The sequence below is a fragment of the Catellatospora sp. NPDC049111 genome, assembly GCF_040648615.1.
Taxonomy (GTDB): Bacteria; Actinomycetota; Actinomycetes; order Mycobacteriales; family Micromonosporaceae; genus Catellatospora; species Catellatospora aurea.
Map to the genome: position 1 here is coordinate 1 of NZ_JBEZEB010000059.1, position 46,142 is coordinate 46,142.

General features: G+C 71.6%; 44 protein-coding genes. 12 read left to right on the forward strand and 32 right to left on the reverse strand.

The window, feature by feature from the left end:
• The 8 genes from AB0B66_RS40655 to AB0B66_RS40690 all read right to left on the reverse strand — a co-directional run.
• A partial coding sequence (locus AB0B66_RS40655; protein ID WP_360540435.1) for a potassium-transporting ATPase subunit C occupies positions 1–943 on the reverse strand: 943 nt, incomplete at its 3' end.
• A 1-nt stretch (position 944) separates the two neighbouring features.
• Entirely contained in the window at positions 945–3,104 is a 2,160-nt protein-coding gene (gene kdpB / locus AB0B66_RS40660; RefSeq protein ID WP_360540437.1) for a potassium-transporting ATPase subunit KdpB, read from the reverse strand.
• Positions 3,105–3,136: 32 nt separating this feature from the next.
• A complete protein-coding gene (gene kdpA / locus AB0B66_RS40665) occupies positions 3,137–4,807 on the reverse strand; it encodes a potassium-transporting ATPase subunit KdpA (protein ID WP_360540439.1) in 1,671 nt (556 codons plus the stop codon).
• Between the two features lie 22 nt (positions 4,808–4,829).
• Positions 4,830–5,123 (reverse strand): potassium-transporting ATPase subunit F, encoded by a 294-nt coding sequence (locus AB0B66_RS40670; RefSeq protein WP_360540441.1) that lies wholly within the window; start codon positions 5,121–5,123, stop codon positions 4,830–4,832.
• A 54-nt stretch (positions 5,124–5,177) separates the two neighbouring features.
• Positions 5,178–5,693, reverse strand: a complete 516-nt coding sequence (locus AB0B66_RS40675) for a hypothetical protein (protein WP_360540443.1) — start codon at positions 5,691–5,693, stop codon at positions 5,178–5,180.
• Complete coding sequence (locus AB0B66_RS40680) at positions 5,690–6,223, reverse strand: DUF4118 domain-containing protein (RefSeq protein WP_360540445.1); 534 nt, start codon at positions 6,221–6,223, stop codon at positions 5,690–5,692. Before AB0B66_RS40680 ends, AB0B66_RS40675 begins: the two co-directional genes overlap by 4 nt.
• Positions 6,220–6,369: a hypothetical protein gene (locus AB0B66_RS40685; RefSeq protein WP_360540447.1), complete on the reverse strand. Its 150-nt coding sequence runs from the start codon at positions 6,367–6,369 to the stop codon at positions 6,220–6,222. Before AB0B66_RS40685 ends, AB0B66_RS40680 begins: the two co-directional genes overlap by 4 nt.
• Positions 6,370–6,538: 169 nt before the next feature.
• A complete protein-coding gene (locus tag AB0B66_RS40690; protein WP_360540449.1) occupies positions 6,539–7,066 on the reverse strand; it encodes a hypothetical protein in 528 nt (175 codons plus the stop codon).
• A 345-nt stretch (positions 7,067–7,411) separates the two neighbouring features.
• Between AB0B66_RS40690 and AB0B66_RS40695 the strand changes: the two genes are divergently transcribed.
• Positions 7,412–9,346, forward strand: a complete 1,935-nt coding sequence (locus tag AB0B66_RS40695; protein ID WP_360540451.1) for a potassium transporter Kup — start codon at positions 7,412–7,414, stop codon at positions 9,344–9,346.
• Positions 9,347–9,387: 41 nt separating this feature from the next.
• Here the strand turns inward: AB0B66_RS40695 and AB0B66_RS40700 are convergent, their stop codons facing one another.
• From AB0B66_RS40700 to AB0B66_RS40720, 5 genes are all read right to left on the reverse strand, one after another.
• Positions 9,388–9,687 carry a hypothetical protein gene (locus tag AB0B66_RS40700; protein WP_360540453.1) on the reverse strand — a complete coding sequence of 100 codons (300 nt, stop codon included), beginning with the start codon at positions 9,685–9,687 and terminating at the stop codon, positions 9,388–9,390.
• Positions 9,688–9,902: 215 nt separating this feature from the next.
• Complete coding sequence (locus tag AB0B66_RS40705; protein ID WP_360540455.1) at positions 9,903–10,664, reverse strand: ABC transporter permease; 762 nt, start codon at positions 10,662–10,664, stop codon at positions 9,903–9,905.
• A complete protein-coding gene (locus tag AB0B66_RS40710) occupies positions 10,661–11,428 on the reverse strand; it encodes an ATP-binding cassette domain-containing protein (RefSeq protein ID WP_360540457.1) in 768 nt (255 codons plus the stop codon). The genes AB0B66_RS40705 and AB0B66_RS40710 overlap by 4 nt, the downstream gene beginning before the upstream one ends.
• A gap of 15 nt (positions 11,429–11,443) precedes the next feature.
• The gene (locus AB0B66_RS40715; RefSeq protein WP_360540459.1) at positions 11,444–12,304 is read right to left on the reverse strand and encodes a pentapeptide repeat-containing protein; all 861 of its coding nucleotides are present in this window, start codon (positions 12,302–12,304) and stop codon (positions 11,444–11,446) included.
• A 12-nt stretch (positions 12,305–12,316) separates the two neighbouring features.
• On the reverse strand, positions 12,317–12,646 hold the full coding sequence (locus AB0B66_RS40720; RefSeq protein WP_360540461.1) for a PadR family transcriptional regulator: 330 nt from the start codon (positions 12,644–12,646) through the stop codon (positions 12,317–12,319).
• A gap of 128 nt (positions 12,647–12,774) precedes the next feature.
• On the opposite strand from AB0B66_RS40720, the gene AB0B66_RS40725 reads away from it, so the two are divergent.
• Complete coding sequence (locus tag AB0B66_RS40725; protein WP_360540463.1) at positions 12,775–13,005, forward strand: hypothetical protein; 231 nt, start codon at positions 12,775–12,777, stop codon at positions 13,003–13,005.
• A 31-nt stretch (positions 13,006–13,036) separates the two neighbouring features.
• On the opposite strand, the gene AB0B66_RS40730 is transcribed toward AB0B66_RS40725, so the two are convergent.
• The 6 genes from AB0B66_RS40730 to AB0B66_RS40755 form a co-directional block, all read right to left on the reverse strand.
• The gene (locus AB0B66_RS40730; protein WP_360540465.1) at positions 13,037–13,363 is read right to left on the reverse strand and encodes a DUF1048 domain-containing protein; all 327 of its coding nucleotides are present in this window, start codon (positions 13,361–13,363) and stop codon (positions 13,037–13,039) included.
• A 1-nt stretch (position 13,364) separates the two neighbouring features.
• Complete coding sequence (locus tag AB0B66_RS40735) at positions 13,365–13,721, reverse strand: DUF1048 domain-containing protein (protein WP_360540467.1); 357 nt, start codon at positions 13,719–13,721, stop codon at positions 13,365–13,367.
• The gene (locus AB0B66_RS40740) at positions 13,718–14,044 is read right to left on the reverse strand and encodes a PadR family transcriptional regulator (RefSeq protein ID WP_360540469.1); all 327 of its coding nucleotides are present in this window, start codon (positions 14,042–14,044) and stop codon (positions 13,718–13,720) included. Before AB0B66_RS40740 ends, AB0B66_RS40735 begins: the two co-directional genes overlap by 4 nt.
• Positions 14,045–14,326: 282 nt before the next feature.
• Positions 14,327–14,734 (reverse strand): hypothetical protein, encoded by a 408-nt coding sequence (locus AB0B66_RS40745; RefSeq protein ID WP_360540471.1) that lies wholly within the window; start codon positions 14,732–14,734, stop codon positions 14,327–14,329.
• Positions 14,731–15,225, reverse strand: a complete 495-nt coding sequence (locus AB0B66_RS40750) for a DUF6301 family protein (RefSeq protein ID WP_360540473.1) — start codon at positions 15,223–15,225, stop codon at positions 14,731–14,733. The genes AB0B66_RS40745 and AB0B66_RS40750 overlap by 4 nt, the downstream gene beginning before the upstream one ends.
• Positions 15,222–19,304, reverse strand: coding sequence for a toxin glutamine deamidase domain-containing protein (locus AB0B66_RS40755; protein ID WP_360540475.1), 4,083 nt, complete (start codon positions 19,302–19,304; stop codon positions 15,222–15,224). Before AB0B66_RS40755 ends, AB0B66_RS40750 begins: the two co-directional genes overlap by 4 nt.
• 194 nt (positions 19,305–19,498) lie before the next feature.
• On the opposite strand from AB0B66_RS40755, the gene AB0B66_RS40760 reads away from it, so the two are divergent.
• From AB0B66_RS40760 to AB0B66_RS40785, 6 genes are all read left to right on the forward strand, one after another.
• A complete protein-coding gene (locus AB0B66_RS40760; RefSeq protein WP_360540477.1) occupies positions 19,499–20,758 on the forward strand; it encodes an SUKH-3 domain-containing protein in 1,260 nt (419 codons plus the stop codon).
• A gap of 5 nt (positions 20,759–20,763) precedes the next feature.
• Positions 20,764–21,192 (forward strand): YbaB/EbfC family nucleoid-associated protein, encoded by a 429-nt coding sequence (locus AB0B66_RS40765; RefSeq protein WP_360540479.1) that lies wholly within the window; start codon positions 20,764–20,766, stop codon positions 21,190–21,192.
• On the forward strand, positions 21,185–21,559 hold the full coding sequence (locus tag AB0B66_RS40770) for a hypothetical protein (RefSeq protein WP_360540481.1): 375 nt from the start codon (positions 21,185–21,187) through the stop codon (positions 21,557–21,559). The genes AB0B66_RS40765 and AB0B66_RS40770 overlap by 8 nt, the downstream gene beginning before the upstream one ends.
• Before the next feature lie 257 nt (positions 21,560–21,816).
• Positions 21,817–22,554 carry an ABC transporter ATP-binding protein gene (locus tag AB0B66_RS40775; protein ID WP_360540516.1) on the forward strand — a complete coding sequence of 246 codons (738 nt, stop codon included), beginning with the start codon at positions 21,817–21,819 and terminating at the stop codon, positions 22,552–22,554.
• The gene (locus tag AB0B66_RS40780; RefSeq protein ID WP_360540483.1) at positions 22,539–24,410 is read left to right on the forward strand and encodes a hypothetical protein; all 1,872 of its coding nucleotides are present in this window, start codon (positions 22,539–22,541) and stop codon (positions 24,408–24,410) included. Before AB0B66_RS40775 ends, AB0B66_RS40780 begins: the two co-directional genes overlap by 16 nt.
• Positions 24,411–24,476: 66 nt before the next feature.
• On the forward strand, positions 24,477–24,983 hold the full coding sequence (locus tag AB0B66_RS40785) for an FBP domain-containing protein (RefSeq protein ID WP_360540485.1): 507 nt from the start codon (positions 24,477–24,479) through the stop codon (positions 24,981–24,983).
• Between the two features lie 48 nt (positions 24,984–25,031).
• Here AB0B66_RS40785 and AB0B66_RS40790 read toward each other — a convergent pair whose 3' ends face one another.
• Both AB0B66_RS40790 and AB0B66_RS40795 read right to left on the reverse strand, forming a co-directional pair.
• Complete coding sequence (locus AB0B66_RS40790) at positions 25,032–26,777, reverse strand: hypothetical protein (RefSeq protein WP_360540487.1); 1,746 nt, start codon at positions 26,775–26,777, stop codon at positions 25,032–25,034.
• Entirely contained in the window at positions 26,774–28,264 is a 1,491-nt protein-coding gene (locus AB0B66_RS40795) for a methyltransferase domain-containing protein (protein WP_360540488.1), read from the reverse strand. Before AB0B66_RS40795 ends, AB0B66_RS40790 begins: the two co-directional genes overlap by 4 nt.
• 187 nt (positions 28,265–28,451) lie before the next feature.
• On the opposite strand from AB0B66_RS40795, the gene AB0B66_RS40800 reads away from it, so the two are divergent.
• Positions 28,452–28,895 carry an Rrf2 family transcriptional regulator gene (locus AB0B66_RS40800; RefSeq protein ID WP_360540490.1) on the forward strand — a complete coding sequence of 148 codons (444 nt, stop codon included), beginning with the start codon at positions 28,452–28,454 and terminating at the stop codon, positions 28,893–28,895.
• The gene (locus AB0B66_RS40805; RefSeq protein ID WP_360540492.1) at positions 28,892–29,476 is read left to right on the forward strand and encodes an NIPSNAP family protein; all 585 of its coding nucleotides are present in this window, start codon (positions 28,892–28,894) and stop codon (positions 29,474–29,476) included. Before AB0B66_RS40800 ends, AB0B66_RS40805 begins: the two co-directional genes overlap by 4 nt.
• Positions 29,477–29,539: 63 nt before the next feature.
• Here the strand turns inward: AB0B66_RS40805 and AB0B66_RS40810 are convergent, their stop codons facing one another.
• The 6 genes from AB0B66_RS40810 to AB0B66_RS40835 form a co-directional block, all read right to left on the reverse strand.
• Entirely contained in the window at positions 29,540–30,688 is a 1,149-nt protein-coding gene (locus tag AB0B66_RS40810; protein WP_360540494.1) for a M20/M25/M40 family metallo-hydrolase, read from the reverse strand.
• Positions 30,685–31,446, reverse strand: a complete 762-nt coding sequence (locus tag AB0B66_RS40815) for an amino acid ABC transporter ATP-binding protein (RefSeq protein WP_360540496.1) — start codon at positions 31,444–31,446, stop codon at positions 30,685–30,687. The genes AB0B66_RS40810 and AB0B66_RS40815 overlap by 4 nt, the downstream gene beginning before the upstream one ends.
• Positions 31,443–32,312, reverse strand: a complete 870-nt coding sequence (locus tag AB0B66_RS40820; RefSeq protein ID WP_360540498.1) for an amino acid ABC transporter permease — start codon at positions 32,310–32,312, stop codon at positions 31,443–31,445. The genes AB0B66_RS40815 and AB0B66_RS40820 overlap by 4 nt, the downstream gene beginning before the upstream one ends.
• Positions 32,313–32,377: 65 nt before the next feature.
• Positions 32,378–33,328 (reverse strand): ABC transporter substrate-binding protein, encoded by a 951-nt coding sequence (locus tag AB0B66_RS40825; RefSeq protein ID WP_360540499.1) that lies wholly within the window; start codon positions 33,326–33,328, stop codon positions 32,378–32,380.
• 86 nt (positions 33,329–33,414) lie between these two features.
• Positions 33,415–34,275, reverse strand: a complete 861-nt coding sequence (locus AB0B66_RS40830; RefSeq protein WP_360540501.1) for a MurR/RpiR family transcriptional regulator — start codon at positions 34,273–34,275, stop codon at positions 33,415–33,417.
• A gap of 76 nt (positions 34,276–34,351) precedes the next feature.
• Positions 34,352–35,773, reverse strand: a complete 1,422-nt coding sequence (locus AB0B66_RS40835; protein WP_360540503.1) for a pre-peptidase C-terminal domain-containing protein — start codon at positions 35,771–35,773, stop codon at positions 34,352–34,354.
• A gap of 259 nt (positions 35,774–36,032) precedes the next feature.
• Here AB0B66_RS40835 and AB0B66_RS40840 point away from each other — a divergent pair, with 259 nt between their 5' ends.
• Positions 36,033–37,232: a cyanophycinase gene (locus AB0B66_RS40840; RefSeq protein WP_360540505.1), complete on the forward strand. Its 1,200-nt coding sequence runs from the start codon at positions 36,033–36,035 to the stop codon at positions 37,230–37,232.
• A gap of 100 nt (positions 37,233–37,332) precedes the next feature.
• Here AB0B66_RS40840 and AB0B66_RS40845 read toward each other — a convergent pair whose 3' ends face one another.
• Positions 37,333–38,286: an NAD(P)-dependent alcohol dehydrogenase gene (locus AB0B66_RS40845; protein ID WP_360540518.1), complete on the reverse strand. Its 954-nt coding sequence runs from the start codon at positions 38,284–38,286 to the stop codon at positions 37,333–37,335.
• 115 nt (positions 38,287–38,401) lie between these two features.
• Here AB0B66_RS40845 and AB0B66_RS40850 point away from each other — a divergent pair, with 115 nt between their 5' ends.
• A complete protein-coding gene (locus tag AB0B66_RS40850; RefSeq protein ID WP_360540507.1) occupies positions 38,402–39,070 on the forward strand; it encodes a helix-turn-helix domain-containing protein in 669 nt (222 codons plus the stop codon).
• A gap of 608 nt (positions 39,071–39,678) precedes the next feature.
• Here AB0B66_RS40850 and AB0B66_RS40855 read toward each other — a convergent pair.
• From AB0B66_RS40855 to AB0B66_RS40870, 4 genes are read right to left on the reverse strand one after another with little or no spacing between them, the layout of a single operon-like run.
• A complete protein-coding gene (locus AB0B66_RS40855; protein WP_360540509.1) occupies positions 39,679–42,159 on the reverse strand; it encodes a glycosyl hydrolase-related protein in 2,481 nt (826 codons plus the stop codon).
• Positions 42,156–42,848, reverse strand: a complete 693-nt coding sequence (locus AB0B66_RS40860; RefSeq protein ID WP_360540511.1) for an N-acetylmannosamine-6-phosphate 2-epimerase — start codon at positions 42,846–42,848, stop codon at positions 42,156–42,158. The genes AB0B66_RS40855 and AB0B66_RS40860 overlap by 4 nt, the downstream gene beginning before the upstream one ends.
• A gap of 11 nt (positions 42,849–42,859) precedes the next feature.
• Positions 42,860–44,539 (reverse strand): FAD-dependent oxidoreductase, encoded by a 1,680-nt coding sequence (locus AB0B66_RS40865; RefSeq protein WP_360540513.1) that lies wholly within the window; start codon positions 44,537–44,539, stop codon positions 42,860–42,862.
• Positions 44,536–45,999 carry a DUF4127 family protein gene (locus AB0B66_RS40870; protein ID WP_360540515.1) on the reverse strand — a complete coding sequence of 488 codons (1,464 nt, stop codon included), beginning with the start codon at positions 45,997–45,999 and terminating at the stop codon, positions 44,536–44,538. Before AB0B66_RS40870 ends, AB0B66_RS40865 begins: the two co-directional genes overlap by 4 nt.
• Positions 46,000–46,142: the final 143 nt, after the last annotated feature.

Sequence of the window (46,142 nt, forward strand, 5' to 3'; positions counted from 1 at the left end):
CGTGTCGGCCATGTTCCCCGATTCCCCTCCAAGCGGTCGGCGCGGGCCGCGCACTTGCGTGGCACCCGCGGTCCAGGGCCAGGTTGAGTTCCAGAACGTTGACGCCGGGTTCGCCGATGAACCCGAGGACCCGTCCGGTGGTGTGCTCGTCGATCAGGGCGTCGACCTTCTCGACGGGCAGGCCGCGGGCGGCGGCGACGCGCTTGGCCTGCAGCTTGGCGTACTCGACGCTGATGTGCGGGTCGAGGCTGCTGCCACTGGCGGTGACCGCGTCGGCCGGGACCGGCGAGGTCTGCGGCGCGTCGCCCCGCACCGGGACGAGCACGCCCTTGCTGTAGTCCTCGCCGAACTTGGCGCACTCCACGCTCACGCCCTCGTAGACGGGCAGGAACGGGGTGGCCGGGCAGGCCTGGTTGACGCTGACGGCGCGGGTGACCTTGCCGGACAGGCCGCCGGTGTAGAAGACGCGCAGGACCGCGCCGACGCCGTCGGACGTGCAGTAGGGCCGGGCGCCGCTGACGCCTTCCAGCTCGCCGACGGCCTTGCTGCGGGCGCAGACCTGGGTGAGCAGGGCCTGCTTGCTGCCGTCGCCGTCTTCGGAGTTCGGGTCGAGGGCCGGGTCGCCGAGGGTGTCCTCGATGCTCTCCGGGCCGAGGTTGGACGCGGCGGTGGCGTCGGGGTCGTATCCGGACGCCGACGGGCGGCTCTGGAAGTACTTGGCCACCGGGTTGCCGTCCGCGTCGGTGAACGACTGGCCGATCAGCGAGCTGCCGACCGGCTTGCCGTTCGCCTCGACCACGGAGCCGTTCGCCCGCTCGCGCAGGCCGGGGAGCTGGGCGACGCCGGTGACGACCAGCGGGTAGGCCAGCCCGAGCACGACGGTGAACAGCAGCACGGCCCGCAGTGCGGCCAGGTGCTGGGAGATCCAACCGGGTATACGCATGTCAGCCGATCCCTGGGATGAGCGAGATAATCATATCGATGATCTTGATTCCGATGAAGGGTGCGACGATGCCGCCGAGGCCGTAGACCCACAGGTTGCGGGTCAGCAGCTTGCTCGCGCTGGACGGCGTGTAGCGCACGCCGCGCAGCGACAGCGGGATCAGCGCGATGATGATCAGCGCGTTGAAGATGACCGCGGACAGGATGGCGGACTCGGGACTGGACAGCCGCATGATGTTGAGCGCGTCCAGGCTCGGGTACACCACCGCGAACATCGCCGGGATGATCGCGAAGTACTTCGCGATGTCGTTGGCGATCGAGAACGTCGTCAGCGCACCCCGGGTGATCAGCAACTGCTTGCCGATCTCGACGATCTCGATCAGCTTGGTCGGGTCGCTGTCGAGGTCGACCATGTTGCCGGCCTCCTTGGCGGCCGACGTGCCGGTGTTCATCGCCACGCCGACGTCGGCCTGGGCCAGCGCCGGGGCGTCGTTGGTGCCGTCGCCGGTCATCGCGACCAGGCGGCCGCCCTCCTGCTCCTTGCGGATCAGGGCGAGCTTGTCCTCCGGCGTCGCCTCGGCCAGGAAGTCGTCCACCCCGGCCTCGTCGGCGATGGCCTTGGCGGTCAGCGGGTTGTCACCCGTGATCATCACGGTGCGGATGCCCATCCGGCGCATCTCGTCGAAGCGCTCGCGCATCCCGGACTTGACGACGTCCTTGAGGTGGATCACGCCCAGCGCGCGGGCAGGCTGCCCGGCGACCAGTTCGGCGACCACCAGCGGCGTGCCGCCCTGGCCGGAGATGGCGTCCACGGCCGGGCCGACGTCGTCGGAGGGGTGGCCGCCGTTGTCGCGTACCCACTTCATCACCGCCGACGACGCGCCCTTGCGCACCTGCCGGGTCTGCCCGTCCTCGGCCAGGTCGACACCGGACATGCGGGTCTGCGCGGTGAACGGGATGAACGTGGCGTGCGGCATCAGGCCCTCTTCCCGGGCCCGCAGACCGTACTGCTCCTTGGCCAGCACCACGATCGAACGGCCCTCCGGCGTCTCGTCGGCCAGGCTCGACAGCTGCGCCGCGTCGGCCAGCGCCTGCTCGGACACCCCCGCGGCGGGCAGGAACTGCCACGCCTGGCGGTTGCCCAGGGTGATCGTGCCGGTCTTGTCCAGCAGCAGCGTGCTGACGTCGCCGGCCGCCTCCACGGCCCGGCCGCTCATGGCCAGCACATTGCGCTGCACCAGGCGGTCCATGCCGGCGATGCCGATCGCGGACAGCAGCGCCCCGATGGTCGTCGGGATGAGGCAGACCAGCAGCGAGACGAGCACGATGCCGCTGATGCCGTCCGGGCCGAACGAGGCCGTGTCCGGGGCGGCGCCCTGCCAGGCCTTGGCGTAGATCGCCATCGGCTGCAGGGTGACCACCGCCAGCAGGAAGATGATCGTCAACGCCGCCAGCAGGATGTTGAGCGCGATCTCGTTCGGGGTCTTCTGCCGGTTCGCGCCCTCGACCAGGGCGATCATTCGGTCGATGAAGCTCTCCCCCGGCTTCTGGGTGATGCGCACGACGATCCGGTCGGACAGCACCTTGGTGCCGCCGGTGACCGCACTGCGGTCCCCGCCGGACTCGCGGATGACCGGAGCGGACTCGCCGGTGATCGCCGACTCGTCGACGCTGGCGATGCCCTCGACGACGTCGCCGTCACCGGGGATCACCTGGCCGGCCTCGACGACCACGACGTCGCCCTGGGCCAGCGCCGACGCCGCCACCGACTCCTCGCGGTACTGCGTCGCCGCCGCACCCTCCGACCAGCCGATCAGGCGGCGGGCCATGGTGTCCTTCTTGGCGTTGCGCAGCGTCGCCGCCTGGGCCTTGCCCCGGCCTTCGGCGACCGCTTCGGCCAGGTTGGCGAAGACGACCGTGAGCCAGAGCCAGATCGTGATCGCCCAGGAGAACCCCGACGGCTTCGTGATCGCCAGTAGGGTGGTGAACACCGCGCCGACCTCGACGATCAGCATGACCGGGTTTCGCCACAGCGTCGCCGGGTTCAGCTTGCGCAGCGCGTCGGGCAGCGACTTCCACAGCTGCCTGGGGTCCAGCAGCCCGCCGCCGACCTTGCGCGACTGCTGCCGCGGGTTCGGGGTCGCCACCGATGTGACAGTCATTTCTTTTCCTTGTCTTGTCTTCTCGCGGCCGCTCACAGGCCCTCGGCCAGCGGGCCGAGCGCGAGCGCGGGCAGGAAGGTGAGGGCCACCAGGATCACCACGACGCCGACGACCATGCCGATGAACAGCGGCTTGTGGGTCGGCAGCGTCCCGGCCGAGGCGGGCACGGGGCTCTGCTTGGCCAGTGAGCCGGCCAGGCCGAGCACGAAGATGATCGGCAGGAACCGGCCGAGCAGCATGGCCAGCCCGGTGGCGGTGTCCCACCAGGGGGTGTTGACAGTGATGCCGGCGAACGCGGAGCCGTTGTTGTTGGCCGCCGAGGTGAACGCGTACACGACCTCGGAGAAGCCGTGCGGGCCCACGTTGAGCTGGGTCTGCCAGTTGCCGGTCGCCATCGCCGCGGCCACGCCGATCAGCACCAGCGTGGGTGTGATCAGGAAGTACAGCGACGCGAACTTGATCTCGCGGGCGCCGATCTTCTTGCCCACGTACTCGGGCGTGCGGCCGACCATCAGGCCCGCGACGAACACCGTGATCACGGCGAGGATCAGCATGCCGTACAGGCCCGAGCCGACGCCGCCGGGCGCGACCTCGCCGAGCATCATGTTGACGATCGGCATCATGCCGCCCAGCGCGGTGTACGAGTCGTGGAACGAGTTCACCGCACCCGTCGACGTCAGGGTCGTCGCCGCGGCGAACGTCGCCGAGTCCGACAGGCCGAACCGGACGTCCTTGCCCTCCATCGCCGCGCCGACCGCCTGCGGCACCGTGCCCGCGCCGTTCAGCTCGAAGACGTTGGTCAGGGCGACGCTCGCGACCGCGATGACCGCCATGACGGCCAGGATCGCGTAGCCCTGCCGGTTGTCGCCGACCATGCGGCCGAACACCCGCGGCAGCGCGAACGGGATGCACAGCAGCAGGAAGATCTCCAGCCAGTTCGTCCACGTCGTCGGGTTCTCGAACGGGTGCGCCGAGTTGACGTTGTAGAAGCCGCCGCCGTTGGTGCCCAGCTCCTTGATGACCTCCTGGCTGGCCACGGGCCCGCCGGTCAGGTGCTGCTCCGCGCCGGTCAGCGTGGTGGCCATCGTGCCGTCGCCGAGGCTCTGCACCACGCCGCCGATGATCAGCAGCACCGCGCCGACGACCGCGATCGGCAGCAGGATGCGCAGCGTGATCCGGGTCAGGTCGACCCAGAAGTTGCCCAGCCGATCGGACTTGCGCCGCGCGAACCCGCGCACCAGCGCCACCGCCACCGCGATGCCGACGGCCGCGGAGACGAAGTTCTGCACCGCCAGGCCGGCCATCTGCACCAGGTGGGTCATCGTCGACTCACCGGAGTACGCCTGCCAGTTGGTGTTGGTCACGAAACTGACCGCGGTGTTCCACGCCAGGTGCGGGAACATCCGCTCGTCGATGGTGGCCGCGAAGTCCGGGACCTTGAAGATCACGTCCTGCAGGCGCAGGAACGCGTACAGGAACAGGATCGAGATCAGCGAGAACGCCAGGACGCTGCGGGCGTACACGCCCCAGGACTGCTCGGCGTGGGGGTCCACGCCGAGGACCTTGTAGATGCCGCGCTCGACGCGGCCGTGCCGTTCCGCGGCGACCACGCGGAACATGTAGTCGCCGAGGTAGCGGTACGCGACCGCCAGCGCGACGATGAGCGAGAGGATGAACAGCACTCCCGCGGTTGCCGTTGTCATGTCAGACAGCTCTTTCCGGGAGTCAGAACTTCTCAGGGAACAGCAGCGCGAAGACCAGGAAGACCGCCAGCACGCAGGCGATCACCAGGCCGACCAGATTGGCTGTCACAGTCGCTCCACTCCCCGTACGACGAGAGCGAGCACTGCGAACAGACCCACCGTCAGCAGCACGTAAGCCAGATCGGCCACCGTGTGCCTCCTTTTGAGCTAGTTTCGGAGTTTTGCTCATATTGTGTCCGCTTCGGCGGGTGCCGGGATGGCGGAACGGGCCAATCAAACTGCACGAAAATCCGCTGGTGAGGGTTCTTGACGCCATCCATACGGCCGCAGGCGCTTTCTTTACGCGCGTTTGACGGCGGCGTATCCGCGCTCACAGCGGCCGGGGCCGGATCGGTTCGCCGAGCGCGGCCAAGGCCCGCTCGGGGTGGTCCAGGCTCACCGTGACGGTCCGGGCGGAACTGAGCACCAGCTGCAGCGCCGGGCCGGGGCGCAGCACATGGCGGCCGTCCGGCGGCACCGTCAGCCACCACGACGCACCGGCCCGCGCCGGACCGGCATCGACGGTCCGGACCTCGTGAATCGCGTCGACGGCCACGATCGTGGTGTGCATCGGCACCGGCCAGCTGCGCACCCGCATCTCGTGCTCGTCGATGTGGACCACGACCCGCCACCTGGTCAACGCCGCGACGGCGAACTTGGCTGCCAGGTACAGGGCCAGCACAGCGGCGGTGATCACGTAGGCGCGGGCGGGCACACCCACGCGAGGCATGATGGCGTCGACCAGGACGACCGCGGCCAAGGCCAGCCCCGCCACCGCCGCCAGCGCCAGGCCCGCGGAACGGGCCGCGCTCGCCGTGCCGCGCCAGGCGGGCTGCTGGACGCTCATACGCCCGGGTTCTGCTCCGCGACCGGGCGCGGGGCAGGCCGCCGCCCGGCCAAACCCGTCACCTCCGGTTCAGCGGCGGCGTTGTCGCGGACGTGGCGCAGCCAGCGCTGCCCCAGCCCCAGGCCGAGCGCCACGGCGAACACCGACAGGTTCCACCAGGTGGCGGTGCCGTCGAAGGACAGCTCCCCGTACCGGTTGACGATGAATCCGTTGAACAGGCCGAAGCCGAGCAGTGCGGTGACCAGGCTCGCACGTGTGTCGGCGACGGTCGCGGCGTAGCCGCCGACGGCCAGCGCGACGATGAGCAGCTGTTCGGTCTCGTTCGCGGTGAGGGTGGCGGCCAGGATCGTCGCGGCGGTCATCGCAGCCGCGCCGATGCCGACGCTGACGCCGAACGGCGTCCGCGGCCGGGCCCGGTCGTCGGACCGAGCCGGGCGCGGCGTGGCTGCCGCCGGCGGCGTGGACGGATGCCGCCGCGGGCGGACGGTCCCGTCGACCGTATCCGTACGCCGGGTCGTGTCGGTTCTCATCCGAACACCGCGACCAGCGTGATGACCGCGACGAGGACGGCGAGTTGGATGATCAGCACCATTCGGGCCGCGGCTCGGTCGGCCGGGCTCGCGTCCGCCGACATGGCCTGGTCGAGATAGTGCCGTCTGGTATAGCGAGGGTCCATGTCTTGCACGCTGCTGCGCCGATCAGCGACCTGGAAGGGGCTTTGACGTGATCCTGACGGCGGCGAGGTCAATCACGACGCGGTCTTGACGGCACGACGCTGCGGCGACGGTCGAACAACCCAGCCGCGCCTGTCAGCCGGCCGCGGCGGCGGCCCGGCGGACGCGGGCTCAGGGACCGACGTGGATGCGAGGTCGGTGGGCCGGGTCGGGTTCGGCGTTGCGCAGCACGGCCACGGTGACGGCGGCCAGGTGCCCGGAGCCCAGCAGCAGGAACCTGGTCAGGCTGCGGCGGTGCCCCTCGGTGGGCCAGGCGAAGTCCGCGCGCGGCGCGACGGCGTGGACGTCGCGCAGGTGCAACAGCACGGCCGCGATCGTCTTGCCGGGTGCGCCGCCCCGCACAGCGAGCACGGCGAAGCCGTGCTCGTCACGGCCCCGCACCTCGATGACACCTCGTCGCGCGGTCGGTCCGGCGAACTCCAGGAACACGGCCTGCCCGCCGGTCACCTTCGGGCCGGTTCCAGGTGCCGCCTGGTGCGTGTGCGGGGTGGGAGCGGTGGCGATGACACGCAGTGTGCGCTCGGCGGTGGTGGCCGAGGTGACGATGTCGCGGGCGGCGCAATCGAGCACGACCGGGTCGCGGCTGGGGATGAACGCATGGAACCGGGTGGCCAGCAGCACCGCCAGTACGGTACCCACCACAGGCGCCAGAGCCGCCAGAATGATCATCCCACCGGTACCCGTTCTTCCCTCGATCATTTCCGGATCACGGTGGCCTGCGCACGAGTTTCCGGGAAGCGGCTTTGACGGTATCGCTACGGCGGCGGCCGCATTCTTGACGCGACGTTGATGGTTGCGCGCGCCCCCGCGCCGGAAGGCGTATGGATTTCGTCAAGATTCCGGCGTCCACCCGGCACGATCCGGGCATGCTCGGGGTAATGGGGACGCATCCGGCCCGGCAGCGATGCGAAGGCACCGTCACCAGGCCGGTATCGTCCCCGCACGACACCGAATCATGTGGAACCGACGCGCAGGAGACCTTCCTTGACCAGCCGTCAGCAGGAGCCGGGGCACACTGCCGGCGCGCGGGACGTGGTGCGGCTCGCCGTCATCGTCGGCGCGCTGGGCGTGGTGTTCGGCGACATCGGCACCAGCCCGATCTACACCATGCAGACGGTGTTCAACCCGGCCGACCCGCACCCGGTGCCGGTCAGCATCGACAACGTTTTCGGCGTCGTCTCGCTGATCTTCTGGTCCGTGATGATCATCGTGACGGTCACCTACATCCTGCTGGCCATGCGCGTGGACAACCAGGGCGAGGGCGGCATCATGGCCCTGATCACGCTGCTGCGCCGCTGGAGTTCCGGCCGCGGCGGCAAGGTCGCGGCGGTGCTCGCGGCGCTGGGCATCTTCGGCGCGGCGCTGTTCTTCGGCGACAGCATGATCACCCCGGCGATCTCCGTGCTGTCCGCGATCGAGGGCCTCAAAATCGTCAACCCCGACCTGGAACCGGCGATCATCCCGGTCACCGCCGTGATCATCGTGGCGCTGTTCATGGTGCAACGCCGGGGCACCGCCGCCGTCGGCCGCGTCTTCGGCCCCATCATGATCGCCTGGTTCCTGGTCATCGCGGTCTTCGGGATCGCCGGCATCACCCACCACCCCGACATCCTCAAAGCCCTGTCCCCCACGTACGCGCTGAGCTTCCTGTCCCAGCACTTCGGCATCGCGTTCTTCGCCCTCGCCGCGATCGTCCTGTCGGTCACCGGCGCCGAGGCCCTCTACGCCGACATGGGCCACTTCGGCCGCATGGCCATCACGTACGGCTGGCTGGGCCTGGTCCTGCCCGCCTGCGTGCTCAGCTACCTCGGCCAGGGCGCCCTGATCCTGGAAGACAACGCCAACATCAGCAGCCCGTTCTTCCTGCTCGCCCCCGGCTGGGCCCGGCTGCCACTGGTCGTGCTGGCCACCGCCGCGACCGTGATCGCCTCACAGGCCGTCATCACCGGCGCGTACTCGGTCGCCTCGCAGGCCGCGCAGCTGGGCTACCTGCCGCGGCTGCGCATCGCGCACACCTCCGAGTCGACCATGGGCCAGATCTACGTACCGTGGATCAACTGGCTGCTCATGGTCTCCGTGCTCACCCTGGTGTTCGCGTTCCAGACCTCCGCCGCGCTGGCGTACGCCTTCGGCATGGCCGTCACTGGCACCATCACCATCACCACCCTGCTGTTCTTCTACGTCGCCCGGCTCAAGTGGGGCACCCCCTGGTGGCTGCTGGGCACCGGAGCGGCCCTGCTGCTCGGCGTCGACCTGCTGTTCGTCGCCGCCAACCTGACCAAGCTCGTGCACGGCGCGTGGCTGCCGCTGCTCATCGGCCTCACCGCGTTCACCATCATGACCACCTGGCAGAAGGGCCGTCAGGTCGTCACCGCCGAACGCGAGCGCACCGAGGGCACCCTGCCCGAGTTCGTCGAGCAGCTACGCGAGAGCCGCGCGACGACCGCGACCGTGCCGGGCACGGCGATCTTCCTCAACCGGGGCAAGCAGACCGCGCCGCTGGCGCTGCGCGCCAACCTCGAACACAACCACGTCCGGCACGAGCACGTGGTCATCATGTCCCTGGAGACCGACACCGTGCCGTACGTGCCCGCCGACGAGCGCGTCACCGTCGACGACCTCGGCTACGCCGACGACGGCATCACCCACGTGACCGCCCGGTTCGGGTACATGGACAGCCCGGACGTGCCCGCCGCGCTGCGCACCCTGGACCCGGCCGCCACCGAGGGGCCGCTGGACCTCGACAACGCGACGTACTTCCTGTCCAAGATCGAGCTACGGCGTGGTCCGGCGCCGACGATGGCCAACTGGCGCAAGCGGCTGTTCATCGCCACGTCCTACATCACCGCCGACGCCGCCGCCCACTTCGGCCTGCCCCGCGACCGCACCATCATCATGGGCAGCCACATCGACGTGTAGGCGCGCCCGGCAGAGGTCGCCGACGGCGCCGCTGCCGACTCTCAGCCTCCCCGCCAGTAGCAGTGGTCCTCGCTGGCAAGAGAGTTCGTGGCCAGCATCTTGCGTGGTGGCGTCGTGTAGATGCTGAGCCAGCCGCTGCCGCCGGTGTGCTCGACTACCACCGCGGTTATGTCGGCGCACATGTCCAGCGCCTCCCGCCGGTCTGCGCCGGTCACGAACACCGTCAAGGACAGCTGCCGCGAGTCCCAATGGGCGGCGGCGAGATCGGGCTCCCATGCCTTGTCCGCGAACCGCAGCCGCAGCTGGTCGAGGGTCACCGGGTCGTTGGGGGGTGGCTGCATCTCGAGATGGTGGGCGAACAGGTGTGCACCGACCACCGCAGTCAGTATGAGGACGACGAAGGCCGCTGCCAGACGAGGCCTGCCCGCCAGAAACGGATAACTCTTTCCCGGCTCGGCTTCCACGTCGGCAGACTAGCCCTGCCGGACGCCGGCCGTGTGCCCTGGCAACCGGGAGGACAGCCGCCCGCGCGATGGCGGGCGGCCCGGTCGGATCCTCAGGCGATCTTGCGGCGGTAGACACGCATCGCGAACGCGTAGGCGACGACGAGGATGCCGGCGCACCAGCCGAGCGCGATCCAGATGTCGTTGCCGACCGGCTGCTGGTCGAACAGCGCCCGGATCGCGTTGACGATCGAGGTGACCGGCTGGTTCTCCGCGAAGGCCCGCACCGGTCCCGGCATCGTCGCGGTGGGCACGAACGCCGAACTGAGGAAGGGCAGGAAGATCAGCGGGTACGAGAACGCGGTGGCTCCGTCGGTCGACGACGCCGCCAGCCCCGCGATCATCGCGACCCAGGTCAGCGAGAGCGTGAACAGTGCCAGGATCCCGGCCACGGCCAGCCAGGCCAGCACCCCGGCCGAGGTCCGGAATCCCATCAGCAGCCCGACCGCGATGATGACGACCGCGGAGATGGCGTTGGAGACCACTGAAGTCAGCACGTGTCCCCACAGCACGGCGGAGCGGGCGATCGGCATGGAGTGGAATCGTTCGAAGATGCCGCTCTGCATGTCGTTGAACAGCCGGAATCCGGTGTAGGAGATGCCACTGGCGATGGCGATGAGCAGGATGCCGGGCATCAGGTAGTTGGTGTAGTTGCCGGTGCCGGCCTGGATCGCGCCGCCGAAGACGTACCGGAACAGCAGCATGAACGCGATCGGCATGATCGTGACGGTGATGATGGTGTCCATGCTGCGGGTGACGTGCCGGATCGAGCGGCCGAGCATGACACCGGTGTTGCTGAGGACGTGCGTGCTCATGACTGCTCCTTGGTTCCGACGACGGCGAGGAAGACCTCTTCGAGGGTGGGCTGGCGTTCGACGAGTTCGGCTTTCGCCGCGGGCAGGAGCTTGCGCAGTTCGGCGAGGGTGCCGGAGACGATGATGGTGCCCTGGTGCAGGATCGCGATCCGGTCGGCGAGCTTCTCGGCCTCCTCCAGGTACTGCGTGGTGAGCAGGACGGTGGTGCCGCTGTCGGCCAGGCCCTGGATCTCCTTCCAGACCTCGATGCGGGCCTCGGGGTCCAGGCCCGTGGTGGGCTCGTCGAGGAAGATGACCTTCGGGTCGCCGATGAGGCTCATCGCGATGTCCAGGCGGCGGCGCATACCGCCGGAGTAGGTCGCGACCCGGCGGCCGCCCGCGTCGGTGAGGTCGAATCGTCGCAGCAGGTCGTCGGCGACCTGGCCCGGATTCCTCACCTGGCGCAGCTTCGCGACCATGGTGAGGTTCTCGCGGCCGGTGAGGATCTGGTCGACCGCGGCGAACTGGCCGGTCAGGCTGATCGACTCGCGGACCCGCTGCGGCTGGGCCACGACGTCGAAGCCCGCCACGGTCGCGGTTCCCGCGTCCGGCTTGAGCAGCGTGGACAGGATGCGCACGGCGGTGGTCTTGCCGGCGCCGTTGGAGCCGAGCAGCGCGAAGATGCTCCCGGCCGCGACGGTGAAGTCCACGCCTTTGAGGACTTCGAGTTTTCCGTATGACTTGCGCAGTCCACTGACGTGGATGGCGGGGGGTGGTGTGCTCATGGGGGTGGTGTCTCCTTATTCGACGATCACGTTGGCGGGGGTGAAACCCATGCCCTTGAGGGCGGCGTAGGTGAGCTTGTCCATACGGGCGCCGTCGAAGTTCACGGTGCGCAGGGCCTTGTAGTACTTCTTGCTCCAGCCGCCGCGGAAGGAGCAGTCGCGCAGGATCGCCCCGCGCAGGGACATGCCCTCAAGCCCGGCCTGGTCGAACTTCACGCCGGTGAACGTCTCGCCGTCGAAGACGAGCCCGCGCAGGTCCGACTGGCTGAAGTCGACGCCGGTGAAGGTGCAGCGTTCGAAGACGGTGCGCTTGAGATCGGTCTGGCGGAACGCGACGTCGGTCAGCGCGGCGTCTTCGAACCTGACCTCGAACAGGCCCGACATGCTGAAGTCGGTGCGCACCAGTCGCGCCCGGCGGAACGTGGAGCCCTTCAGTTCGGCGGTGGTCAGGACCGCGTCGGTCAGGTTGGCGCCGTCGAAGTTGGTGTCCTTCAGGTCGCTGCTCTTGAACCTGCTGCCGGCCAGGTCGGCGTTGGAGAAGTCCGAGCCGCGCAGCGCGCTGGCCCCGAACCGGCCCTGCCGCGCCGATACGCCGGCGAAGTCGCTGCCTTCGAGCGAGCTGGCGTCGAACCGGGTCACGACCTGGCGCTCCAGGGTCCGCGACAGGTTGGTGACCTCCTGCACGGTCTCCTCGATGTCGCCGATGCTGTCGACGGTCAGCTCGAACGCGGTCGCCTCGTCCTTGCCTTCGGCGCGCAGCTCGCGGTAGCGCTCCTGCAGGTCGGCCAGCAGGTCGGCCTTCAGTTCGGTGACGCTCTTGGTGCCCTCGTAGGGGGCGAAGACTCCGTCGAGGTACTGGTTGATCTTGTCGGTCATGGCTGTTTCCCCTTACAGCAGCGTGTCGAGCACACGCTTGGCGTACTCCCACGTGGTCTTGTTGTTCGCGTAGGTCGCGCGGCCCTTTTCGGTGATCTTGAAGTACTTGCGGCGGCCGCCCTGGGATTCATCGCCCCAGTACCACGTGATGTCGCCGTCGGCTTCCAGCCGCCGGACGCTGGAGTACATCGTGGCTTCCTTCAGTTCGTATTCGCCCTGCGAGCGTTCGGCGATCAGCTTGACGATCTCGTATCCGTAGCGGTCCGCCTCGATCAGCAGCCGCAAGATCATCGTGTCGGTGTTGCCCCGCAGCAGGTCGGACGTGACCTTGTTCGCGCTCATACCTCACCTCCCGAGATACAACGTAGGTCCCACTACTGTGACTGTCAAGGTACTTGGATACACGTGGTAAGTTGCTTGGCGGGGTAACGAAGGTGCCTCAGATCTGGCATCGCCGAGGAGTCAGCACCATGGAAGAAGCGCTCAGCCCGGACGACATCGCGCAGTTGATCGAGCAGGCCGCGGAGAACGGCGACCTTGCCCTGCTACGACGGCTGGCCGACGCGGGCAGCGCCGATGCTCTGGACCAACTCGTCGAGTCGGCGGCAGAGCAGGAGGATTTCGAGGAACTGCGGCGCCTGGCGGCTGCCGGCAACCAGGATGCCGCGGACATCCTGGCCGAACTCGACGCCGACGCCTAGGAACGGACCGGCGGCACACGCCGGCCGACGGTCACTTCTTGTCGGTGCCGGGCTTCGCGCCGATGGACTCCTGATAAGCGTCCGCGTAGGTGCGGGAGTCCTTGATCAGGTCGTCGCAGAAGGCGGCGACGTCGGGACCGATGAGTTCCAGCACTCCCCTGCCGTCGGCGGCGCCGGTTTCGAAGAAGTCGACGATCCCGGGCAGCAGCCGTCCGTCGGCGAGGTCGACCGGTCCGACCTTGAACAGGTACTTCTGCATCTCCTTGTAGACGATCTGGTAGTCCGGCGGCAGCGCCTTGACCCGCGCCACGTGGGCGCGCCACTGCCTCTTGCCCTCGATGATGTCCTGGATTCCCACGTCAGCCTCCTAGCCGGCCCAGTTTCCTTGCGACGTTCCTGTTCAGCTGCTCGCGCCACCGATCGCGGTAGGTGCGGGCACCCTCTCCCCCGGCCAGCGCCGCGCAGAAGCCCGGGATGTCGTCGCCGAGCACCTCACCGATGCTCTGCCCGTCCGCCGCTGCCTCCTCGAGCAACCCGAGAGCGGAATCGAGGATCGGCATCAGGTTGCGGCCCGTGAAATCGCCATAGGGGAAGAGGTTGTTCTTGATCTGGTCCCACGCCGACCGGTACTCGGCCGGCAAGGCTTGCGCTCGGATCTCGAACGCCTTCCATTCCCTGGTGAGATCGCTGCCGGTGATGGTTTCCCAGAAGCTCATCTCGCGCCCCCCTTAAGACTGTCGATACGTGATGAGACGTACTGCCATCTCGCCCAGAACGACGCGAGTTCGGCGTGGCCGGCGTCGTTGAGCGAGTAGAACTTGCGCGGCGGGCCCACCTCGGACGGCCGTTTCGTCACCTGGACGAGTCCGTTCTTCTCCAGCCGGAGCAGGATGGTGTAGACCGTGCCTTCGACGACGTCGGCGAAGCCCAGGTCGTTGAGCCGGCGAGTGATGGCGTATCCATACGTCTCCTCGGCCCGGATGATTTCGAGCACGCAACCCTCAAGGGTGCCCTTCAGCATCTCCGTCAGATTTTCCACAGCGCCCCTTCTCCGCCATCCAGGTACTCAGTGCCACTGGCTACCGCTATAAAGTAGCACTAGCTACCGGTACCTAGCAACACTTAATACCGACCGGAGCCACCCCTGATTCGAGCGCTCGACGCGGTGGACAAGAGCATGGCGAAGCCGGCTACCCGGCGGCCTGGCAGCGGCCCTTCCCTCGTGCTGAACTGGACGCCCTTCGCGCAGCCTGGCGCGGCGCGCACGGCCGAAACAGCCTTCGACACGATCCCGCACCCGAACGGAAGCCGGTGCTCTCGCTCAAGCCGTGATGGACAGGTTCAAAGCGTCATGGGTCTTGTCGTTCCACGCCTTGACCGCCAGGTCCGACGGGTCCGCGACGCCCAGCACGTCGCGGAGCGTGTGCACCAACCTCGCCGTCGTGGCGTCGTAATGCGCCGAGGTCGCGGGCCACGGCAGCTCGCGGTGCCAGTTCGTGAAGCGGGGCACGTCCGGCGGGATCCACCCGAGCTCGACCAGTGCCGTGTGCTCCTGCTCCGCCACCGGCGGCGCATGGACCGAGCCCATGATCGCCTCGGTCAGCAGCAGCCGCGGGGTCTGCACGAACTGCACGCCGCGGGCGCCGTACAGCAGGATCACGATGTCCTCGTCGGCCAGGTCGGCCAGGTCGCGGCGCAGCCGGGCGGCGAAGTCGCTCCAGTCGCTCACAGGGCGCTCCGGTCGAGGTTGCGCCGTTCCTCGAAGAACTTGCGCTCCGTCCAATCGGCGGCGACCCCCGCGGTGGCACGGGTGATCCCTACGACGCTGTCGGGCAGCCACCACACCTGCGAAGGAGTCTTTCCCGGGGACGACTCGTCGGCCGGGCCGAACACCGCCTCGGCGGCCGCGATCACCTCGACGAAGCTGTCGTTGATCGGAGCCGCGTCGGCGTCGACAGGCGGCCAGTGGTTGATGCCCGAGAACCGGATGTCGAGGCTGCGGACCCGGCCGCGGGAGATGTTGACCATCTGCAGCAGTCTTCCGAGGTCCCAGCTCGCCCGAGCAACGATCGGACCGTCGGGGACCGATTCGACGGTGCTCCAGCCCAGGTGCGCCATGAGCGCCGGGACCTCGTCGGCCGACCAGGCCCACCGCCAGTCGCGCACGACGGTCAGCGTCGCGTGCACGGCGGCCGGGTCCGCGCTCTTGAAGTCGGTCACTGCTGCTCCTCGGGCTCGTAGCCGACCAATCTTATGCCGTCGGCGAGCAGCCGGTCCGGGTCCAGCGTGGCGACCTGAATCATGATCCTGCCGTCGGGCCGGCCGCGCACCACCAGGCACTCCAGCTGGCCCGCGGTGAGCAGTTCGTGCATGGCCCGAGCGAGGTCGGGGTCGGCTTCCATCACCGGCCGCAGGTAGGCGTCGATGGCCAGGACGCCGCGCACGTACTCCGGGGACGTCTGCTGCGCGTTGATCATCGGCCCGCCGGGGTTGGCCGGGTCCGGGACCCACCGGGTGCCCAGCTCGGCACCGGCGCCCTTCTCCTCGATGAGGACCACCATCGGCGGGTCCCCCGCGCTGACCAGGACACGGTCGAACGTGGCGGGCCGACCGGGCTCGTCCACACCGCCGGTGACCAGCCTGCTTCCCCGGTACAGCTGCTCGGTGACGTAGTCGCCGGCGAGCAGGCCGAGCCGTTCGCTGGCGCGCACGAGGTCCCGGCAGATGTCGTGGTAGTCGTCGAGCGCCCGCTGCAGGGCCGTCATCTCGGCCGGGGACAGCACCATCGACATCGCCAGCCGGAAGTCCCGGGTGTTCTGGTTCTCCGACCCGAACGTGTTGCGGTCGACGGTGAACCCGGCGGCGGTGATCTGCGGGATGAGCGGCGCGACCTGCGTACGCCAGATCGTCTCCTTGTCCCTGCTGGTCTGCTGGTGGGCGGTGACGCCCGCATCGAACGCGGCGCCGGCCTCGGTGGCGGTGTCCACCGGCAGGGCGACGGCGTTGGGCAGGTCGCTGCCCACCACGCCTTCCGGGGGCAGCTTGTTGTCGTCGGTGTAGTAGTGGTTGTTCTCGTCGAGCAGCTGGCCGTTCTCGTTGCGGCGGGTGCCCACCGGGTCGCCCGGGTAGTGGTCGAACCCGTCGTCGCCGAGCATCAGCTCGCGGCGCTGGGTCCGGCCGTCCATCCGTCCGGTCGGGGTGAGGTCGTCGCGGGTGTAGCGCGGCACGTCCGGCGCGGTGGGCACCGTGCTGCCCGGGGTGCTCGGCACGGGAGTTCCGCCGTGGTCCGGGGCGGGTGCCCAGTGGCCGGGCGGGGCGTCGGCGACGGCGACCGGGCGCAACTGCGGGTCGAGGGCGAGGCCGTCCATGCGGGTGACGCCGTCGGTGAACGGCGGGCGGCCGAGCCGGGTGCCGCCGTCGTAGTAGCGGATCTCGCCGTCGTGGTTGATGACGTTGATGACGTGCGCGGTGCCGTCGGCGCGCTGGAAGCACACGATGCCCTGGGAACCGGGTCGGCTCAGGCTGAGTTCGAGCTGGTCGAAGCCCGCGGCGACCGCGGCCGCCGCGAGCCGGGGGTCCATGGTGCCGAGGTCCGCGGTGAGCTGCTGGAAGTCGGTGCCCAGGACCTGCTGGATGCGCAGGTGCCCGTCCGGGGCCGGTGGCGGGATGCTGCCGTCGGGTGTCGGGGTGCGCCCGGCGGCGACGCGGGGCAGGCCGGCGTAGGTCGAGGCGAAGGCCAGTGCCCGGTCGACGCAGGCGGTGGCGCGGGTCGGGTCGTCCTGCGGGGACACCGGGTCGAACGCCGCGCCCCAGCCGGTGTCCGGTGACACGTGGGGCGGGAAGGAGCCGTCGGGGTTGCGGGGCAGCGACGCCTCCAGGTCGCGCTGCTGGGCGACGGTCGGCATGGTGTGACCGTCGGGCTCGCCGTACTGGCGGCTGTCCTCGATTCCCGGGGGCGGGCCGTCGGTGGGCGACGCGGCCGGATCCACGCCGCCGGGTGCCGGGGTGTCGCGGTGCTGGGTGGCTAGCAGGGCGTCGGTGAGTATCCGGCGGCGCTGCCGCAGGTCGGGGCCGACTTCGACGTCGGCGTTCGGGTCGGCGCGCCGGTCGTTGTAGAGCGACTGGACGGAGGTCTCGGCGCGCAGCCGCACCCGGGCCATGTCGACCACTCGGCCGCCGAGGTTGCTCGGGCTCAGCGCGTCGCGGTGCGTGGCCATCCACTGCATGGCCGCGGTGATCCTCGCGGCGCGATCGAGCCTGGCCGCGTCCCTGTCCGACAGTTGCGTTGCGTCGGTCGCGGGCACCGCAGCCGTGGGGTCGGTGCTGGTGCGGCCGCCCGGAGCGGGACTCGCGGTGACCGGGGTTCCGGTGGCGGGGGTTGCCGGCGGGGGTGTCGCGGTCCCGGGGGGCGTGCTGCCGGTGGCCGGCGGGCTGGTCGCGGGGCTGGTCGTCACCGGCGTGCTGGTCGAGGGGCCGCCGGTCGTCGGGGAGCTGTTCGCGGGTCCGGTCGTGGTCGGCGTGCCGGTCGAGAGACCGCCGGTCGTGGGGTTCGTGGTCGTCGTGCCGGCGGTCGGCCCTGAGCCGGTCGGGCTCGCCGTGGTCGGCTGGCTGGTCGACGCGGGCGTCGTGGTGGCCGCGACCGGGGTCGTGGCCGGGGAGCCCGGCCGGGTGTCGGTCGAGGCTGCGGTGAGCCCACCCGGATTCGCGGTCGTGCTGGTGGAGGCGTTCGCGGTAATGCCGGGGCTGGTCGAGGTTCCCGGCGACGGCAGGGACGCCGACGTGGAGACCGACGTGCCGACGGTCGCGGTCAGCCCGCCGGTGGTCTGCGTCGGCACACCGGCGAGCGAGGCCGGTGCCGGTCCGCGCGTCGTCGTCGCGGGGTTGGCCGAGGTGCCGGTGTTGGCCCCTGGCGGCGCGGCCGTCTGCTGGCCTGGTGCGGACTGGTTGGCCGCCTGCACGTTGGCTGCGGCCTGCTGCGTAGCGGCCTGTTGGGCGGTCGCGGCCTGTTGCGCGGCCTGCTGGCCGGGCGGGGGTGCGGCGTCGACGGCGGTGGCGGCGTCGACGCGCAGCGGTCCCGCCGCGGTGGCGTCGATGCCGACCCCCGCGACGGCCGGTGGCGCGATACCGCTCAGCGACAGTCCTTGCGAGGGGCCGCCCCCGTATGACGGCACGGTCGCCGGATGGTGGGTGTTGCCGGTGTTCGTGGCGGTCGGCTGCGGGCCGGGGGGTGCGCCGCCGGTGTCGACCTGGTTGCCGGGCGGTCGCCCACCCGTGGTCGACGGATCGCCGGTCAACGCGCTCGCCAGGGTCTGGCTGTTGCCTGCCAGCTGGTTGAGGTTCTGGACCTGCGAGTTGATGTTCGCGGTGAGGTTGTCCAGGCCGCTGGTGCCCTGCCCGAGCATGCTGGAGCGCGCGCCGGACGTGGCCGCCATGCCGACGTCGTCCAGGCCGGGGAGATTGCCGGTGGCGAGGTTGCCCGCCACATCGCCGGCCACTTCGGCGAGCACGTCGTTGCGCATGTTGCGGACGAAGCCGCCGCCCGGCCCGAGTTTGAGGTTGACACCCGCGGCCGCGAATCCGCCGGCGAAGCCCGCGACCCCGGACATGCCGATGGCCATGCCGTCGAAGCCGTCACGGTGCCCGTCGGCGATCTGCACGCCCTGGATGGCGGTCTCGGTGACCAGTTCCTCCAGCGCCTCCTTGGCGCCCTCTTTGATCATCTTCTTGAGGGCGGCCTTGGTGAGCTCCTTCATGCCCTTCTCGGCGAGCTCCTTGAGCAGCTTCTTGATGATCTGCCGGATGGTGTACTGGGTGGCCATCTGCAGCACGGGGATGCCTGCCGAGGCCGCGCCGAAGGTGCAGAACGCCGCCACGATCAGCGCGATGACCTCGATGACGAACAGGACCAGCTCGATCCAGAACTCGATCTTGGCGGCCTGGATGTCCTGCCCCGCGGCCTCGACCACCTGGCCCATCACGTCGAGGATCGAGATCAGCTGGGGCAGCGCCGAATCCGCGGTCGCGCCGAGCTTGTCCCAGCTGAGCTTGACCGCCTCGCCGAGCTGGGTCTGGGTGCCGCCCGCCGCCGACACGGCGTCGGTCACATAGGCGGCGGCGTCCTGCAACGGGCCGGACGCCCGGTCGGCGGCCTTGAACCACTCGTCGGCGAGATCCCAGATGATCTCCTCGTTGCCGTCCGGCCAGTCGGCACCGATGACCCATTCCAGCAGCGGCCGTACCTCCGAGGGCACCTGCAGCAGCTCCATCGGATTCGGGATCGGGGAAGGCAGTACGGACACGGCTCCACCCTCCTGACCGGACTTCGACACGGCAGCCGAGCCTGCAAACTATCGCACCAGCGGTCACCACGCAGACCTCGTTCCGTGCGGTACGGATCACAGTGCGAAATGCGCGGGTATCGCTCCATATACGCCCCATATGCGTGGCACATCCTGGGACGGTGCGGCCCGTGCGGCCACGGTAGCCTCGCCTGGTGAGTGTGTTCACCCGAAGCGATGCCGAACAGGTCGCCACCGGCCTGGCGCGGTCGAGCAGCGACCCCTCCGGTCCGCTGTGGCGCGGCTGGGTGCAGGAGTTCCCCGACGTCTTCGTGGTCTGGGCCACCCCGGCCGCCGGCCAGACGGCGGCACCCGGCTCCGGCGCGAAGACACTGATCGAGCGGGCCACCGGCGCTGAGGCCGTCTTCGGCTCCATCGCTGCCGAGCAGGCCCACGACCAGTGGCGTCGCGACCCCGCCCGGGTCGCCGCGCGTCGCGCCGTCGGCGCCGTGCAGCGGCTCGGCCGCGCCGGCGGACGGGACAACTCACTGACCGTCAGCGCCGTGCTCACCTTCCCCGACGGCCGCACCGTGACCGCCGTCGGCTCCAAAGTCGACGCCGAGCCGGTGCACCACCCCCTGGTCGCGGCCTGGCTGAGCGCGTCCCCCGGCGGCATGAAGACCCGCGGCCAGTCCCGGCACGCGGAGCTGATCGTGCTGTCGGACTGGCTGCTGCGCGCCGACGCCGCCCGCGCCGCCGCCGGGCTCGCCCCCACCAGCCTCGAACAGGCCCGCGACGAACTCGGCCGCGCCGTCGTGCGACTGAACCACCTGCGCGACGGGGCGATCGCCCAGCCTGCCGCAGCGACACCGTGCGCGGGCTGCCTGCGCGCCTGGATCGACTTCGGCCTGCTCGACGCCGCGCTGCTGCAGCTCACCGACCCCGTCACGCCACACCCCCGCAACGAGCTTGCCGGCACGCGGTTCCCGGCGATGGTCACCGCGGCGCTCAACGAGGCCGGCTGGGGGGCCTTCCCCGACCCGGCCGACCGCGCCGACCTCGCCGAGGCGGTCATCGAGCAGATCGCCGACCAGACCGGCCTGCCCCCATTGGAACCGGCCCGCCAGATCTTCACCGAGTTCGGCCCGTCGCTGCTGATGACGGTGCGCGGCCGCGGCGCCCAGAACTGGGTCACCCCGTACCGCATCGGGCACGACGGCCTGGCCGGCGTCCGGGACGTGCTCACCGACCTGGGCCGCCGCCTGGGCCGGGCGGTGTTTCCCATCGGGCTCGACGACGACGGCGCGGTGCTCGCCGTCGACGCCGACGGCCGCGTGTTCGCCGCGGACCAGGGCGGAGAATGGTGCTACGGCCACGGTTTCGACGTCGCCGTCACCGCGCTGACGCTGGGACATTCACCCGACCGCGTGCGCGTCGACGGCACGATGGAGCTGACCGGACTGGGAGGACTCTGACCGCCATGCGCTACGCCGACAGAAACGCCAACGCGGACCTGATGGCCCGCTTCGACGAGGTCTACGAGCGCTACACGAAACTGCGCGGTGGCCTGGGCACACTGCAGGCCAGACTCAAGGACGTGAACGCCACCGCGGCCTCCCCCAACCGGCTGGTGACGGTGAAGGTCGGCCCGCAGGGCCAGCTGATCGAACTGGTCATCCACGACGACGCCTACCGCAGGTATCCGGCCCGCGAGCTGTCCTCGCTGATCCTGGGACTCACCCGGACCGCGGCCGCCGAGGCCGCCGAGAAGATGCAGCAGTTACTGGGCGAGTTCATGCCGGCGGGCACCGGCGCGGCGGAGTTCGTGCGCACCGGCGACTTCAACTCGCTGCTCAGCCGCACCGACGAGACGCTGGGCAAACCGACCGGGGCGGGCCACGATGGCTGAAGAGCGCGCGATCCAGATCGACACCGACGCCACGACGCAGGCCGGCAAGCGCATCGTGTTCGCCGGGGAGGATCTGGCCGACCTGCACCGCGACATCGGAAGGATGATCCGCCAGCTGTCGGCCGGGCCGCCGTGGAGCATGGACAAGATCGGCAAGCAGGTCGAGGTCGGCGACGGCGCCGAGAACAAGGGCTACCGGATCAACGAGGACGAGGTCCTCAAGGCCTGGGCCACGGTCGCGCAGGCGATCGAGAACCTCGGCGTCAACGTCCAGAACGCGGTCGCCACCATCGTCAACGCCGACGTGGTCAGCTCCGTCAACGTCGAGTCGGTCCGCCAGCCGGGGACCAACACCAGCCGCCTGTGAGGGCGTGACCCGCGAAAGACCACATCGGATCGACGGCGAAAAGCCGCAGCGATCCGTGCTCTCACCGTGATCTCGCACCGCCTGCGGCGCGGGAACTACGTACGGCCGTCCCGCGATGACCAATCTGGACGCTGGCCACAACCGTTCACGCCCGGCAGGCAGTAGGTCCAGGTGACCGGTGACGGCCACGGCCGTCGACTGCCCGCGTACGGCAGTCGGGCGCAGAGAGGGAGCACGTGCAGACACCCGTGTTGGAGATCGTGAACCTGTGCAAACGGTTCGGGGAACGGACAGCCGTCGACGACGTCAGCCTGCGGGTGCCCGCCGGTTCGTTCTTCGGCCTGGTCGGACCGAACGGTGCGGGGAAGACCACCACCCTGTCCATGGCCGTCGGCCTGCTGCGCCCCGACAGCGGCACGGTGCGCGTCGAGGGCCTCGACGTCTGGGCCGACCCCGTCGCCGCCCGCTCCCGGCTCGGCGTCCTGCCCGACGGCCTGGCCCTGCCTGAACGCCTCACCGGCCGCGAGCTGCTGACCTACCTCGGCAGGTTGCGCGGCCTCGCCCCGCGGGTGGCGGCCGGCCGTGCCGATGAGCTGCTGGCCATCCTCGATCTCGCGGGTGCGGACCGCACGCTGGTCATCGACTATTCGACCGGCATGCGCAAGAAGATCGGCCTGGCGGCGGCTCTGCTGCACGGCCCGTCGCTGCTGGTGCTCGACGAGCCGTTCGAGGCCGTCGACCCGGTGTCCGCGCTGACGATCCGCGCGATGCTGCGCCAGTTCATCGCCATCGGCGGCACGGTCGTGCTGTCCAGCCACGTCATGGCCACCGTCGAGCAGCTGTGCGACCACGTCGCCATCGTGCACCGGGGCCGGATCGCCGCGGCCGGGCCACTCGACCGGGTCCGGGCCGGAGCGACGCTGGAGGAACGGCTGGTGGAGCTGGTCGGCGCCGATCTCGATCTCACGCGGAGCCCGTCGTGGTTGGTGTCCTGATCCTGATGAAGCTGCGGGTGCTGGCGAACTCGACCAGCGGCACCCGTGCGGGGGGCCTGCTCCTCGGCACCGTGGCCGGCCTCGCCCTGGCCGTGGCCACGCTCATGCTCGCCGGCACCGAGGCAGGCCCGGCGCTGCGGGCCGACCTGTTCGCGGCGGCCCTGGCGGTGTGGCTGTTCGGCTGGCTGCTCGGCCCGGTCTACACCGGCGGCGGCGACGACTCGATCCGGCCGGAGCAGCTCGCGCTGATCCCGCTGCCGCCGCTGCGGGTCGCCGTTGGGTTCCTGGCCGTGTCGTTCGTCGGTGTCGGCCCGCTGATCAGCCTGGTCGCGTTCAGCGCCCTGGTGGTGTACGCCGCAGGTCTGGGCCTGGCCGCGTTCACCGTCGCGCTGCTGCTGGTGCCCTTGCAGCTCGCCATGGTCGTGGCGCTGTCGCGGTTGATGCTCGCGGCCATGGCGCTGGCCGTGCGATCCCGCCTCAGCGCCGTACTGTCCGCGCTGGTCAACGCCGGCGTGAACGCGACCCTGAACCAGTCGTGGGTGCTGCTGTGGGCAGCGGTGCAGTTCGGGCTCGTCGACCAGGGCCTGCCCGCCGGGTTCTCGACCCTGCTGCGGGTGCTGCCGTCCGGCTGGGCACTGGTGTGCCTCGACGCGGTCGCGCGCGGCGACTGGCCGCTCGCGGCCGCCGCCGGCACGGGCCTGGTCGCCCTGCCCGCCGCCGCGGTGCTGATCTGGTCGCGGCTGCTGCTGCGGCGCACCACGACCCGGCCGGTGCACCGCGGTCCGCACCGCGGCCGCACCCCGCTCCTGGACCGGCTGGACGCGGCCGGGCCGGTCGGCGGCGTCGCCGCCAAGGAACTGCGCACCTGGTCGCGCGACCTGATGCGGCTGCACCTGCGGTGGTTCGCGATCTGGTTCGGGCTCGTCTACACCCTGTGGCCCCTGGCGATCGGCTGGACCGGGCTGCTGCCATGGGCCGGTGTCGTCGTCGCGGTGCTGGCCGCGGCGACGTCGGCGAACCTGTACGGCCTCGACGGCACCGCCCTGTGGCTGACCCTGGTCGACCCCGGCACTGTCCGCGCCGACGTACGCGGACGGCAACTGGCCTGGCTGCTCCAGGTCGCGCCGGTCGCGCTCGCGCTGACGGTGGCGGGGACCGTGCTCGGCGGCGGTGCATGGACGTGGCCGTGGGCGCTGGGGCTGCTGGCGGCGCTGCTCGGCGGCGGGGCCGGTCTGATCGCGTACGCCTCGGTGGTGTTCCTCGTGCCCGGCCCGGAACCGGCCCGGCGCGGCGGCAACCCGCTCGACGCGGGCAACATCTTCGGCCAGGTCCTGGCGATGTTGGTGGTCGTCCCGGTGACCGCGGTCCCCGCCGCAGGTGTCGCGCTGCTCGGCGACCGCTTGGGCAGCCCGCTGCTGAGCTGGGCGGCGGTCGCCGTGGGGCTGGTCACGGGAGCCGCGTGCGCGTGGTGGCTGGGCCGGGCGGCCTACCGGCGGCTGGGTGAAAACGGCCCCGAACTGCTCGGACGCATGTCCGGCGGCGGTACGGCCGGCCCGAGGGCAGGTACCCGCACCGGCCGGGTCAAGCTGCCGCCGCGCCAGGCGGCTCTGGTCACCCTGCTGATGGTCGTGTGCTGGATCCCGCTGTTCCCGCAGGGACTGGTGCCGCTGTACCTGATCTGGCAAGGCAGCGACACCAAGTTGTGGTTCCTCGCCATGCACCTCGGCGATCCGTACCGGGTACCGGTCGCGGCGGCGATGGCCGTGCTCGGTGTGGCCCTGCTGTGGCTGGGGGCCGGGTTGTCGCGGCGATGGGAACGCGCGGCGGCACGCGACCGAGGCGTGCCGGAGCGGTGAACCCCGCATGCAGGGCTTGACGACAGCAGACGGGCCGCGCCGGCCCACCGACAAGACAGGGTGATCATGCAAGCACTGACCGCAGCCGAGATCCGCAACAGCCTGGCCAACACCTCGAAAGGCGAGGCCCAACGGCTGACGCTGCCCGCGCCGCCGGAGCGCCTCGCCTGGACGGAACTGGACTTCCTCGGCTGGCGCGACGCCAAAGCGCCCGGTCGCGCATACCTGGTGGCACCGATGGGCTCCACCGTCGTGGGGCTGGCGCTGAGTGCGACCGTGCCGCCCCGGACCCTGATGCGGTCGAGCATGTGCGAGTTCTGCCACACCATGCACGACGCCGCCTCGATCGCCCTGTTCTCGGCCCGTCTGGCCGGCGCCGCAGGGCGGGCGGGCAACACGGCCGGGACGTACGCGTGCACCGACCTGGCCTGCTCGCTGTACATCCGCAACCTGCGCAAACCGTTCCTGCCGCAACCGCAGGAGACCATCACCGCGCAGGAGCGCATCACTCGCCTGCGGCAGAAGGTGACCGCGTTCGTCACCCGCGTACTCGACACCGACCCGACGCCGTGACCGGACCGCAGAGGCCACCGCAGGTCCGGCCGCAACCGCACGTCGGGATCAGACGGCGAGCTCCGCGGCCAGGGCCGGGTTGGCGATGTCGGACGCCATGGCGCGGGCACGGGCCAGGTGCTGCCCGTCCCCGCCCCGGCTGCGGTGGATCAGCGCCCGCACCGTGAGCTCACGCATCGTGGCCGCGCCGGCAACACGTTCCAGCTCGTCGAGCAGCTCGGCGCCTTCTCGGGTGCCGAGGGTGAGCCGGGCGGCCAGGTCGATCAGGCGCGCTCGCGGCCACAGATACCAGGGTGCCGCCGCCAGGCCGGTACGGCACCAGGCCAGCGCGTCGCGTCCGTCGTGCAGCGCGAGGGTGGCCTGGGCGTGGGAGACGACCGCGACCCAGCACTGGTCGCCGGACTCGACGGTCTGGACCCAGGCGTAGTCGAGCAGCTCGCGCGCCGTCGCGGCGTCGCCCAGGCCGACAGCCGCCTCGGCGCGTAGCGCCTGCGGGAACGGAGTGAACGCGGTCCAGCGTTGCGCGCGGATGTGGCCCAGCGCCTCATCGAGCACGTGTGCGGCCTGGGCGTATTCGCCCCGCAGCAGCCGGACCCGTCCGATCATCGCCTGCGACCAGGAGAGCTGCCGCCGGTTGCCGCTACGGCGGGCCGCGTCGGTGGACGCGCCGAGCACGGCCAGGGCTTCGTCGTACGCGCCGGCGTCGCTGAGGCTCATGCCGCGTACGCCGAGAATCCGCGCGGCTTCGGCCTCGGTCGGGTGCCAGGCCTCGGCCTGGCCCAGCCAGTGCTCGACCTCGGACCGGTGTCCTGCCTGCACGGCCAGGAACGCCAGTTCCCGGCACGCGGCGGCCCCGATCGCCGGGTCGCCGCCGCGGTGGGCGTGCACGAGTGCCTGGTGCAGCAGCATGGTGACGTCGCCGCCCCGGCCGCCGTCGGAGTGGATGAGAGCGGACGCCAGGGCCAGGCGGGCCCGGCCGGACAGGTGCTGGTCGGTGTCGGCCACCCCCGCCACGGCACGGCGCAGCTGGCCGAGCCCGGCCGCGACGGAGCCCGCGGACAGCGACGAGTCCGCGAGGTCGAGCAGGGACCGGACAGCGGCTGCGCTGACCGCGGGCTCGGCCGGAGCCCACGCGGCCGCGGCGGCGACGGCCGCGGGCAGCTCGGCGCCGAGTTCCCGGCGATACAGGTCGGCACATCGGGCCAGGTGGGCGCGTGCAGCCTGGTGGTCGCCGGAGCGCGTCAGACTGGAGACGAGGACCGCGTGCAGGTCGGCGTTGAGCCGGTCGTTTTCCAGTGCCTGTGCCGCGATCACTGCCGCCGCCCACGGCTGCCCGCCGGTCAGCAGCTCGACGGACCGGCGGTGGGCCAGGGCGCGGCAGTCGGCGACGAGCCGCTGCCTTTCCACGCTGAGCCAGGTGTCGAAGGTCGGCGAGTCGTCGAAGCTGAGGCCCTCCAGCAGCTCCCCGTGCAGGACGTCGGCCGGGCCGGGGGCGGCAAGACCCATCACGTCGATGGACACGTCGTGATCGGTGGCGAGGGTCAGCGGGTCCCGGCCGACGGTCACCCGGCCGCCGAGCGCCCTGCGCATCTCGGCCAGGTTCCATCGCAGTGCACCGCGCGGGTCCTCGGCATGCTCGAAGAGCATCGACACCAGGCGCTGCCTGCTCGGCGGGCGCTCGGCCAGGGCCAGGAAGGCCAGCAGCCCCCAGGCCTTGTGGCCGCGGGGGCCGCCGACCGGCGTGCCGTCCTGGACGATCTGCGGCGGGCCGAGCAGCCGGACCACGGTCGTCATGGGCTGTCCGGTCCCGCCGCGGGCGCGGGTGCGCGGCCGAACGTCACGGCTTCGAGCACCGCCTGCGGTGTGCTGGTCCGCAGCTGCCGGTCGGGGACCGCGCCCAGCGCGTCGTTGACGGTGGAGAACGCGATCCGCAGCGCCACATATGCGGTGATCGCCAGGATCTGCGCCTCGTCGAAGCCGACCTCGCGCAGCGGCTGCACGTCCGGGGCTGTCGTGGCGTTCGGGTCGGCGGCGACCCGGCGGGCCCATCGCGCCAACGCCCGTTCCCGGTCGTCCAGGAGGCTGTCGTCGCCGGTGAGGACCCCGGCGCTGACCTGGTCGGACGCCGCCGCCGCCAGTTTGGCTCCCCACGCCAGCGAGCAGTAGGAGTCGCCCAGCGTCGACGTGGCCGCGGTGACCAGGATGCCCCGGTCGCGCACGCTCAGACCGGCCGTCCTGGTGACCCGGCCGAGGGTGGTGAACAGCGACTCCATCGCCTCGATGTCGTGAGCCCACAGCCGCGTGGCGTTCATGACGTACCCTAACTCGGCCTCGTCGTCGGCGTAGGCGGCGCTCGCCCCGGCGCTCAGTTCCACCGGCTCGGCCAGAAACGACGAACCGGCACCGGGCGTCGCCGGGTTCCGGGCGATGAAGCCGACGAGGTTGATCTCCGCTCGCAGCGGCAGCCCCTCGCGGGCGTGCTGGGCGGCCAATTGGGCGGCATCATCGAGGAAACGCTGCTCGCCAAGGGTCTGGATCGCCTCGTATCCCGGCCCGGTGCAGGCCATGGCCCGCGCGTAGGACTCGGGGTCGGCGAACTCCCAGACGAACGGCACGTCCACCCGCCGGACGGCCTCGAACCCGTGGCCTGCCAGCAACTGCTCGCCGACACCGGGTTTGCCCAGGCTGTTCATCGCGGCCTGGTGGGCGACCCGGGACGCGTCCGCCCACAGGAACGGGCGCAGCGCCCAGGCCCCGGGCGAGGCCTTCACGTGGCCCCAGACCGTCATGCCCAGCAGGCCGCCGGGCCGCAGCACCCGACGCACCTCGGCGAGGACCTCCGGTGTGGTGCCCCAGATCCCGCGGAAGCTGGTCACCACATCGAAGGCGCCGTCGGCCCAGGGAAGGTCCCGCATGTCGCCCACCCTGAGATCGGCCCCGCTGCTGCGGTCACGGGCGACGGCGACCAGCCGCGCGGACGCGTCGATGCCCGCAGCCGTCGCTCCCCGCGCCGTGGCGAGCTCGACCGCCAGGCCCGCGCCGCAGGCGACGTCCAGCAGGCGTGTGCCGCCGCCGACTTCGAGGTGCTGGTGCATCGTGACGTACTCGCGGATGTTCTGCGGCTCGTGCAGCGTCGCCGCGTCGGCGCTCTTGCGGCCCCAGCCCTCGTCGGGCAGCTTCCACTGCGGCGTACTGCCGACGTTCGCGCCATGGTGGACAACCTGTTCGCCGGGCGCCGGCTCGGCCTGCGCACTCGGATCTGCTTGCATGTCGGCTCGCATCGGCACACTCCACCTCGCCCTGTACTCCATCAACAGGTTCCACGATCGGCCGGCACCGTGTGACGCGCCGTGTGACGCGAACGCCCATCTCGCGGCGGGGTGGACAGGGCGGGCTGCACCGCATCACGGATCGCGCCGCGGCACCAGGAGACCAGACGTAACAAACTCTGTTGCTTCCAAGGCGATTATGAGCGAGACTGCTCCGGTGGCGGCCAACAGCAGAGTGACGATCGCGGCCCACGTGCTGGCGTGGATGGAACTGGCCCGGCGGCGTGGACGCGAGGTGCTCACCTCGGAGGAGGTGGCCGCCAGCGTCAACACGAACGCGGTCGTCATCCGCCGCAGCCTCGGCGACCTGCAGCGAGCGGGCCTGGTGAGCGCCCGCCGCGGCAACGGCGCCGGCTTCTCCCTCGGCCGGCCGGCAGCGCAGATCACACTGCTGGACATCTGGCTCGCCGTCTCACCGGAGCCGCTGCTCGCACTGCACCACTCCGAACCGAACCTGGAGTGCCCGGTCGGACGCGGCATCCGTCCGGTGCTCGCTGACCTGTACGACGAAGCGACCGACACGTTCCGGGCGGCGCTGGCCCGCTCGACCGTCGCCGACGTTCTGGAAAGGATCCTGTCATGATCCTCGAGCTGCGCCGTTACACCCTGCATGAGGGACGCCGCGACGAGTTGATCGACCTGTTCGACCGCGAGTTCGTGCACCCCCAGGAGGACCTGGGGATGGCGGTGCTGGGCCAGTTCCGCGACCTCGACCGGCCCGATCAGTTCGTGTGGCTGCGCGGATTCACCGACATGGCATCGCGCCGGACCGGCCTTTCGGCCTTCTATTCCGGCCCGGTGTGGGCGGAGCACGGACCGGCGGCGAACGCGACAATGGTCGACTCTGACGACGTCCTACTGCTCCGCGAGATCAAGCCGGTGCCGGTGTTCGACCGGGACGCCGCTGACCACGATTCGATCCTGTACGCGACCATCTGGTACTGGGCCGGCCCCTTCCCCGACCCAGCCGAGATCCCGACCGACACGCTGGCGGTGCTGCGGGCCGAGTACGCCGCGAACGACTTCCCCCGGCTGCCGGTCCGCGAGGGCGAGCATGCGCTGGTCTGGCTCGCCCGGTCCCCGCTGCGGGCAGACATCCCAGCGGAGGTGGTGAAGACCGAGACCTTCCGCCTGCGCCCCACCCACCGCTCCAGCCTCTACTGAGACCCGGCAGCGGGGCAGGTGAGACCGGCCTGCCCCGCGTCCGGGACGCGGGGCAGGTCCTGGTCAGCTGATCCGGTCGATGAGGCCCGCCAGCAGCGCGACCCGCGGAACGACCGAGTCGAGGTCGAGCCACTCGTCCGGGCCGTGGTCGCCGCCGCCGACCGGCCCGAGCCCGTCGAGCACGGCCACACCCGACTCGGCCAGCAGGTTCGCGTCGGCGCAGCCGCCGGTGGCGGCGTGGGTGACGGTCAGGCCCAGTTCGCCGCCGACCTGCTCGGCGGCGCGCAGCAGCGCCGCCGTGCCGGGTCCGCCGGACCACGGCGGGGTCGGCGCGACAACCCGCACGGTGGCGGTGACCCCGTCGACGAGCGGGCTGCCGGCCAGCCGGGTGATGTCGGCCAGCGCCGCCTCGTAGGCGGCCGGTTCGGCCGCGCGCACGTCGACGACCAGGCGCGCCCGGTCGGCCACCACGTTGGGCCGGGTGCCGGCCTGGAGCACGCCGACGTTGACACCCGTGAGGCGTTGCAGCGCCACGGTCAGGTGCGCGGCGGCCAGCGCGGCGTTGGCGCCGCGCTCGGGTTCGATGCCGGCGTGGGCGGCCCGGCCGTGCAGGTCGATCTCGACGTCGGCGACGCCTTTGCGGGCCGAGACGAGATCGCCGTTGTCGCGGGCGCATTCCAGGCACAGGATCGCGTCCGCCTGCTCGGCGAGCCCGGCCAGCAGCGGCCGGCTGCCGATGGAGCCGATCTCCTCGTCGGGGGTGGCGACCAGCGCCAGCTCGCCGAAACCGTCGGCACGCAGCGCGAGGAGGGTCTCGATCGCGGCGAGCCCCGCCAGCAGCCCGCCCTTGTCGTCGCAGACGCCGGGACCGTACGCGCGGCCGGTGGCGCCGTCGACGGTCAGCGGCCGGGCGGCGGCGGTGCCGGGCGGGAACACGGTGTCGAGGTGCGCTGCGAGCAGGATGCGCCGGGTTCCGCGGCCGGACAGCCGGGCCACCACGGCGTCGCCGAGCGGCACGGCGGTGTCGTCGTGGATCGGCACCACCGTGACGTCGAGCCCGGCGTCGGCGGCGTACCCGCTGAACCGGGCGGCGACCTGGCGCAGGCCGGCGACCTGCCGCGACCCGCAGTCGATCTCGACGAGTTCGGCGAGCCTCGCCAGGAACGCCGGGTAGCGGGCCTGGGCGGCGGCGCGCAAAGCGGCGGCGTTCACAGGACCTTCGCCAGGAACGCGCGGGTGCGGTCGTGGCGCGGGTCGCCGAGGACCTGCTCGGGGGTGCCGGCTTCGACGACGACGCCGCCGTCCATGAACACGACCGTGTCGGCGACCTCGCGGGCGAAGCCCATCTCGTGGGTGACCACCAGCATGGTCATGCCGTCGGCGGCGAGTCCGCGCATGACGTCGAGGACCTCGCCGACGAGTTCCGGGTCCAGCGCGGAGGTGGGCTCGTCGAACAGCATCAGCTTGGGCCGCATCGCCAGGGCGCGGGCGATGGCGACGCGCTGCTGCTGCCCGCCGGACAGCATGGCCGGGTAGGCGTCGGCCTTGTCGGCCAGGCCGACCCGGTCGAGCAGGTCCAGTGCCCGCTGCCGGGCTGCCGCTTTCGGTTCGCGCAGCACGTGCACCGGGGCCTCCACGACGTTGCCCAGGGCGGTCAGATGCGGGAACAGGTTGAACCGCTGGAACACCATGCCGATGTCGCGGCGGCGTTCGGCGACCTCGGACTCGCGCAGTTCGTGCAGGCGGTCGCCGCGCTGGCGGTAGCCGACGAGGTCGCCGTCGACCCACAGCCGCCCGGCGGTGACGGTCTCCAGGTGGTTGACGCAGCGCAGGAACGTGGACTTGCCGGACCCGGACGGGCCGAGCAGGCAGCACACCTGCCCCTTGTCGACCTGCAGGTCGATGCCGGACAGGACCTCCAGTTGCCCGAAGCTCTTGCGCACTCCCTCGGCTTTGATCATCGCGGTCACCGGAACATTCCTCCCCCACTGGTGGCGCGGTGGCCGCGGCCGAAGCGCCGTTCGACGAACCACTGCACCACCGACAGGACGCTGACCAGGGCCAGGTACCAGATCGCGGCGACGGCCAGCAGCGGGATGACCTTGTAGTTCTGCGCGTACACGGTCTGCACCGCGGTCATCAGGTCGCGGCCGGCGATGACCGACACGAGGGCGGTGGACTTGAGCATCGTGATGACCTCGTTGCCCATCGGCGGGGCGATCACGCGCATGGCCTGCGGCAGGATGATGCGGCGCATGGTGAGGCCGGGTTTCATGCCCAGGGCGTGGGCGGCTTCGGTCTGTCCCTTGTCGACGGCGAGGATGCCGGCGCGCACGATCTCGGCGGCGTAGGCCATCTCGTTGAGCGACAGCGCGAGCACCGCGGGCACGATGCCGACCATGACGGCGTTGGTCGGCTGGTCGAAGACCGCGATGCCGGTGAACGGGATCGTGATGGTCAGCCGGGGCAGCAGGGCGCCGAGGAAGCCGAAGAAGACGATCTGGACCAGCAGCGGGGTGCCGCGGAAGAACCAGACGAACGCCGCGGCCGACACACGCAGCACCGGGTTGGCCGACAGGCGCATGACGGCGAGCAGCACGCCGCCCGCGGTGCCCAGCAGCATGGCGATCACGGTGAGCAGCAGAGTGGTGCGTACACCTTCGAGGACGAAGTCTTTGAACAGGTATTCGCCGATGGTGTGCGGTTCGAGGTTGGGGCTGCTGAGCAGGGCCGAACCGACCTGGTAGGCCAGCAGCAGCACGACGGCGGCGGCGATCCAGCGGCCGTGGTGGCGTACCGGCACGGCCTTGATCGGCGGTGGGGTGTCGGTTGTCATCGGTGGGGTTCCCTCGGTTGGCGCGGGTGGCGGGCGGTGAGTGCCCGCCACCCGTGGGCGGGCGGTCAGTCGATGGCCTGGTCGATGGTCGCGGTGACCAGGCCGATCTCCTTCTGCTCGTACTGGGCGAGGATCTTGGCGTAGGTGCCGTCGTCGATGAGGGACTGCACCGCGGCCTGGAACGCCTGGGCGAGGTCGGCGCGGGACTTGAGGAAGCCGAAGCCGTTGGGGCTGGCCAGCCAGCCGTTGGGGTTCTGGGCGTCGGCGGCGAGCTGGACCTTGTCCTTGAGCTGCTGCTCGGTGTCGACGAGGTTGACCTTGGTCGCGGCGACGGCGTCGACAGTTCCGGCGAGCAGGGCCTGCACGGCCTGCGGGTTCTCCGGGTACTCCTTGACGGTGATCGCTTTGCCGGCGCAGCCGGTCTTGCTGTATTCGGCCAGGTGCTTGGCCTGGTTGCTGGCCTTCTGCACGGCGACGGTGCGCCCGCACAGCCCGGTGACGTCGTTGATGGACTTGGGGTTGCCCTTGGTGACGAGGAAACCGGTGCCCGAGGCGGAGTAGTCGACGAAGGTGGCGACCTGCTGGCGCTCCTTCTTGTCGGTGATGCCACCGGCGATGGCGTCGTACTTGCCGGCCTGCAGGCCGGGCACGAGGCCGTCGAACGGCTGCTGGCTCCACTGGGCCGTCAGGCCCAGCCGCGCGGCGGCGGCGGTGAGCAGGTCGTAGTCCAGGCCCTTGAACTCGGTGGTGTTGCCCTCGGCCTTGAAGTCGATGAACGGCTCGTAGGGGGCGTTGGTGGCGATGGTGATGGCGCCCTTGCCGCGGAAGTCGGCGGGCAGTTTGGCAGCGACCTTGGCGTCGGTGGTGACGTCGCCGACGCCGGTGATCGCGACGGTGACGGTCGCGGCTGCCGCGGAGTTGCCGGTGGTCGGGGTGTCGGTGGTGCCGCAGGCGGCCGCGGCGAGCGCGACGGCCGCGAGCGCGGCGGTGGACAGGGCGAAACGGCGCGAACGCATGAAGTCCTCCCGGTTACTGAAACTCAGTACCGGGGACTGTAATAGGCGTTACAGAAATTGTGAAGTTACGTTTTGATGTAACAAGATCATTCGAGCAGGCCGTACCGCTGCGCCGCCGTCTCGATGGAGGTGAGCCGCTCCCCCGCAGCCGGACCCAGCCTGGCAATCACCCCGTCGATCAGGGTCTCCAGCACCGCGACCGTGGGCACGAAACTGTCGTACGCCGACGGCGAGTCCACCCGGCTGGGCAGCACCACGTCGGCGACGCCCGCGACCGGCGACAGCCACCGGTCGGTGAACAGGATGATCTTCGCGTCGTGCTCCTTGGCCGCCTGCGCCAGCCGCAGCGTGGGCTGCTCGTAGCGGCGGTAGTCGAACAGCACCAGCAGGTCCCGACGGCCCAGCTCGGCCAGCAGGCCGGCCCGCTCGACCTGCCCCGCGGGCAGCAGCCGGCTGTTGCCGCGGACCTGCACCAGGTGCATCACGAGGTAGTGGGCCAGCAGCGCGGAGAAGCGCCCGCCGTGGCCGGTGACGCGCAGCTGCGGGTCGGCCAGCAGCCGCACCGCCGCCTCCACCTCCGATTCGGGCAGCTCGGCCAGGGTGGCCTCGACAGCCTGGGGCAGCACCCGCCGCGCGCGTTCCAGCGCCCCACCGGGCGCGGTCGGCGGTTCGGCGGTGTAGGCGGCCAGCGGGGAGGTGTCACGTTCGGCGAGCTCGTCGCGCACCGCCTTCTGGAACTCGGGATGCCCGCGAAACCCCAGCCGGTTGACGAAGCGCAGCACCGTCGGCCCGCTCACCCCGGCCCGCTCGGCCAGCACCGCCACCGTCTCCAATGCGGCTGCGGGGTACGCCGCCAGCAGCACCCGGGCCACTCGGCGCTCGGCCGGGCTGCACTCGCCCAGCCGGGCATGGATCATCCCGGCGACGCCGTGCTCGACTGCGGTCATCTGCCACCTCCGCCGCACAGCGTAGCCACGCCCGGGCAGGGGTCCCCGCCCGGCGCGCGCCGGGCGGGGACGCCGGTCACTTGGTCACGGTGCAGGAGTAGGCCGCCGAGCCGGAGCCGGAGTAGGACTCCAGCTCCACGTAGACGGTGGCGCTGCCCGAGGCCGTGCGGGTGTAGGTCAGCGACTCGTCGGCTCCGGCGCCGTCGTTGACCGAGCGGACCAGGGTGCTGCCGGAGGAGTTGAGCAGGTACAGGTCGGCGTCGTAGGCCGACGGGATCGCGCAGTTCACGGTGATGGTCTGGCCGGAGGCCAGGGTGGTGGCGAAGTAGTCACGGTCGGAACTGCTGCCCATGTTCCCGGTGACGGTCGCGGGATAGGTCAGCGACGCGATGCTGTTGGCGGCCGAGCGGGAGTCGTTCGGCTCGAACTCGGCGTAGCTGGACCCGCCCCCGCCGCCGCCGGGCGGCGGGCAGGAGGTGAGCGGGGTGCCGTTGTACAGGTTGGACTCGGCCACCCCGTTGGTGACGCTGCGCAGGTAGTAGCCGCAGCTCGGACGGTTGGCGAAGTCGTAGCTCTGGCCGCCGGTCAGCTTCCAGATCTTGAAGTTGGAGAAGCTGAGCGACTGCCCGGCCGAGGCTCGTTCGGGCTGGTGGTCGCCTAGCACGACATATGCGCTCGGGCCGCTCAGCGTCGCCTTGCCCGCCGCGTCGATGAACAGCGACGCCCCCTCCTCGACCCCGACGCCCCAGGCCGAGCCGCCGCTGACCAGTCCGTCCTTGATGGATCGGGCGACAAAGGCCATCAGCCGGCCCATCCGGTCGCGGGCGACGAAGTGCGAGTCGTTGACCGTGTCGGCGTAGTGCGGCCACTCGAACATGCCGGTGGTGAAGCTGATGTAGCTGTCGTACGGGTCGGCCAGGGCCTCCGACGACAGCACGCTGCCGGTGCAGGCGTCGTAGACGACGTCGCTGTTGATGTGGTGCCCGGCGCTGCCGCCGCCGACACCGCCGCCCTTGGCGACCACCGACTGCACCGAGGCCCGCAGCGAGGTGCCCTTCCAGTTCGCGTAGCGGCACTGGTCGCCGCCGGCGAAGTAGACGAACTCGGCGTTGCGGATGTCGGTGTTGACCTGGGTGTTGTTGCCGTCGTTGGCGCTGGTCAGGGTCAGCGTCGTGCAGGAATTGACGTTGGCCAGCCCCACGATGGTGTCGCACTCGGGGGTCTTGCTGCCCGAGGTGGGCGCGGATCCGGCCAATACCGCGACGTCGATGCTGCCGCTGCCGCCGCGGATCGCGTCGATCGCCTTGGTCATGGTCGCGGTGACGACCCCGCCGGAGCCGTTCATCGTGTACGCCGGGCCGGACCAGGTGGTGCGGCTGACGTCGGTGGCGCTGCCCTGGCGGACCCGGGTCACGGCGGCGTGCGCCGGGGTGCCGATCAGGGTGCCTGCCAGCACGGCGACGGCTGTCGCGGCGGCCAGGCGGGACATGGGGGGCATAGATCCTCCTCGACGGATCCCACCACGCTGGTGATGTAACACACAGTACAGACACGGCCAATTCTTGTACATGTGTAGTTCCTATTACTTACGAACTCGTAACATGCATTACATCTAGACTATGAGTACAAGCTCTTGTAACGTGCTCTCGCGTCGCCCACCTGGCGCCGACACCCAGTCCGGCTCCGCCCGCCGTTTGGAAACCCAGTTCCCACCACGCGGCGGCGGGCGGAGCCTCCCATCCCCCGGGAGGCACCCCATGACCCGCAGACGCACTGTCCTAGCCGGAGCCCTCGGCGCAGCCGCCCTCACCGCGTTCGGCCCCGCCGCACCCGCCGCCGCCAAGGCCTGCCGCGGCCCGCTGATCCTCGTCGGCGGCTCGCTGGCCGACGACAACACCGAGATCTACGGCGAGATCGTCCGCCGCGCTGGCGGCGCGACCGCCCGCATCGGCGTGCTCACCGCCGCCTCCGTCCCGCCCAGCCAGGACCCCGACGCCGGCTCCCCCGACGCGGTCAACAGCGAGACCAACGGGCAGTACTACGCCGACCTGCTGCGCTCCCACGGTGCCGGCGAAGCCGTCTGGATCCCCGTCGACCTCGACCGCCTCGACGCCGCCGACGATCCCGCCGTCGCCGCGCTGGCCGCCGGCTGCACCGGCTTCTTCTTCGGCGGCGGCGACCAGTTCCGCTACATCACCACCCTGCTGCACGGCGACGCCCACACCGACACCCTCGTGCTGGCCGCGATCCGCCGCAGCCACGCCGCGGGCGCCGTCATCGCCGGCAGCAGCGCCGGAGCCCAGATCCAGCAGGGCGCCGACATGGTCACCGGCGGCGAGAGCTATGAAGCCCTGCGCGACGGCGCGTTGCCGGGCTACTTCGACGACCCGAACACCAGCGGCTACTGGCCCGCGGGCGGGTTCGGGTTCCTGCGCTCCGGGCTGATCGACACCCACTTCTCCGCGTACGCCCGCCTCGGCCGCGCCGTCCAGCTCGCGAAAGACACCGGCCACGACCGGGTCTACGGCCTGGACCCGAACACCGCGCTGCTGGTCACCGACCCGGGCAGCCGCGACGAGCGCGGCCGCGTGCTGGGCGCCGGCGGCATCAACGTGCTCGACCTGCGCGACGGCGTGCGCTGGAGCCACCTGACCGCGGGCTTCACCTACTCCCCCGCCGACTGGCGCATCCGCGTGCCGAACACGCTACGCGAGCTGCGCCCCGACGGCACGCAGGCCGTCGCCGACAGCGACGACATCTTCGGTGACGACGTCGCGACCGCGCTCGCCCTGGAACTGGCCGGTTCCCGCGACCGCAGTGCCATCGGATACACCCGCCAGCAGGACCCGCGGTTCGCGGTGACGCTGGCCAAGCACCGCGGATTCGCCGCGTACACCGCCGACGGCCACACCGCGGCCGCGTTCCAGGGCCTCGCCGTCCACATCCGGCAGGCCTGACGGGGGAACGGGTCCGGCTCGCCATCGCGCGCCGGACCCGCCCTCACCAGGGCGTGCCGGCCGGCGTCGACGCATGACGGGCACGGTCCACCCGTCGGCGTCAGATCGAGACGACGATCTTGCCGCGTACGCCGCCGTCCTCCAGTGCCTGGTGCGCGCCCGCGATGTCAGCCAGCGGGAAGACCCGGTCCACGACCGGCCGCACCGCGCCCCGCGCCACCAACGCCGCGAGCCGGTCCAGGTCGGCGCGGCGCGGATTGCCGCTGAAGAACCGCACCCGCCGGGAACCGTGCACCGCCGAGGCGGCCACGTATCCCAGTGACGCGACCACGCGATCGAGGTCGAACGAGATCGCGACCATCCGGCCGCCGCCCGTCAGCCGGCTCCGGTAGGCCCGCAGCTGCGTACCGACCGTGTCCACGACCACGTCGAACCGGCCGAGGTCGCCGGGTGTCACCGCCCGGTAGTCGATGCACTCGTGCGCGCCGAGATCCCGTACCAGGTCGAAGGTCCGCGCGCCGGCCAGCGCGGTCACGTGCGCGCCCAATGACCGGCCGAGTTGCACCGCGATGCTGCCGACCCCGCCCGCGGCACCGCGGACCAGCAGCCGTTCCCCCTGCCGCAGCCCCGCCTTGTCCACCAGTGCCGTCACCGCCGTGGTGCCGACCCCGGCCAGCGCCGCGGCCTGCTCGAACGTCAATCCGTCCGGGATCGGGGCCACCCGGTCGGCGGCGATGGCCGCGTACTCGGCCGCCGCGTTCATCGCGCGGCTGACGCCCCACACGGGCTGGCCGACGGAAAGGCCGGTCACGCCGCTGCCGAGGGCCTCGATCCGGCCCGCCAGGTCGAGGCCCAACTGCTTGGGGAAACCCCGCCCGACGAGCAGGCCCGTGACCGCCTTGACCCTGCCCGCCCTGCCGTAAAGCTCGCCGCCGTTGACGCTGGTGGCGCGCACCCGCACGAGCACCTGGCCGGGTCCGGCCGCCGGTCGTGCGACGTTGCCTTCGTACAGCACCTCGGGCGGGCCGTACCTGTCGTAGAGCGCGGCGCGCATCTGTGCCACTGGCTTGCCTTCCTGTCACTGTGACCCGGACGTTCCGGGAGCTCACGCGGGACGACGCTAGCCGCTCAAACGGACAGGGCAATCCGTTTAAGCTAAAGTGAGGAGGATGAGCACGCGATCTTCTCGGTTGCCCGCCGCCCCAGGCCGCCCCCGCTCCGACGCGGCACGCAACCGGGCTCGGCTGCTCCAGGCGGCCGGCGAGGCGTTCGCCACGGCCGGGTTCGACGTGCCCATGGCGGCGATCGCCCGCCGCGCCGGGGTCGGCATGGCAACCCTCTACCGGCACTTCCCCACCCGCGAGCAGCTGGTCACCGAAGTCTTCGCCGACCGGTTCCAGGCCTGCGCGGCGGTGGCCGACGAGGCGTTCGCCGACGATGACCCGTGGCGCGGGTTCTGCACGCTCGTGACCAAGGTGTCCGCCATGCAGGCCGCCGACCGCGGCTTCACCGCCGCGTTCCTGACCGCATACCCGGACGCGGTCGATCACGAACAGGCGCGGGCCCGCGCCGAGGACGGGTTCGTGCGGCTGATCGATCGGGCCGTGGCGGCAGGGGCGCTGCGCCCCGACTTCGCCGTCGCGGACCTGATGCTGCTGCTGGTCGCCAACGACGCGGTCATCGCCGCCGCACCCGCGGGCCAGGCCCCGGCCGCGTCACGGCGGCTGGTGGCGTACCTGCTGCAGTCGTTCGCGGCCGGACACACTCGGCCGCTGCCCCCGCCGCCGCGCCTGCGCCTGCACCACGTGCACCAGCCCCGCACGGGCCGATCCGGCTGAGCGGCCCACACAGCACAAGGTCACCGCTGGTCGCCCTCGATGCGTCGTCCGTCTCCGGCGACAGGACGGAGCCGGCCTGCCCGAGCGAGCGAGCAATGACGGTGCGGCATCGTTGATGATTCAGCCTGTCCGATGTGATGTGCGCGTCGAACGACCGTCCCACGAGCCAGCCATGATCTCTGGTGTCACGTAGCCTCGTCGGGTGGCGTACTTCGTTTCCTTGACCGCGGACGAAGCAGCATCAACCGTCGGCCAGCTTCGGATTGATCAACGCCTGACTGTCGCCCTGCGTCGCGGCCAGCAGCCCGCTGGTGTGGACTCGGCAGGTCCACCTGAAGATCGCCGACGCGGTGGCGACGGCGGTCGGCCGCCCGCGCCGCACCGGCAGGGCGTCGATCCGTCGTCAAGCTGTCCACGGGCACTCCCTGACCATGCGTCGAACGCGACCGCCGGCAGCAGCTCGCCACCTCGCAACGCAGCGGTACCAGACGCCGACGGTGGCGGCGACCCAACGTCGTCGACGCTGGTCGCCGCCACCGCTGACGGCCGGATCGCAGGATAGGCGTGAGAGCGGTTTCAGCAACAGCGCTCCGCCGAACACCCCCGGCTCAGCGCACCCGCAGCGAGCGCACCTCGTACGGCCCGAGCACCAACGCCCCCGGGTCCGGCTGTCCGGCCACCGGCTCCTCGGCCAGCGAGCATTCGGCGACGGTCCGGCCGTCCAGGCCGGTGATCGCCGCGGTGACCGCCTCGCCGGTCACGTTGGCGACCCGCAGCACGATCCCGTCGCCGTCGTCGGCAGGCTTCACTGCGGTCACCGTCGCGCCGGTCACGCCGACACCGTCGGCCTGAACCGGGACCGGGCTGCCGAAGCGCAGCTGCCAGGCCCGCAGCGGGGCACGGTGCAGCGCGGCCGCGTACGCCATGTCCTGCTCGCCGGTGTCGAGCACGACTCCGATCGCGGCGTCGACCCGGCGCAGGCACTGCGCTTCGGGGGTCGGCAGCTCCGGACCCGCGCCGGTGGTGCGCGAGCGCAGGTCGGGACGCGACAGCCAGCCGGTGGCCCGCAGCACGGTCACCGCCAGCTCGGGCGCGCCGGCCGGGAGCAGGCACTGCACCTCGGGCAGCCCCGCCGTCAGCACGCCCACCCCGCCGGTCGCGGCCCAGGTGTGCACGGGCGCGACAGCGCAGTCGGCCTCGTACGCCCGCTCGGTCGGCAGCGGCCCGAGCGGCGGCGACAGCGGACGCCGCAGCACGGAGAAGTGCGTGTCGGCGGCCCAGTCCGCGGCCGCCGCGGTCGGGAAGTGCGCTCGCAGCCGGTGGTCGCCGACGGTGTTGTCGAACGCGACCGCCCAGTCGAGCCGGTCGACGCCGCGCCACAGGGTCGCGGTGACGGTCACCGCGACCGGCTCGCGCTGCTCGGCGCGGGCCGAACGGTCGGCCGACAGCCCCTGGGGCAGGTCGAGCACGGCGTCGACGTGCCACACCTGGCGCACCGGGGTGCACACCGCGCGCACCCCGGTCACCCGCGGGGTGACCTGCTCGTCGTCGCGGGGTGGGTCGTAGTTGTAGGTGTCTCCGGCGTCGCCGCCGTCGACCAGCCGCGCCAGGCCCGGCAGCACTCGGTCGGTGCGGGTGTCGGTCAGGGTGAGCGACGCGTCCTGCGCGACGTCCACGCGCCACGGGTGCGCGAGCGGCTCAGCCTGCTCGGCGGGTGAGTCGCCGAGCAGGACCTGGTAGCCGCGCCGCCCGCTGGGGCCGACCTCGGCGACGAACACCAGCCGGTGGCGGGCGGCGGGCCGGGTGTCGGGCGGCAGGTCCAGGTCGGCGCAGAACAGCGGCGTGTGCTCCGGTTCGGACACCTCGAACGGCACGTCGGCGCCGTCGGCGTCGCACAGCCCGACGACGTGGCGGCCCGGGGCGCTGAACACGTCCAGCTCGACCGGGCCGCGTACGGCACGCGGGTGCGGGTTGGCCACCAGCACCGACAGGCTATCGGCCGACGGCTCGCCGTACAGGCGGGTGTCCAGGCCCAGCTGCTGCAGGCTGCGGGCCAGCAGGTGCTCGCCGACCTGGGTGACGCGTTCGAAGCGGACCTCGTTCTCGCGGTGCACCTCGTCGACCGAGCAGCCGCAGATCGAGTCGTGCGGGCTGTTGGCCAGCAGCAGCTCCCACGCGTGGCGCAGCATGCCGACCGTCGAGGCGCTCGCGCCGGTCTGCGCGAGGTACGGCTCCACCCACGACTCCAGCAGCGTCTGCGCGGCGACGTTGGCCTGCTTGAGATACATCCGCGAGGACAGGGTGCCCGGCAGCAGGAACGTCAGCCAGCCGCCCGGATACCGCAGCTCGCCGTCGACGACGGGCGCGCCTTCGCGGTCATGCCCGGGGTCGGCGAAGAACTCCGCCAGGGTGCTGTGGGTCAGCGCCGGGTCGGGGCGGTCCAGCGCCGGGGCGAGGTGGTCGGCGCCGTTGAGCAGCAGCTGCGGGCCGTCGCCGGCCCGGTCGCGCTGCTTGGCGGCGTACGCCTCGATCCGTTCGGCCAGGCCGTCCTCCTGCCAGAGCACGTCGGGTTCGTAGTAGCACTGGTTGACGGCGTAGACCTCGGAGCCGTCCGGGGAGCGCCACCGGAACCGGGCGTGCTGCGGCGGCGCGCCGCGCCACACCAGCGCGGTGTCCAGGCCGAAGCCACGCAGGATGCGGGGCAGGTCGGCGGGGTGGCCGAACGAGTCGGGGCAGTATCCCACGGTGGCCAGACCCGCTCCGCCGGCCACGCGCCGTGCGGCGAGCAGGTTGCGGATCAGGTTCTCGCCGGAGACGAGCTGGTTGTCGGCCAGCACGTGCCACGGGCCGATGGACAGCCGGCCGGCGCGGGCGTGGTCGCGTACGCGCCGGGCCAGGGCCGGGTCGATCGCTTCGACGTCGGTGACGGTGATGGTCTGCCCGTCGAGGTGGAACGACGGCAGGCGCTTGTCGTCGAGGGCGTCGCAGACCTGCTCGACGAGTTCGACCAGGCGGGCCCGGAACGCCTCCATGGGCCGGTACCACTCGCGGTCCCAGTGTACGTGGTTGACGACGTGCAGGGTGCTCATGCTTGCTCCTGGCGCAGGGCGGCGGCGAAACGGGCGGTGATGTGCGACGGCCGGGTGATCGCGGTGCCGACGACGACGGTGTGCGCGCCCAGCCGCAGGGCGTGGGCGCACTCGTGCGGGCTGGTGAACCGGCCTTCGGCGGCGAACGGGATGGTCAGCGCCTCGGCGAGCCGGGCGACCAGGTCGAGGTCGGGCCCGGCGGGCGGCGGCTGCGGGCCGGTGTAGCCGGACAGGGTGGTGCTGACGATGTCGACGCCCGCATCCTGGGCGGCCAGTGCCTGGGCGACGGTCGCGACATCCGCCATGATCATTGTTTGGCGTCTGCTGCGTATCTCCCCGACCGCCGAGGCGAGGGTGTGCCCGTCAGGGCGGGGCCGGTCGGTGCCGTCGATCGCGACGATGTCGGCTCCGGCGTCGGCGACGGCGAGCGCGTCGGCGACGGTCGGGGTGATGTAGACGCCGTGGCGGCCCTGCTTGACCAGGCCGATGAGCGGGGTGCCCGGCATCGCGGCGCGGATCGCGGCGATGTCGGCCAGGCCCTTGGCGCGGATGCCGACGGCGCCGCCGTCAGCCGCGGCCAGGGCCATGGCGGTCATGTGCACGGGCGCGTCGAGGGGTTCGCCGGGCTCGGCCTGGCAGGACACCACGAGTCCGCCGCGCAGCGCGGCGAGCAGGGGCTGGCTGGTCACGGTCGCGCCGATCACCGCAGGCCCGCCAGTGCGGCGGCGGCCCGCTGCCGCCAGGTGGCGGCGTCGGTCGCGGTTGACGTGCTCAGACCGAGTGCGCCCCGTACCGTCTCCGCGGCCGATTCCAGCGCCGCCGTGTCGGCGGTGCCCGGCTCGTCGTCGGGGTGCACGTGCAGCCCGGCGGCCAGGTCGGCCTCTAGCGCGCCGTACGCGGCCAGCAGGTGCGCGGCCGCGAACAGCTCGTCGTCGGCGGTGACGTCGGCGATCCAGGACAGCGGCACGCCGTGGCGGGCCAGGTCGTGCTGGGCGGTGGCCAGCAGCCCGGGGGTGTCGACGACCTGCCGGGTGCTGCTGCCGGACGCGCAGGCCACGGCGGCGATCGCCCCGGCCGCCTCGCCGACGGCCCACTCTCCGACGTGGACGCGGTAGGCCGCGGCGGCTATCTGCGTGGCGGCGAGGTTCTTCGCGCCCATGAGCAGGTTGGACACCCGTCCGGCCAGGGCGCGGGCCGGGATCGTGAACGGGGCGGTCTCCTGGTACACCGGTGCCGGGTGGCCGGTGCGCTCGTGCAGGTCGATGTGGTACCAGGCGACGCCGACCGCGCCGTCCAGGTGCCGGGCGCGGGCGCGTCCTGCGACAGGCAGCAGGTCGTGGCCGGTGACCGGCCGGTCGTGGCGCAACCGGCGGGACTCGCGCAGGTACGGCGCGGCCGCGTAGCCGTCGGCGGTGCCCGCCTCGGCGGCGGCCAGGCGCAGCCCGGGGTAGCCCCGTCCGCCGTCCTCTCGCGGCGCTTCGGTGCGCAGCCAGTGCACGAACGCGGCGGTCAGGTCCCGTCCTGCCTTCTCCGCGCCGACCGGGTCGCCGATCGGGTCCTGCCCGGCGCAGTCGTTGCTGGCCCAGTTCAGCACAATGAGTTCGGGCCGGTCGGCGCGCAGCCGGCGGTAGGTCCAGAACGGCGGCTTGCCGTCGGGCCCGTCGGTGAACATGCGGTAGCGGTGCACGCCGCCGTCCCAGCCGGCGATGTCCAGGCCGCAGTGCTCGCGCAGCTCGTCATAGCGGGCCGGTGCCGCGCCGGGGTCGTCGCCGTCGTGCTCCGGGTGGTAGGTCAGCAGCGCGCACCAGGTGAACGACTGCTGGGCGAGCGGGTCCGGGCCGCCGGGCACGGCATACGGTTCGGCGTACGCGTCGAAGCCCTCCGAGCCCAGCGTCCAGTCCTCACCGGACAGCGGCAGCAGGTCACCGCGCTCGGTGGCGTCGACGAACACCGTCGCGGCGAGCCGGGTGCCGTCGCTGAACTCGATCGCGGTGATCGTGTCGCCGTCGCGGTCCACGCCGACCGGCGCGAGGTTCAGCCGGACCCGGACCCCGTGCTCGGCGAGCTGCTGCTCCATGACGGACTGGCCGACGGCGGGCGGAAAGCACAGTCGGCTGACCCAGCCCTCACCCGGGTTGGCCGCTCCCCCGCACGCGGCGCGGATCCGGTCGCGAAACTGCCGGTAGGACGCCGAGACCCCGAACGTCTCCACGTGCGGGTGCTCGTCGAGGGCGCTGACGAGCTGGGTGGTGACCTGCCCGCCGATCCGGTCGAGTTCCTCGGTGAGGATCACCGACGCCCCGGCGCGGGCGGCGGCGATCGCCGCGGCCACCCCGCCGAGCCCGCCGCCGACCACGACGACGTCTGCCTGCGTTGTCATTGCTCCTGCTCCACATCGATGTCGATCTCAAAGGTGCGCCGCCAGGGCAGCGCGATGCTGCCGGGGCGGATCCGCCAGCCGGGCATGGGGTTCAACTCCCGCCACCGCGCGGTGACCAGGTCCTCGATGCGGGACTCGACGCCGCTGCCAGGCGCGACCTCGTCGTGGCGGGTCGGGTCCGCGCCCAGCTCGGCGCGGATCACGGCGCGGGCGTGGGACATGTAGGCGTGGTCCTCGGCGACCCGGTGGGCCAGCAGCCGGGCGTGGGCACGCCGGTCCAGGGTCCCCGCCGCGCTGCCGGTCAGGTATGCCACCAGGTGCGCGGCGGCGGTGCCGATGCTGTTGCCGGCGGTGTTCCAGCCCGCGTACCCGGCAAGCCGGGCGAGCAGCCCGCGGCCGGTCAGCTCGGCCAGCAGCGCCGGGTCGGCGCCATTGGGAGCGGCGCAGTCGGCCAGCGCCACGGTCCGGCCGTCGGCAAGCAGCCGCTCGACGAGCGCGGCGGTCGCGGCCGCTGCGGCGGTGTCGAGGTGCTGCGGCGGGTTGACGGCCCAGTCCACGCCGCCGGGTTGCGGCGCGTGCACGACGAGCACCGCCGAGGCGTCTGCGACGACGCGGGCTCCGGCGGCGGCGAGTTGGCTGGCGGCCCCGGCTCCGACGGGCACCGCCTCGTACGGCGCGATGCGCTGGAGTCCGGCCGGGTCGGCGCAGGTCACCGATACAGCCGGGGTCAGGCCGGTGGCGTGGGCGAGGGCGCGAGCCGTCAGCACGGTGGCGGTCTCGTCCGCGCCGGGGTGGGTGAGCACCGCGCCGGCCGGTTCCAGCCAGCCGGACCAGGCGCGCAGCCACTGCCATTCGGCGGTGCCGACGGCGTCGGCCGACGAGTCGTCGGCTCCGATGACGAGGGTGCGCAGCACCCCGTCGGCAGCCAGCTGCAGCGCGTGCTGGTTGAGCAGGTGGTTACGGTGGCGGCGGCGCAGGAAGTCGCGGCGTGCCACGGCGGGCACGGTGCCCGGGTCGGGCGGGGCGACGCGGTCACGCAGCGCCCGGTGCAGCCCGGCCGAGTAGCGGTGCAGCGCCCGCCCGTGGGTCGCCCAGTAGGCAGGCTCCTCCCCGTCGTCGTCGGCGTCGGGGGTGCGCTGCACCACCGTCGCGGCGTGCACCGGATGCGCCAGTCCGGCCAGCACCTTCCAGCGTTCGAGGACATCGGTGACGGGTTCGTCGCTGAGCCGGGAGGCGATCAGGCCGCCGTGGCCCAGCGTCTCCAGGCACACCACGGCCGCGTTGGCGGTTGTGCCGCGCAGCCACCGGGAGATCGCGTCGGGGTGGCCGGGGGTCTTCTTCTCCGGGAGCACGGGTCGCGGCGGGGTCAGCACCCGCGCGCCGGCCACTGCGGCGACCAGGTGGGGCAGTTTGCGGCAGGCGGGGCGGTCGTCGAGCGGAACGAGCGCGATGGTGATCACTGCGGCTCCTCGGCGATGGCGGCGGCCCCGAGCAGCGCGGCGTCCGCGCCGAGCGCGGTCGCCAGCACGGGCACGTCGGCGCGGATCGGCATGGCGGCCGCGCGGGCGGCGGGCACGGCCGCGGCCAGCAGTTCCGGCACGGC

Coding starts and splice junctions, on each gene's coding strand:
- kdpB (WP_360540437.1), bottom strand. CDS start 3,104: ATGACTGTCACATCGGTGGCGACCCCGAACCCGCGGCAGCAGTCGCGC.
- kdpA (WP_360540439.1), bottom strand. CDS start 4,807: ATGACAACGGCAACCGCGGGAGTGCTGTTCATCCTCTCGCTCATCGTC.
- AB0B66_RS40670 (WP_360540441.1), bottom strand. CDS start 5,123: ATGGCGTCAAGAACCCTCACCAGCGGATTTTCGTGCAGTTTGATTGGC.
- AB0B66_RS40675 (WP_360540443.1), bottom strand. CDS start 5,693: ATGAGCGTCCAGCAGCCCGCCTGGCGCGGCACGGCGAGCGCGGCCCGT.
- AB0B66_RS40680 (WP_360540445.1), bottom strand. CDS start 6,223: ATGAGAACCGACACGACCCGGCGTACGGATACGGTCGACGGGACCGTC.
- AB0B66_RS40685 (WP_360540447.1), bottom strand. CDS start 6,369: ATGGACCCTCGCTATACCAGACGGCACTATCTCGACCAGGCCATGTCG.
- AB0B66_RS40700 (WP_360540453.1), bottom strand. CDS start 9,687: ATGCAGCCACCCCCCAACGACCCGGTGACCCTCGACCAGCTGCGGCTG.
- AB0B66_RS40705 (WP_360540455.1), bottom strand. CDS start 10,664: ATGAGCACGCACGTCCTCAGCAACACCGGTGTCATGCTCGGCCGCTCG.
- AB0B66_RS40710 (WP_360540457.1), bottom strand. CDS start 11,428: ATGAGCACACCACCCCCCGCCATCCACGTCAGTGGACTGCGCAAGTCA.
- AB0B66_RS40715 (WP_360540459.1), bottom strand. CDS start 12,304: ATGACCGACAAGATCAACCAGTACCTCGACGGAGTCTTCGCCCCCTAC.
- AB0B66_RS40720 (WP_360540461.1), bottom strand. CDS start 12,646: ATGAGCGCGAACAAGGTCACGTCCGACCTGCTGCGGGGCAACACCGAC.
- AB0B66_RS40725 (WP_360540463.1), top strand. CDS start 12,775: ATGGAAGAAGCGCTCAGCCCGGACGACATCGCGCAGTTGATCGAGCAG.
- AB0B66_RS40735 (WP_360540467.1), bottom strand. CDS start 13,721: ATGAGCTTCTGGGAAACCATCACCGGCAGCGATCTCACCAGGGAATGG.
- AB0B66_RS40765 (WP_360540479.1), top strand. CDS start 20,764: ATGCGCTACGCCGACAGAAACGCCAACGCGGACCTGATGGCCCGCTTC.
- AB0B66_RS40770 (WP_360540481.1), top strand. CDS start 21,185: ATGGCTGAAGAGCGCGCGATCCAGATCGACACCGACGCCACGACGCAG.
- AB0B66_RS40785 (WP_360540485.1), top strand. CDS start 24,477: ATGCAAGCACTGACCGCAGCCGAGATCCGCAACAGCCTGGCCAACACC.
- AB0B66_RS40790 (WP_360540487.1), bottom strand. CDS start 26,777: ATGACGACCGTGGTCCGGCTGCTCGGCCCGCCGCAGATCGTCCAGGAC.
- AB0B66_RS40795 (WP_360540488.1), bottom strand. CDS start 28,264: ATGCGAGCCGACATGCAAGCAGATCCGAGTGCGCAGGCCGAGCCGGCG.
- AB0B66_RS40800 (WP_360540490.1), top strand. CDS start 28,452: ATGAGCGAGACTGCTCCGGTGGCGGCCAACAGCAGAGTGACGATCGCG.
- AB0B66_RS40805 (WP_360540492.1), top strand. CDS start 28,892: ATGATCCTCGAGCTGCGCCGTTACACCCTGCATGAGGGACGCCGCGAC.
- AB0B66_RS40820 (WP_360540498.1), bottom strand. CDS start 32,312: ATGACAACCGACACCCCACCGCCGATCAAGGCCGTGCCGGTACGCCAC.
- AB0B66_RS40825 (WP_360540499.1), bottom strand. CDS start 33,328: ATGCGTTCGCGCCGTTTCGCCCTGTCCACCGCCGCGCTCGCGGCCGTC.
- AB0B66_RS40830 (WP_360540501.1), bottom strand. CDS start 34,275: ATGACCGCAGTCGAGCACGGCGTCGCCGGGATGATCCATGCCCGGCTG.
- AB0B66_RS40835 (WP_360540503.1), bottom strand. CDS start 35,773: ATGCCCCCCATGTCCCGCCTGGCCGCCGCGACAGCCGTCGCCGTGCTG.
- AB0B66_RS40840 (WP_360540505.1), top strand. CDS start 36,033: ATGACCCGCAGACGCACTGTCCTAGCCGGAGCCCTCGGCGCAGCCGCC.
- AB0B66_RS40845 (WP_360540518.1), bottom strand. CDS start 38,286: ATGCGCGCCGCGCTCTACGACAGGTACGGCCCGCCCGAGGTGCTGTAC.
- AB0B66_RS40850 (WP_360540507.1), top strand. CDS start 38,402: ATGAGCACGCGATCTTCTCGGTTGCCCGCCGCCCCAGGCCGCCCCCGC.
- AB0B66_RS40855 (WP_360540509.1), bottom strand. CDS start 42,159: ATGAGCACCCTGCACGTCGTCAACCACGTACACTGGGACCGCGAGTGG.
- AB0B66_RS40865 (WP_360540513.1), bottom strand. CDS start 44,539: ATGACAACGCAGGCAGACGTCGTCGTGGTCGGCGGCGGGCTCGGCGGG.